The sequence below is a fragment of the Streptomyces sp. NPDC050164 genome (genome assembly GCF_044459945.1).
Classification (GTDB): Bacteria; Actinomycetota; Actinomycetes; order Streptomycetales; family Streptomycetaceae; genus Streptomyces; species Streptomyces coeruleorubidus_A.
The window spans coordinates 55086-105426 of record NZ_JBITJK010000037.1 but is presented as its reverse complement, the minus strand read 5'-3'; the positions used below and the strand labels follow the sequence as shown (position 1 = coordinate 105426).

Annotated in this window: 43 protein-coding genes, 10 pseudogenes and 1 other annotated feature; of the genes and pseudogenes, 27 read left to right on the top strand and 26 right to left on the bottom strand. The window is 68.2% G+C overall.

The annotated features are described in order from the left end of the window. Positions 1–94 precede the first annotated feature (94 nt). Positions 95–268, top strand: a pseudogene (locus ACIBNA_RS35515) (transposase family protein); the annotation flags it as partial. Between the two features lie 15 nt (positions 269–283). After that, positions 284–556 (top strand): hypothetical protein, encoded by a 273-nt coding sequence (locus tag ACIBNA_RS35510; protein WP_399169297.1) that lies wholly within the window; start codon positions 284–286, stop codon positions 554–556. On the opposite strand, the gene ACIBNA_RS35505 is transcribed toward ACIBNA_RS35510, so the two are convergent. Further along, the gene (locus ACIBNA_RS35505) at positions 517–1071 is read right to left on the bottom strand and encodes a GNAT family N-acetyltransferase (protein ID WP_399169296.1); all 555 of its coding nucleotides are present in this window, start codon (positions 1069–1071) and stop codon (positions 517–519) included. The two genes, ACIBNA_RS35510 and ACIBNA_RS35505, sit on opposite strands and share 40 nt — an antisense overlap. 251 nt (positions 1072–1322) lie before the next feature. Between ACIBNA_RS35505 and ACIBNA_RS35500 the strand changes: the two genes are divergently transcribed. From ACIBNA_RS35500 to ACIBNA_RS35490, 3 genes are read left to right on the top strand one after another with little or no spacing between them, the layout of a single operon-like run. Continuing rightward, entirely contained in the window at positions 1323–1745 is a 423-nt protein-coding gene (locus ACIBNA_RS35500; protein WP_399169294.1) for a hypothetical protein, read from the top strand. Between the two features lie 35 nt (positions 1746–1780). Then, positions 1781–3826: a hypothetical protein gene (locus ACIBNA_RS35495; RefSeq protein WP_399169293.1), complete on the top strand. Its 2046-nt coding sequence runs from the start codon at positions 1781–1783 to the stop codon at positions 3824–3826. Next, on the top strand, positions 3823–4611 hold the full coding sequence (locus ACIBNA_RS35490; protein WP_399169290.1) for a hypothetical protein: 789 nt from the start codon (positions 3823–3825) through the stop codon (positions 4609–4611). Before ACIBNA_RS35495 ends, ACIBNA_RS35490 begins: the two co-directional genes overlap by 4 nt. A gap of 213 nt (positions 4612–4824) precedes the next feature. Here the strand turns inward: ACIBNA_RS35490 and ACIBNA_RS35485 are convergent. Then, positions 4825–5004 (bottom strand): annotated as a pseudogene (locus tag ACIBNA_RS35485) (DUF2637 domain-containing protein); the annotation flags it as partial. Between the two features lie 118 nt (positions 5005–5122). Further along, positions 5123–5953: a DUF4231 domain-containing protein gene (locus tag ACIBNA_RS35480; RefSeq protein ID WP_399169289.1), complete on the bottom strand. Its 831-nt coding sequence runs from the start codon at positions 5951–5953 to the stop codon at positions 5123–5125. Between the two features lie 276 nt (positions 5954–6229). On the opposite strand from ACIBNA_RS35480, the gene ACIBNA_RS35475 reads away from it, so the two are divergent. From ACIBNA_RS35475 to istB, 5 genes and pseudogenes are all read left to right on the top strand, one after another. Beyond that, entirely contained in the window at positions 6230–6700 is a 471-nt protein-coding gene (locus ACIBNA_RS35475; protein WP_399169288.1) for a hypothetical protein, read from the top strand. Positions 6701–7181: 481 nt separating this feature from the next. Beyond that, complete coding sequence (locus ACIBNA_RS35470; protein ID WP_399169287.1) at positions 7182–9098, top strand: hypothetical protein; 1917 nt, start codon at positions 7182–7184, stop codon at positions 9096–9098. 1077 nt (positions 9099–10175) lie between these two features. Then, positions 10176–11391: pseudogene (locus ACIBNA_RS35465) on the top strand (IS256 family transposase). 12 nt (positions 11392–11403) lie between these two features. After that, positions 11404–12762: pseudogene (gene istA, locus ACIBNA_RS35460) on the top strand (IS21 family transposase); the annotation flags it as partial. Positions 12763–12766: 4 nt separating this feature from the next. Next, on the top strand, positions 12767–13537 hold the full coding sequence (gene istB / locus ACIBNA_RS35455) for an IS21-like element helper ATPase IstB (RefSeq protein WP_399169286.1): 771 nt from the start codon (positions 12767–12769) through the stop codon (positions 13535–13537). On the opposite strand, the pseudogene ACIBNA_RS35450 reads toward istB, so the two are convergent. The 5 genes and pseudogenes from ACIBNA_RS35450 to ACIBNA_RS35430 form a co-directional block, all read right to left on the bottom strand. After that, a pseudogene (locus ACIBNA_RS35450) lies at positions 13483–14235 on the bottom strand (transposase). The gene istB and the pseudogene ACIBNA_RS35450 sit on opposite strands and share 55 nt — an antisense overlap. A 329-nt stretch (positions 14236–14564) precedes the next feature. Continuing rightward, positions 14565–15365, bottom strand: coding sequence for a serine hydrolase domain-containing protein (locus tag ACIBNA_RS35445; RefSeq protein ID WP_399169285.1), 801 nt, complete (start codon positions 15363–15365; stop codon positions 14565–14567). 61 nt (positions 15366–15426) lie between these two features. After that, on the bottom strand, positions 15427–16452 hold the full coding sequence (locus ACIBNA_RS35440) for an HTTM domain-containing protein (RefSeq protein ID WP_399169284.1): 1026 nt from the start codon (positions 16450–16452) through the stop codon (positions 15427–15429). Beyond that, positions 16449–17078: a DUF5819 family protein gene (locus ACIBNA_RS35435; RefSeq protein WP_399169282.1), complete on the bottom strand. Its 630-nt coding sequence runs from the start codon at positions 17076–17078 to the stop codon at positions 16449–16451. The genes ACIBNA_RS35440 and ACIBNA_RS35435 overlap by 4 nt, the downstream gene beginning before the upstream one ends. Positions 17079–17104: 26 nt before the next feature. Further along, positions 17105–17458: a hypothetical protein gene (locus tag ACIBNA_RS35430; RefSeq protein ID WP_399169281.1), complete on the bottom strand. Its 354-nt coding sequence runs from the start codon at positions 17456–17458 to the stop codon at positions 17105–17107. A gap of 447 nt (positions 17459–17905) precedes the next feature. On the opposite strand from ACIBNA_RS35430, the gene ACIBNA_RS35425 reads away from it, so the two are divergent. The 6 genes from ACIBNA_RS35425 to ACIBNA_RS35400 all read left to right on the top strand — a co-directional run bounded on the left by ACIBNA_RS35425 (position 17906) and on the right by ACIBNA_RS35400 (position 21824). After that, complete coding sequence (locus tag ACIBNA_RS35425; RefSeq protein WP_399169280.1) at positions 17906–19390, top strand: phytoene desaturase family protein; 1485 nt, start codon at positions 17906–17908, stop codon at positions 19388–19390. 97 nt (positions 19391–19487) lie between these two features. After that, complete coding sequence (locus tag ACIBNA_RS35420) at positions 19488–19775, top strand: hypothetical protein (RefSeq protein ID WP_399169279.1); 288 nt, start codon at positions 19488–19490, stop codon at positions 19773–19775. A gap of 51 nt (positions 19776–19826) precedes the next feature. After that, positions 19827–20144: a transposase gene (locus tag ACIBNA_RS35415; RefSeq protein WP_399169278.1), complete on the top strand. Its 318-nt coding sequence runs from the start codon at positions 19827–19829 to the stop codon at positions 20142–20144. Between the two features lie 69 nt (positions 20145–20213). Continuing rightward, on the top strand, positions 20214–20624 hold the full coding sequence (locus tag ACIBNA_RS35410) for an IS3 family transposase (protein ID WP_399169277.1): 411 nt from the start codon (positions 20214–20216) through the stop codon (positions 20622–20624). Further along, a complete protein-coding gene (locus ACIBNA_RS35405) occupies positions 20540–20818 on the top strand; it encodes a DDE-type integrase/transposase/recombinase (protein WP_399169276.1) in 279 nt (92 codons plus the stop codon). Before ACIBNA_RS35410 ends, ACIBNA_RS35405 begins: the two co-directional genes overlap by 85 nt. Positions 20819–20927: 109 nt before the next feature. After that, a complete protein-coding gene (locus tag ACIBNA_RS35400) occupies positions 20928–21824 on the top strand; it encodes an IS701 family transposase (protein WP_399169275.1) in 897 nt (298 codons plus the stop codon). On the opposite strand, the pseudogene ACIBNA_RS35395 reads toward ACIBNA_RS35400, so the two are convergent. After that, positions 21804–23050: pseudogene (locus tag ACIBNA_RS35395) on the bottom strand (IS3 family transposase). The gene ACIBNA_RS35400 and the pseudogene ACIBNA_RS35395 overlap by 21 nt on opposite strands. Further along, positions 22634–22762, bottom strand: a sequence feature (AL1L pseudoknot). Its footprint overlaps the pseudogene before it by 129 nt. 136 nt (positions 23051–23186) lie before the next feature. Between ACIBNA_RS35395 and ACIBNA_RS35390 the strand changes: the two are divergent. Further along, positions 23187–23480, top strand: a pseudogene (locus ACIBNA_RS35390) (IS701 family transposase); the annotation flags it as partial. Positions 23481–23693: 213 nt separating this feature from the next. On the opposite strand, the pseudogene ACIBNA_RS35385 reads toward ACIBNA_RS35390, so the two are convergent. From ACIBNA_RS35385 to ACIBNA_RS35345, 9 genes and pseudogenes are all read right to left on the bottom strand, one after another. Further along, a pseudogene (locus ACIBNA_RS35385) lies at positions 23694–24941 on the bottom strand (IS701 family transposase). A gap of 252 nt (positions 24942–25193) precedes the next feature. Next, positions 25194–25628: a hypothetical protein gene (locus ACIBNA_RS35380; RefSeq protein ID WP_399169274.1), complete on the bottom strand. Its 435-nt coding sequence runs from the start codon at positions 25626–25628 to the stop codon at positions 25194–25196. Continuing rightward, the gene (locus tag ACIBNA_RS35375; protein WP_399169273.1) at positions 25625–27793 is read right to left on the bottom strand and encodes a hypothetical protein; all 2169 of its coding nucleotides are present in this window, start codon (positions 27791–27793) and stop codon (positions 25625–25627) included. The genes ACIBNA_RS35380 and ACIBNA_RS35375 overlap by 4 nt, the downstream gene beginning before the upstream one ends. Next, positions 27790–28725, bottom strand: coding sequence for a hypothetical protein (locus ACIBNA_RS35370; RefSeq protein WP_399169272.1), 936 nt, complete (start codon positions 28723–28725; stop codon positions 27790–27792). Before ACIBNA_RS35370 ends, ACIBNA_RS35375 begins: the two co-directional genes overlap by 4 nt. Beyond that, on the bottom strand, positions 28722–29585 hold the full coding sequence (locus ACIBNA_RS35365; protein WP_399169271.1) for a hypothetical protein: 864 nt from the start codon (positions 29583–29585) through the stop codon (positions 28722–28724). Before ACIBNA_RS35365 ends, ACIBNA_RS35370 begins: the two co-directional genes overlap by 4 nt. A 77-nt stretch (positions 29586–29662) precedes the next feature. Continuing rightward, complete coding sequence (locus ACIBNA_RS35360) at positions 29663–31111, bottom strand: integrase (RefSeq protein WP_399169270.1); 1449 nt, start codon at positions 31109–31111, stop codon at positions 29663–29665. Between the two features lie 61 nt (positions 31112–31172). Further along, positions 31173–31337: pseudogene (locus ACIBNA_RS35355) on the bottom strand (DUF2637 domain-containing protein); the annotation flags it as partial. 88 nt (positions 31338–31425) lie between these two features. Then, complete coding sequence (locus tag ACIBNA_RS35350; RefSeq protein WP_399169269.1) at positions 31426–32304, bottom strand: DUF3558 family protein; 879 nt, start codon at positions 32302–32304, stop codon at positions 31426–31428. A gap of 118 nt (positions 32305–32422) precedes the next feature. After that, a complete protein-coding gene (locus tag ACIBNA_RS35345) occupies positions 32423–33256 on the bottom strand; it encodes a DUF3558 domain-containing protein (protein WP_399169268.1) in 834 nt (277 codons plus the stop codon). 171 nt (positions 33257–33427) lie between these two features. Between ACIBNA_RS35345 and ACIBNA_RS35340 the strand changes: the two genes are divergently transcribed. Continuing rightward, positions 33428–34621 carry an RtcB family protein gene (locus tag ACIBNA_RS35340; RefSeq protein WP_399169266.1) on the top strand — a complete coding sequence of 398 codons (1194 nt, stop codon included), beginning with the start codon at positions 33428–33430 and terminating at the stop codon, positions 34619–34621. A 27-nt stretch (positions 34622–34648) separates the two neighbouring features. Here ACIBNA_RS35340 and ACIBNA_RS35335 read toward each other — a convergent pair whose 3' ends face one another. Both ACIBNA_RS35335 and ACIBNA_RS35330 read right to left on the bottom strand, forming a co-directional pair. After that, complete coding sequence (locus tag ACIBNA_RS35335) at positions 34649–34813, bottom strand: hypothetical protein (RefSeq protein WP_399169265.1); 165 nt, start codon at positions 34811–34813, stop codon at positions 34649–34651. Continuing rightward, positions 34813–35589, bottom strand: coding sequence for an SDR family NAD(P)-dependent oxidoreductase (locus ACIBNA_RS35330; RefSeq protein WP_399169264.1), 777 nt, complete (start codon positions 35587–35589; stop codon positions 34813–34815). Before ACIBNA_RS35330 ends, ACIBNA_RS35335 begins: the two co-directional genes overlap by 1 nt. A 115-nt stretch (positions 35590–35704) precedes the next feature. Here ACIBNA_RS35330 and ACIBNA_RS35325 point away from each other — a divergent pair, with 115 nt between their 5' ends. Continuing rightward, positions 35705–36139 (top strand): ester cyclase, encoded by a 435-nt coding sequence (locus ACIBNA_RS35325; protein WP_399169263.1) that lies wholly within the window; start codon positions 35705–35707, stop codon positions 36137–36139. Between the two features lie 21 nt (positions 36140–36160). On the opposite strand, the gene ACIBNA_RS35320 is transcribed toward ACIBNA_RS35325, so the two are convergent. After that, a complete protein-coding gene (locus ACIBNA_RS35320) occupies positions 36161–36496 on the bottom strand; it encodes a YnfA family protein (RefSeq protein WP_399169262.1) in 336 nt (111 codons plus the stop codon). Between the two features lie 260 nt (positions 36497–36756). Here ACIBNA_RS35320 and ACIBNA_RS35315 point away from each other — a divergent pair, with 260 nt between their 5' ends. The 4 genes from ACIBNA_RS35315 to ACIBNA_RS35300 all read left to right on the top strand — a co-directional run bounded on the left by ACIBNA_RS35315 (position 36757) and on the right by ACIBNA_RS35300 (position 40275). Next, entirely contained in the window at positions 36757–36894 is a 138-nt protein-coding gene (locus ACIBNA_RS35315; RefSeq protein WP_399169261.1) for a hypothetical protein, read from the top strand. 48 nt (positions 36895–36942) lie between these two features. Beyond that, positions 36943–38019 carry an LLM class flavin-dependent oxidoreductase gene (locus ACIBNA_RS35310; protein ID WP_399169260.1) on the top strand — a complete coding sequence of 359 codons (1077 nt, stop codon included), beginning with the start codon at positions 36943–36945 and terminating at the stop codon, positions 38017–38019. A 117-nt stretch (positions 38020–38136) separates the two neighbouring features. Beyond that, positions 38137–38856, top strand: coding sequence for a response regulator transcription factor (locus ACIBNA_RS35305; protein ID WP_078945695.1), 720 nt, complete (start codon positions 38137–38139; stop codon positions 38854–38856). Beyond that, entirely contained in the window at positions 38857–40275 is a 1419-nt protein-coding gene (locus ACIBNA_RS35300) for an ATP-binding protein (protein ID WP_399169258.1), read from the top strand. A gap of 47 nt (positions 40276–40322) precedes the next feature. On the opposite strand, the gene ACIBNA_RS35295 is transcribed toward ACIBNA_RS35300, so the two are convergent. Continuing rightward, positions 40323–40493 carry a hypothetical protein gene (locus tag ACIBNA_RS35295; RefSeq protein ID WP_399169256.1) on the bottom strand — a complete coding sequence of 57 codons (171 nt, stop codon included), beginning with the start codon at positions 40491–40493 and terminating at the stop codon, positions 40323–40325. 214 nt (positions 40494–40707) lie between these two features. Between ACIBNA_RS35295 and ACIBNA_RS35290 the strand changes: the two genes are divergently transcribed. Further along, a complete protein-coding gene (locus ACIBNA_RS35290; RefSeq protein ID WP_399169255.1) occupies positions 40708–45195 on the top strand; it encodes a hypothetical protein in 4488 nt (1495 codons plus the stop codon). Here ACIBNA_RS35290 and ACIBNA_RS35285 read toward each other — a convergent pair. Both ACIBNA_RS35285 and ACIBNA_RS35280 read right to left on the bottom strand, forming a co-directional pair. Beyond that, positions 45128–45736, bottom strand: coding sequence for an antibiotic biosynthesis monooxygenase family protein (locus ACIBNA_RS35285; RefSeq protein WP_399169254.1), 609 nt, complete (start codon positions 45734–45736; stop codon positions 45128–45130). The genes ACIBNA_RS35290 and ACIBNA_RS35285 overlap by 68 nt on opposite strands. A gap of 72 nt (positions 45737–45808) precedes the next feature. Continuing rightward, positions 45809–46681, bottom strand: a pseudogene (locus ACIBNA_RS35280) (DUF3459 domain-containing protein); the annotation flags it as partial. Between the two features lie 280 nt (positions 46682–46961). Between ACIBNA_RS35280 and ACIBNA_RS35275 the strand changes: the two are divergent. Continuing rightward, positions 46962–48017, top strand: coding sequence for a LacI family DNA-binding transcriptional regulator (locus ACIBNA_RS35275; protein ID WP_399169301.1), 1056 nt, complete (start codon positions 46962–46964; stop codon positions 48015–48017). A gap of 40 nt (positions 48018–48057) precedes the next feature. On the opposite strand, the gene ACIBNA_RS35270 is transcribed toward ACIBNA_RS35275, so the two are convergent. After that, positions 48058–48864: a GNAT family N-acetyltransferase gene (locus ACIBNA_RS35270; protein WP_399169253.1), complete on the bottom strand. Its 807-nt coding sequence runs from the start codon at positions 48862–48864 to the stop codon at positions 48058–48060. Between the two features lie 161 nt (positions 48865–49025). On the opposite strand from ACIBNA_RS35270, the gene ACIBNA_RS35265 reads away from it, so the two are divergent. Together ACIBNA_RS35265 and ACIBNA_RS35260 are read left to right on the top strand one after the other, a co-directional pair. Next, entirely contained in the window at positions 49026–49265 is a 240-nt protein-coding gene (locus tag ACIBNA_RS35265) for a hypothetical protein (RefSeq protein WP_399169252.1), read from the top strand. Between the two features lie 99 nt (positions 49266–49364). Next, positions 49365–49664 carry a DUF6087 family protein gene (locus ACIBNA_RS35260; protein ID WP_399169251.1) on the top strand — a complete coding sequence of 100 codons (300 nt, stop codon included), beginning with the start codon at positions 49365–49367 and terminating at the stop codon, positions 49662–49664. An 18-nt stretch (positions 49665–49682) separates the two neighbouring features. Here ACIBNA_RS35260 and ACIBNA_RS35255 read toward each other — a convergent pair whose 3' ends face one another. Then, positions 49683–50336 carry a M15 family metallopeptidase gene (locus ACIBNA_RS35255; protein WP_399169250.1) on the bottom strand — a complete coding sequence of 218 codons (654 nt, stop codon included), beginning with the start codon at positions 50334–50336 and terminating at the stop codon, positions 49683–49685. Between the last annotated feature and the right edge of the window lie 5 nt (positions 50337–50341).

The following is a 50341-nucleotide window of genomic DNA, read 5'->3' as shown; positions in this document are numbered from 1 at the left end:
TCGCAATCCACACCGAAACCAGGGGCCCTCACCCCGTTCAAGGACCACTCAAGGCGTGTCGCCCGTCACCAACGTCCCGGGACAGCACACCTAGGACCTCACCGCGACCCAGCGGACGATCAACCGGGCCCTGTCAGCGGCACGAGCACCGGTCGAACGAAGCGTCGCGAGACTGAAGTCCTGGCGCGTCTTCCGCAGAGCCCGCTGCAGCCCTAACCGCATGACGGTCATGGCCGCTGCCGTCCTCACCCTGGAGCGTCAACGCTGAAAACGCTCACTGCCCATGATCGACCCCACCAACGTGCACAACTACGCCCACACCCTCGCCCTGCAGAGCCAGGCCCACCTCCAGCAGGGCGACATCGCCGAGGCCAGCACCATCGTCGGCGACATAGCCCGCATCTCCGGCGTCAACCGCTCCCCGCGCATCACCCAGCGCATCGCCGACCTCCGCACCGCCCTCACCCCCTGGCAGCGCAGCCGGGCCGTCCGCACACTCGACGACCTCCTGGCCCACTACCGGCTGACCGGCAGCTCCAGAACGAACAAGTCGTAGGCCGAGTAGTAGTCCCCTTCATCCCCGGGAATCCGGCCCACCCGCCGCCACCCCCACGACTCATACACCGGCTGCGCCGCAGCATCCGGGCCCGTCGCCAGCGTCGCCCGCTCCTCGCCCCGCGCGCCCAGCGCCGCGTCATGCAGCGCCCGGCCTACCCCCCTGCCCTGCCAGGCCCGCCGCACCTCGATCTCCGACAGCACCCACGTCCGCGACCCGGTCTCCTGCAAGAACTCCGCCGTGGGCTCCGGCTGCACCCCGCCCCACCAGTGCGTATCCCCGGCTGGAAGGGTGAAGCCGAAGACAAACCCGACCAGCTGGCCCTCGTCCCGTGCCGTCACCAGAGTGAAACCGGGTCGCGCGAACTGCTTCTCCGCCCGGCGGTGAAACGCGGCTGTCTTGTCCTCTCCTGGCTCCACCCCGTACGCATCCGCGTACGCGTCACACAACTCCTTCAGCAGCGCGGCTGCCTCTTCGCCGTCGTGGTGTGTCAGGGATACGACATCGATCGCCATGGCGGCCAGGCTAGAGCCCTCCCGTCGCAAGAAGACAGGCTCGGCCCGCGCCAGCTTCAAGGCGCGGTCAGACGGCTCGTGTTCCTCTGGAGCTGCCCGGTCACAAGCGAGATCAACAAAATCCGGCCACTGTGTGTGCTCAGTGCCCCATGCAACCGCCGTGGACATATCATCCCCGTACAAGTCGCAATTAACGGCAGGCTGTTCGAGCACGGAGCCGAACTGCGGCAGACATACATGGGGGAGCTGACATGACGACACCGGCCGATCTTCTGCTCACAGCCGCCGCCGCCATGGGGGGAGCCATGGGCACCGAATTCTGGAAACCTGCCCTTCAGAGCTTCGCCTCATTCCGGCGTCGCCGTCGCGGTGACGGAGCGGAGGGTGAGGCAGAGACGCTCGCTCGTCTCGACTCGCTGGAACAGGTAGTGGCGGCTGCTGAGCCTGACCAGAGGCCGGTCATGATCAGTGCCGTGCAGCCACAGGTGCGCGAAATCCTGGCTTCCTGCGTCGACGACGAGCCGGACGCGCTCCAGGAGCTCATCGATGTTCTGAAGGCGCGAGGCGTGGAAGCTCCGGCCGTTCCCGCAGTGAACCAGGACGTCAAGAACAACTTCGTCCTCGGTAACCAGAACATCGCTGGCCGGGACAACAACTTCGGAGGCGCTCGCTGATGTCGTCGCCCACACCGCCTCCGACCGACCCCACAGTGAAACAGGACGTCAAGGGCAACTTCGTCCGCGGTGATCAGAACATCGCTGGTCGGGACAACAACATCACGAACTACCTGACCGGGCTGCGCCACCTCCGGCCTCGCCCGGTCAATCCGGACAAGCTGATGCCAGCGAACCGCTTCGTGAGTCCGGGCGACAACTTCGACAAGGCCTCACAGGCCGTCCGGCTGCACTTCGGGGGCATGGCCAACGTCCACATCGTGGTCCTGCTCGCACCCGAAAAGCATGGCTGCCGGTCCGCCGGACTGCGGCTGCTCGCGGCCACGAACGTAGCCAGCGATCGTGTGTTTGAGCTGCTTCCTGACTGGGACGAACCTGACGTGGACTGCCTGCCCGAGGAGCGCGGAGCGGGATATCTCCTCAATTTGAGGAGCGTCACGCAGCCGCTTCCCGAGGCCTTCTACAGCGGCCTCGTGACCTACGCGTCCACCCTGCGCAAGGCAGGCAGCTGCATGGTCATCGTCACGACGAAGGCTGCCTGGTCCCAGGCTCGATCCAGTGGACCCCAGCCTGAGATCCTTGTGACCGAGATCGACCGCCCCAGCCCCACAATCGTCGTCAGGAAGTACCTGGAAAGCGACGGACAGACGCGGGATCGCTCCGGGTGGATCGACGACAAGGAGAGCGTGTTCCACGGCCTCCTGCCGCAGGATTGTGCACCCGGTGAGGCTGTTCGGCTTGCGTTGATCATCGCAAAGGCCAAGGGCATCAGGGATACAGACGCCCTCGATGAGTACCGGGGCTGGGAAAGCCACCTGAGTACTGACTGGTTCGGCGGGGGCAGCGAAGGGGTCGAGACCAGAGCCATCCGCATCGCGGGAGCCTTCCTGAATAAGGCACCCGCTGAGGTGGTGCTCAACAGCGCGGATCTCCTCCTTGACGCGCCGAAGATCAAATTTCCGAAGCTCGAAGGCGGGCTCCTCGCGATGCCGGACGCGCCAAAACGCCTCGAACCGGCAGAAATATCCTTCGATGCGGTCACAGGCACCGCATCTCTCGTCCATGAATCGCAGGGGCCGGCGATCCTTCGGTACGTGTGGACGAAGCACCGGCAACTGACCGAAGAAGTGCTGACGCAGTGGCTCCAGGACATCAGCCAGGGCCCGGCCAAGAACCACCTCGACGCAATTGCCGCAGCTTTGACGCAGCTCGCGGAGACTGTGGGGGTTACTCCGATCTTCGATCTGGCGAAGGGGTGGCTCAGCGACAGCAATAAGCGGCACCAGGGACTTGTCGGCGACCTCTTGTCCGAACTCGCAGTGCACCCTGCTCTCGGGAGTCAGGTAAGGGCCGAACTGGCCACCTGGGCAGACAGGAAGAAGTGGCCGGAACGCCAGTGCACTGTCGCCCGAGCCTGTTCGGGCCCCTTCGGAAAGGCCTACCCCAGCCAGGCTCTGACCCGGGCGCGCTACATCCTCAACTCCCCGGGCACCGATGAGGCGCGTAAGGAAGCTCTCAACGCTGTGCGCGCACTGGCTGTTGACGACGAGCTCGCGCCTCTCGTAACCGACACCGTCGTCACCTGGATCACGAACGCAGGGAAGTCGATCGGAACGGATCGGCAGGTTTTCTTCGACGTCTTCAGCGTTCCGCCGAGTGCGGACCAGCTGGAGAACGAACCACTCGCAGTGGCATTGACAAAGCCCGGAGAGGCCGGAGAAGCAATCCGGCAGCGCCTGTTCGAAGCCTGGCAGCACGTCATTCGGTACAGCGAGGACCCCGCCCAGGCTCAACAAGTTCTGCTGAGCTGGCGAGCGGGCGCGGAAGGTGACTGTCTGCCCGCTGGGCCGGTGGTCGATCTCATCATTGCGCTAGGCAGGACCATGGGGATTGGCGCCCCCTTCATCAAGGCTGTGGTCAAGGCCAAGGGGCCGCTGAAGGATGCTTTGATTGACGCACTCCTCACCGATTTCATCCAGGATGTTGAGGTAGAGCACGATCCCCTCGCCGAGCCGCGGGGGAGTGAATCCGGGGAGCCGCATCCTCGCAACCCGAGTGAGCCGGAGCACGGAACGCAGTGATTCGGATTCTCAACTGGCTGAAGGAGCGGCGAATCTCTGATCGCCGCTCCTTCTCCGCGTCTTTGGAAAGCGGAGACCGTGGGCTGCACTACGATGCGGTGATTCGTTATCAATGGTGGCTCAATCTCGATTCTTCGGCTCCCCGACCGCTTCTTCCTGACGCGATGGTGCGGAACCTCCTGAGAGAAGAATTGGGGGGCGTCGCCCGCAGCTACCGAATCTTGGACCGCTCCGCCGCACAAGACGCCATGAATGCCTTGCTTAGCCGAGAACTCTGGGATGGCGAAGGGCGAGTCCGGACTGAAGCACACGTCAGGCTCCGCATCCCCAAGCCGACGAGGCGGGTAGCGTTGCAGAGGGCTGAAGAAGAAACGGTTCTGCGTTCTTCCTACGCCAGAGAGTCGGTAAAACTTGATCTGCTGCTCGATCGGCTCACAGACCCGGCACTCGGGCCTGTCTGGTGGGTCAACCGGTATGCCGATCTTCAGTTCGCCGCAGGAGACCCCAAGGCAAAGGTCGAGTCGATTCTTGGTGCTTTCGCTGAGCTGCAGAAATCACTCCATGCCGCGAAGCTCGATCAGACCACGGATGAAAAGATCCTTGTGCGCCGGAAGATCGAGGAAGTATTCAACATCATCGAAGATGAGGAGTCTCTGTCGCTCGTGCTCCAAGTCATGAACCGCACCCTCGACCACCTTGGTGTGCGTAGGGCAGGAACTGGCGAGGCAGCCGTCAACGGCAAGGAGAGCACCCCGGCGCCTGGCCGGTGCATCGAGTCGGACTGAGGTCCTCTGGGGCGCCAGCGGCTCACGGGAGGGGCTTTCACAGGGTGGAGGAGGGGAGAAGCCCACCCTCGGCTGCAAGCCAACCAGGACGGCCGCCGAGGCCCATGCTGGCTTGCCTCGAATGAGATCACGCTAAGTAATCGAGATCAAGACAGAGGGCCCGTACCGATGCATGGTGCGGGTCCTCGTCGGCTGAGGTCTCTGGGTGGGTGGGGGTGCTTCTCCGTGGACAACGGACAGGATGAACGACCTACATAGGGCAGCGCCGTTGAAGGCGATCGTCGCCGCCGTCAGGAGCCACGCCGTCTGGCGCAACAGCGGGAAGGGGATCCTGATCCAGGTGAGGAGCAGGTCCAAGGCCAGCAGGACGCAGATGCCCGCGTCGATGCCGATCGTTATATCGCTTGTCTGTTAAGGGTGTTGCTATCCCGTACTGATGGCTTCAGTAGAGGTCAGACGAGGTCTGGCCCTGTACTGGCATGCAACGAGCCTGTTGCATGCGAAGGTCCTATCACTGGTTCCGCTGTTGCTCAGGTGACTGTTCCAGTTGCAGTTCCCGCTTGCGCTGCTCTTCCTTGATCTTTTCCACGAGGCGCGCGAACCGCCGCAGTCGTTCCTTCTCGCCCTCCTCGGGAGTGAGGGAGGGATCGACGGACTCGTACTCGTCGAGGTGGAACTGGACCGCGGTGTAGTGCTTCTCGAGTTCGTCCGCGGTGGACTGCAGGTTGAAGCCGCGCTCACGGAACTTGAAGTAGCCCGACAGGCCGGCGGACACGCCGACTGTGGCGCTGAGGATGGTGGCTGCCAGGTTCAGCGGCGTGATGTTGTTGTCCATGGCGACCAAGGTTGAAGCGACGATCGACCCGGCGATGATGAGCGCCTGGAGTGCGTTGTTCACGCGCCGGTTGCGGGTTGCCCTGACCCGGTATGCGTCCATCAGTTCAAGCGTCGACTCCCGGTAGATCCGCAGTGCGGCCTCGGAGTCGAGAGGGAGCGCCGCTGCGGCGTTCTGCTTCTCCGCGAGCTTCTGGCGCAGTTCGGACGTGTGGTCGACCTTGGTCTTCCGGTTGGACATCAGCATGACGCCCGCGGCGACCCACAGGACTGCCACGATGATGAGACCTGCCCACCGAGTGAAGGTCGGCTTCTCTTCCCAGAGTCCGATGACGACCGTATAGCCCAGGAGGCCGGTCAGGATCATGGAGCCGAAGGCGATCAGATAGTACATCCGCCGCTGGAAGCGTGTGGCCTTCAGATTTTCCAGAGCATGGTCGTAGGCCCTGCTCTTTTCCCTGTACTCACTCTCCAGCGCGGTGATTTCGGCTTCGGTCAGTCGGGCCACAGCGTGTCTCCCCCGTGTACATGCGGACGTAGCCGCTACTCGCGCTGCGGGTGACTTCGGCTTGATCCGTGTCGAGCGCGGCAGTCACCCTAAGTACGTCAGGCGGCACCAGTACACCTCGCCATGAACACTTGGCCGAAAGTCGCCGAGGTGCGAGTCGATGGCTTCTCGGATCGACGCAGGGTGCGCAGTGACCACCAGTAGCATCGGCTGGTTCGTGCGGCCGGCGCGGGTGACGTGCTGGGTCGCGAAAAGAGTGTGACCGAGGAGGGGCGTATGGGGCTGTGGGACCGGTTCGCCGGCAAGTCGGATCTGGATGAGGAACCGTCGGGGCCGAGCCACGCAGAGAACCTACGGGTCGCAGTCGGCATTGGTACGGCACAGATGCGCTGCCACCAGGACACCTGGGCGTACTTTGTCGAGGAGTTCGAGAAGAGTGCCACCCACCGGGACTCACACGTCTTCCGGCCTGCTGCCGAGGAGGAGATCACCTGCGAGGCCGACGGCATGATCGTGGTCCGGATCTCCGGCAGCAGCCTCGCTGCACTGCTGGACCGCTGCTTTGACATCCAGTTCGGGGCTTGGAGATCCAGCTGGAACTACTCCACTCTGGACAAAGCTATTGCTGCGCGTGTGGGTGAGGCGATCACTCGTGCTCTCGCTCATGTGACGTCGGTTGCTGAGGCCGACGGAAACGAGCTCACGATCGTGCTCGACGATCGTCTCGTGGTCCAACCCGAGAGCTGAGGTGGGGGCGTCTTGAAGACCAGAAGTGTCCGGTGACTGCTTGCGCCCGTGACGCAGTGGCGTGTGCACCGGCTGATGGCGGCCCGGGGGCATTCGATCCCGTACGAGGTGGCCTGGACACTGGTGCGCCTGGGGCAGAAGCCCGAAGAACTGCCGTTCGCCCAGGCGGCGTGGCGACAGGCGGCCGCGCAGAGGGTATCGCGCTCGCCCGAGGGAATGCAGTGAGCTTTGCGTCTGAGTCATCGGTAGGTGCATAGCGTGCGCTCGCTGTTCGATCAGGAGCGCAGCCAGCAGACCCCCTCCCCATGAGGCCGCCGGTTTTCCCTTCCTCTGCGGCCGGGACGATGCGGGGCGCCCGCGGACAGGCGACGCCGTAGCCCTTCGTCTACGGCCGAGCGTGCCCCGTATCCTGACGGGGGCATGACGAAGCAGCCCATCCGGCCGGCTGCGAGGATCGCACGAGAGGTGGGCGGCCACAGTGATGATCGATTACAACGTCAGTGACCACTGGTCCGCCGACGATCCGGACTGGCTGAAGTCTCTTGTCTCATCGCTCGACCGCCGCCACGGTGTCAGCACCGTGGTACCGCTCACGGTGCTCGCAGAGGAAGTCATGCAGTGGGTGGAGCTTGCCAGCGGCGTCGACGCCTGGAAGAACTCCGCCAACCGAAAATCGCTACAGCTCGACCTCGACGAGTCCGTCGGCGCGCTTGGCACCTCGCTCCTTGCGCGCATCGCCGCACCACTCGAACGGTTTCGAACCGCCTTCTCGCAGCTCACCGGAAGCCCCGCGGCGATCTTGAAGCAGCCTCCGGGTACCCGCACCGACGTCTGCTGGACCAACGTCACCGGGACCGCGAAGGATCTCCTCGAAGCGCTCGAGGTAGACGAAGCCGTCCGCTCCAGCTGGGATGACCTCGTGGCCACCGCTCAGGACCGCACCCTGGAGGGCCGGGAGTACCGCCCCATCGCCGAACTGCTCTTCGACCAGCTGCGCAGGCGGGGCCTCAACGCTGACCGGATCTTCCGCGACCTGGTCTCGATCGTCGCATTCGGCCGCGACCCCCACGACATCCCCATCGGTCAGAAGAACGTGCCGCTGCCGGAGCGGATAGCAAGCGCCCGAACCCACATCGGCACTCCGGCCCAAGTCGAGCCGGTCGTGGTGTGGCTCGGCTACCAGGGCGAGGCTTTCCTGCACCTTTCCGCTGGGCGGGTGTCCTTCATCAATGCCCACTGGGCGGTACCCAACGCCAGCCCCGAGGGCCAGGACTTCGAACACAAGGCGGAGCTTTGGGAGCTGGTGCAGCACGGCGACATCTTCAAGGTCGCAAAGATGGCCGACGAGGAGTCCGACGTCGACTTCCTGGTGCGCGTCGACCTCGGCACGACCACGGCAGCCGACGCGTTGGAGCGTGCCGTTCACGTGGTGAACACGATCCTCAACGTCTCGATCCACAACTCCGGTGGGGTCCGCCCGCACCTCGCCCAGTACGGGGTTCTGCGTTCCGGCAAGGTCGGCCCTATCAGCTGGCTTGTCTCCCGACGCGAGGCCAGCTTCCCCGATGATCGTTACGGTGAAAGCATTACCGCGGACGCGATCAAGAAACATGGGCCGCGCATCGCCTCGGCGCTGGCCCGCGAGGAGCTTCCCCGATTCCTCGCGGCCGCACTCGAGGTGCAGACCGCCGCCGACCACCCGTTCAGCCGCGCCATGGCGATGCGCAAGCCGTCCGAAGCAGATACCAGCAGCGTGATCCCCCTCGCGGACCGTGTGGTGCAACACATCGCGGCACACGCTGCGCTCGCCCCCAACGACCTGTTCAACCTCCTCGGCGAGCGCTGGCCACACGCTAGGTGGCTTACCGACGTGCAGCGAGCCGTTGGTATGTGCCTGCTCGGCGGCGGGAACCAGAGTGCACTGCGCAGCGAACTCACCCGAGAGTGGCTCGCGGACAAACCGTCACGCCCCTGGATTCTGTTCGTCGCCGACCGCTGCGGTGATCTCCTCTCGCTGTGCCGCATCGAGTCCGAGCGTGCCTGGATCAGGCGAATGTTCGCCAGCGTGAGCGACCATGCCGAGTACAGCGCCCTGATCGCGAACTACACCGCCGAGGGTGCCGTGTTGAAGGCCAGACGGAACCGTGTCCGCAACGCCTTGGTGCACGGCAACCCCGCCAGCTTTCCGATTGTCGCGTCCGTGCGCGAGTACGCCGAGTTCCTGAGCCGCAGCGCGCTCAACCGCGGTCTCGAGTCCTACGTTCAGGGAACGGCGCCCGCTGCCGCACTCGGGCAACAGTCGGACGAGTTCACTGCAATGCAGGAAGGTCAGGACGCCGCAAGCTACTGGCGGACTCGTCGCACCACCCGGGCTTCAACAGCTACGGCCTCGTCGTAGGCACGGGCATGGCGCACCGGGATTTCCTCAAGTACTTTCCGTGCTCCGCCCGAGCGATTCGCACACGCGGGGCGCCTAATAGTTCCAGTGTGGTTTCGTGATCTACCCAGCAGGTTCGTCGGTGGTCCGTCGTCGGTAGTGGCTGCGTCGGGCTGCTGCCTGGTGGCGTCTGCGCCAGTTGGACCAGTGCAGGATTCTGCCCGCTGGCAGGGTGGGCGTGTGGAAGACGGCGCCGAAGAGGCGGCGGATCTCCGGGACGGTCAACGCGATGGGATTGCTGGTGCGGATGGGCGGGCCGCTGCGGTGCCGGGTCGGCGGCGAGAGCAGTCAAGAAGGCCAGGGCGAGCATGGCGAGCGTGAAGTCGCGGTGTCATGAGGTCCCGTGCCTGACTTGGTAGTGGTCGAGGCCGACCTGGCCCTTGGCAGCCTGGAAGCATCCTCCACGCTCCAGCGGATGCCTGCGACGCGGACCAGTTCGGACAGGGCTACTTCGGTGGGTGACCAGCACAGGTAGAAGGCGAGTTCACCGGTGGACCGGTTGCGGCGGATGAGCAGGTGGCGGTGGCTGCCGGTGCCGATGTAAATCCAGGCCCAGTCGTAGAACCGCGGCCCCCTTCGCACCGTTGCCGGCGCTGTGCCGCTGCCAGGGCCGTGGCGGGCAGACGGCCGGCGACGGTGTCTGCACGGACGGCAGTTCGGCCGTGGTTGATCGTCACCTGTCGGCGTACAAGCGAACGTGCACCACCTCGTACGGATGAAAGTGCACCCTTCATGATGCGGTGACGGGGCGCCGGCCGTGAGTCTGCTGCTGTCGGTTCGGGACGCAAAGAGGCGGCTGACGGTGGTCTTGGACCCACATCGCTGGCTGGAGTTGAGGCGGTTTCGTCCGCTGTACGAGTTCGGTGCGATGAGCCTGCGGGAGATCGCGAAGGAGACGGGGCTGGGTTGCGTCCCGGGAAGTGGTGTACGGGTTCGACCTGATCTGGGGGTTTGCTCCGGCATCGGGATGGTGCCCGCATAGATGAACGGCCACCGGCTGATCTTCGAGATGTCGAAGCCTCGAAGGGGATCAGCACGATGACCGCACCAGACAGTCTGCCCCTGCACGCCCTCGCCGAGGACAGCCTCGCAGCGGCGAGTCCCGGTCTGCTGCGCGCGATGGTCAAGACGTTCGCCGACGCGCTCTGCAACGCCGAATACGGGCAGGTCAGCGACGCGAGAGTCAACCACCGCAACGGCTATCGCCCACGCGAGTGGGACACACGAGCCGGCACCGTCGAACTCGCTATCCCCAAGCTCAGGTCCGGCAGTTACTTCCCGCACTGACTCCTCGAACGCCGTCGTCGGGCCGAGCAGGCCCTCATTTCGGTGGTCGCCACCGCCTACCTGCTCGGTGTCAGCAACCGGGCGGGTCGAGAAGCTCGCCTAGTCCCTCGACGTCACCCAGCTGTCGAAGTCCCAGGTCAGCGCGATGGCCAAGCACCTGGACGAGCAGGTCGCCGCCTTCCGCAACCGGCCCCTGGACGCCGGGCCGTATGCGTTCGTTTGGGTCGACGCACTGACCCAGAAGGTCCGCGAAGGCGGCCGCATCATCAACGTCCACGCGCTGATCGCGGTCGGCGTCAACGCCGACGGACACCGCGAAATCTTCGGCATCGACGTCGCCACGGCCGAGGACGGCGCCGGCTGGCTCGCCTTCCTGCGCTCACTCATCGCCCGCGGCCTGACCGGCGTCCAGCTCGTCATCTCCGACGCCCACGCCGGCCTCGTCGACGCCATCGGTGCCGTTCTGCCCGGCGCGTCCTGGCAGCGATGCCGGACCCACTACGCCAGAAACCTGCTGAGCCAGGTCCCCAAGTCGGCCCAGCCCTGGGTGGCGACCCTGCTGCGAACCGTCTTCGAACAGCCCGACACAGACGCCGTGAAGGCCCAGATGCGGCACGTCCTGGACGCGCTGGAGGCCAAGTTCCCCAAAGCCGCAGCCCACTTGGACGCCGCCCAGCACGACCTGCTGGCCTTCGCCGGCTTCCCGCGTGAGATCTGGCGGCAAATCTGGTCGAACAATCCACAGGAGCGGCTGAACAAGGAGATCCGCCGCCGCACCGACGTGGTCGGCATCTTCCCTGACCGCACCGCCGTGATCCGGCTCGTCGGCGCGGTCCTGGCCGAGCAGAACGACGAGTGGACCGAGGCCCGCCGTTACATGGGACTCGACCTGCTGGCTAAGGCCCGCCTCCACCCGATCGAGTCAGAAACCGACGAGACCGTCATGCCCACCGAACTCACCGCATAGCCTCAAAACGAGATCACCGAGTGGCCGTCGATACACCACTCCGGCGGACGTGACCCGGGGCTGAACCGCCGGACGGTCAGCAAGTACCTCAAGGATCCAGCTTCGGTTGCGCCGCCGAAGAGAGAAGCGGCGGATCAGCGGCCTCGGCGGGTGGTGGACGAGGTCGCGCCGCTGATTGACGCGATGCTCAGGTCGGAGATCCTGCTCAAGGGAAGGGTGATCCACGAGCGTCTGGCCCAGGAGTACGGGGTCACGATCAACTACCAGCGGGTGAAGCTCTATCTGCAGGTAGCCCGGCCCCGGATCGCGGAGGAACTGGGCATCAGCCCGGGTGAGTTGGCGGGCCTGCACCGGCGGTTCGAGGTGGTTCCCGGTGCTCAGGCCCAGGTCGACTGGGGAGACGAGGGCAAGGTCCTCGCCCATGTCGGTATCCCGAAGGTCTACTCCTTCCACATGACGCTGTCGTACTCGCGTGATCCGTTCTGCTGCTTCACCACCAGCCAGGACCTGGCCACGTTCTTCGACTGCCACCGGGCCGCGTTCGCGCACTTCGGCGGGGTGCCGATGAGCATCGTCTATGACCGCACCAAGACGGTCGTGCGCCGGCACGTCGCCCCCGGTGAGGCGGTTCCGCTGCATCCGGAGGCGGTCGCCTTCGCCGGGCACTACGACTTCGACATCGACGTGCTGGCCGCCTATCGCCCGCAGGGCAAGGGCCGGGTCGAGCGACAGGTGTACATCGTCCGCGACCACGTCCTGGCCGGCCGGGCCTTCTCCTCCATCGAGGAGATGAACGCCGCGTTCGCCGCCTGGGTCCCGCTGCGGCGAGCGAAGGTCCACGGCACCCACGGCGAGGTCATCGGGCACCGGGCCGTGCGCGACCACATGGCTTTCCGCCCGCTGCCGGCGACCCCGTATGTGGTCACTCAGCGGCATCTGCGGCACGTCGGCAAGGACTGCCTGGTCGCCTTCGACGCGAACCTCTACTCCGTTCCCGCCCGCAAGGTCCGCCCCCGCCAACTGGTCGAAGTCCGAGCAACGAAGGCCCAGGTCACGCTGTATTCCACTGTTCCTGATGCCAGTGGTCAGACGCTTCTGGCCGTCCATCGGCGGGCCGTTGGCCGAGGCGCCCGCATCGTGGATGAGACGCACTGGGACGGACTGCCCACCGGCGCCGGCCGCCGCGTCACCACCGGCGACGCTCTGCCCGCTGCCCGCCGCAGCCAGTCGGCCGGGCCGGATACCGGACCGCTGCAGGCTCTGCTGAACCGGGCCGCCGCCGCAAACGTTGAGGTCGGCCGCCGCCCGCTGTCGGTCTATGACGAGCTGACCGGCACCCGTCCCTTCACCTCACCCGCCCCACCAAGGAAGCCCGTTGAGCGAGCTGACCAGCACCCGCATCCGCACCACCGCAGCCAAGCTCGGCCTGCCGCACCTGGCCGAGGCCCTGAACCAGTACGTCCAGCGGGCCGACGAGGCCAAGATCGGCTACCTCGACTTCCTCAACCTGGTGCTGGTCGAGGAAGTCGCCGTCCGCGACGACCGCCGCTTCCGCAACGGCCTGCGGCTGTCGAAGCTGCCGCACCACAAGACACTGGAAGACTACGACTTCTCCTTCCAGCCCGACCTCGACCCGCGCAAGGTCAAGGACCTGGCCACCCTCTCCTTCGTCGAGGACAAGGCCAACGTCGCTCTGCTCGGGCCGCCCGGGGTCGGCAAGACGCACATCGCCGTCGCCCTGGCCGTCGCGGGCTGCCGGGCCGGCTACTCGATCTACTTCACCAGCCTCGACGACATGGTCCGCCACCTCAAAGCCGCCGAGGACCAGGGCCGACTGATCAGCAAGCTCACCAGTTACCTCCGCCCCAGCGTCCTCGTGGTCGGCGAGGTGGGCTACCAGCCGCTGGAGCGGGCCGAGGCGAACCTGGTCTTCCAGGTCATCTCCAAGCGCTACGAGAAGGGCTCGATCATCCTGACCTCGAACAAGACCTTCGGCGAATGGGGCCAGGTCTTCGGCGACGAGATCCTGGCCACCGCGATCCTCGACCGCCTCCTGCACCACTGCGAAGTCGTCTCGATCAACGGCAACAGCTACCGGCTCAAGAACCGTCTCCAGGCCATCGAACGGGACACCGACGTGGCCTGAGCAGTGGTGCACATAACTTCGTACTCGGTGGTGCACTCAGACGAGTACGCGGACATCACCCGCGTCGAGCAGGCGACGGCCATCACGTAGCCGATGCCGCGTGCCTCGAGGGCGAAGCGGAGTTGAGGGTCCTGGCCGTAGGCTTCGTCGCCGGTTGCCCAGAAGGCGGTGATCCCGGCGTCCAGCGCTGCGGCGATCATCTCCCCGGCTAGTTGGGGCTTGGTGGCGAACTGGATGTCCTTGGGGATCCCGGCCGTGTGCCGGCGTTCGGGATCAGAGCACCAGGAGTGCTCGGGCAAGTAGAGCCGACGGTCTATCAGGGCCCGTCCCGGCTGGTGGCCAGCGCGAGGAACACGCCGACCTGGGCGTTTTGATGCGGCCCGCGGTGCCTGTTTACTGCCGTTGCACGCCCGCCGAAGCCCGGCCCTTCTTCACGAAGCCCGTCTCGTCGACCACGAGAACGGCGCCGTCGGCGCCGAGTTGTTCGGCGGTGAGGCACGAAGGTCGCCGCGGACAGCATCGGCGTCCCAGCGGGCGTAGCGCAGCAGGCGCTGCATCGGCCCGGGCCGGCTATGGCCCGCCCGTTCGGCCAGCTGCCAGCAGTTCTTCCATTCGGTGTCCGAGAGCAGGCCGAGCAGGTAGGCGCGGGCCGCAGCCCTGGGTTCCACCCGCCGGAATCGGCCCGCGATCCGGGCCATGACCTGCTCGAACATCGCCCACCAACGTGCAGGGTCTACGCTATGCCCTGCGGCCACCGCACGATCTTCAGGAGTCCACATAACCCCCGATGATCAGGCGGTGGCCGTCCCCGTTCCCAGCCGGGTCCGCGACAAGATCGCGAAGTCAGACTGGAGTACTAATGGCTGTTCCGTTGTTCCCCGAGGCCGGGGAAGCAGACGGCGTTGTCCTCGACGATCATGTCCGGCCTGCCCCGGTCGACGATCGTATGAGCTGCGGCTGCAGTACCTGGCCCCGGAGACCAGTCGCTCCCGGACCGGCTTGACACGGGTCTCCAGCTGGCGCCGCATCATCCACTCCTTTTCGCTGCTGCACGCAGCTCGTCTATTCCGGCCCGGTCCGTGCCTTTGATGGATCCGGAGAGGCGATGAACGACCACCCAGCGTCCGTCGTGTATCGCTCCAGCGAAGATCCGGGATTTCCGGGTGGCGCCGTTGTGGTAGGTCAACGGCCGCTCCCCGACCCGGCGCCAGGTGAGCGCGGGCTCACCAAGGGTCTTGTCGACGGCGAGTCCGGTTAGCAGGCGCGCGGCTGAGCGTGTGCTGGCCCACATGCCGCCGGCGGGCAGGATGGCTCCGGTCAGGTCCCATGGCTTCGAGGGGCGGCCGAACCAGCTCGACGCCAGCAGGCGCTGGTCCATGGGTGGTCTGGCGGTCACCGTTACCGTGGGCAGGCCGAGTGGCGCGAGCACGTGATCATTGACCAGTTCCTCGTAGCTCCGGTCGGCGGCCGACGTCAGTGCCGCGCCGAGCACGGCGTACCCGAGGTTCGAATACTCCTCACGCTCGCCCGGGCGCGTGGTGAGCAGGCTGTCGAGACGACCCACCAACTCGTTGAGCCGAGCCTGCGTGAAGTCCCTGTATGGGTTGAACAGGCCAGTGTCGGGAGGCAACCGCGGAAGGCCGGAAGTGTGGTCGGCCAGGTGCCGGAGAGTAACGCCGGTGCCCGGCGCGGCGCTCAGCCACCGCTCGACCGGGTCGTCGAGGGACACGACGTGGTTCCTAACAAGCACGGCAAGGACGGTTCCGGTCAAAACCTTGGTGAAGGATCCCAGCTCCACGTATGCGTCGGGATCATGTCCGCCGGTCACACGAGGAACGTCGAGGTGACTGCCGATAACACAGGTGGGAGGATGTCGCACAGGGGTCCTTTCACTCGGCGGACGCGGCCGCTACCGGTTCACGGTTCTGCGTCGGCGCACCACCGGTCCCCTCTGCCACGGCCCTCTCCTTGCTGCGCGTGCCCAGTTCCTTTCCGCGCGCGCCCAGCTTTCGTGCTACCCCGAGGGCGCGGGACAGTTCGGGTGAAAGGAATACGAGGTCACAGGCGATCATCGTCAATGCGAATCCGGTGAGCCCCATGAAAAAGGCGATGGAGATATGGAAACCGATGGAAGCGGCGGCTGCCCATGGGCGCAGCGCCGGTACCAGGACTCCCATGGGGAAGTAGACGAGAAAGATGACCGTTGCATAAGTGCCGATGTACACCAGCACATCGTTGTTGTATACGAGTTCCGAGACCCCGGGAAACTCAAACTCAGGAACGCGCATGATGTAGAAGAGCGCGGTTCCGTCCTGCCAGGACTGCCCCTGCACCTTGTACAGACCACTGACCATGTAGACCAGGCACATCTGCACGGCGATCGCGGTCACGCCCAGATTGTGCAGGGGCGCGCCGGCTGCTCGAACAGCCTCGGGTATGCGCCGCGTCACGCGTTCCCCGAGCGGGGACCGCAGGGAGAAATAGTCGTAGCAGCGTGTGAGCAGCAACATCGGGATGACAAGGTGCATGAGATTGTCGCCGCCATCCATCAGAGCTGACTGCCGCTGATAGAGCGACCACAGGAATATGCCGTGCACCGCCAGGACGGGACGGCCTCCGATGCCCAGAGTGACAGCCAGTGCAGCGATCACTCCGAGGTGATAGACCACCTCGAACATGATCGACGAAGTGCTCCACGCGTAGATGCTGAAGGCTCCCGAATCCCTCAGTTCGTCGAGGAATATGTGGTGAGGAAGCAGCGTGTCGTTTCCGGGGCCGAACAGGTAGTACCGGTCTCCGTACTGACTGACGTAGAACATGAGGCCGACGAACCCGAGTAACGCGCGGGTTCCTGACACACCCAGGACGGCGACAGGGCGGCTGGCCCATGCGTCGAGCTTGTTCAAGAGACTCACTGCAGATCAGCGGCTTTCTTCCATGGAAAGTCGTAGGCGTCGACCTTGTCGCGGGCGTCGGGGTTCTTCCTCTGTGACCAAGGAGGGAGGGAGCGTGCGTACATCCGGACCTGCACCGCCTGGAGACCACGGCCGTCCTCGCAGGCCTGAGCCAGTTGCGTCAGCGCGTACCGTGACAGATAGTTCACCGCTTGATCGCGTGTGTGCTTCTCGTGCGACATCAGCGGAATGGGGTTCTCTCCCGGCTTCTCGGCCTCCTTCTTTTCCTTCTGCTCGCGGAGGCGCCTCAGGAGGTCGTCGGTCGAGTTGTACTGCTGGATGCCGTTGCTGACCACGCGGGTCATGCGCGAGGGAAAGAACCTGCCGTCCTGGACCCGCTGGATCGATGGGCCCGTCACGTCGTGGTACTTCGTGACCTCACCGTCACTGCACCGGCCTCTTGCGATGATCCCCTGATCGACCATCACCGGGTCCGGGGCAAAGAGCATCCAGTTCTGCGCGAAGTACGGCTGGAGGTAGTCATTGAGGAACGGTGCCATCTGCACTTTGGCAGGACTCAGCGGCGTCTGAGAGAAGGCCGCTACGGAGAAGTGGGCACCCAGGAGGGCGGCACCGGCAAGCAGCACCGCCCTCTGGACGCGACGATGCGCTGTCACCTATCGAAAGCGGTCGAGTCGGAGACCTCGCCGGAGATGTTCGCCGGCTCGCTGAACAGGCTGCCGAGGCCCAGGTTGTCCGTCAGCGCACCCGCAGCATTGGCCACGGAGCGGGCGCCGACCTTGGCGTGCACGGTCGCCCGGGCGGCTGCCCGGGTGGCTGCCTTAGCGGCTGCCTTACCCACGGCGCGCGCAGCCTGCGGCGCCTTGTCGTCACCCTTGCTGACGGTGGTCATCTGCTCCGCCACGGGCACGGCGGGCGTGGCCTGGGCCGAGCCCTGCATGGTCAGTGCAAGGCAGGTACCCGTGACGGCGGCGCCGATGACGGCTCCGACAGTTCGCTTCTGCATAGTTCCCCATTTCATGTACTGGTCGCCTTCAGCCCTCACGGATGCCCGGTCTCACCGACATTCCTCTGGATGAGGACGCCACGGAGGATCGTTCGGGGCAGTTCCCCCGCGTCCAGGGCTGAAGCCAGCTGCGCAGGTGCAGCTGCATTGGAAGCGAACAAAGTCAAACGACGAACAGGATGTCATGACCTCTGGTTGCGTTCGCTCCTGTCGAAGACCTTAACCATGGTCATCAAGCTTTCACAACCGTCGTTTTCAAGACATCACTTGCACAGATCCTCCATGAATCATGGAGGATCTAGGCGGACATCAACAGATCATTGACCTCCAGGCCCGGAGCAGTCTGTTGCTTTTCGTTGATTTCCTGTCAGGTATGGGTGATTTGAGGTTAGGCGTGACGTTCGGTGGTAATTACGGCGGACCGCCTGCTACGGAGAGGAGTAAGCGATGGGGAAGGCGGATGTCGCGATCGTGGGGACGGGCCCGAACGGGCTGGCGGCCGCAGTGGTCATGGCCCGCGCCGGATTGCAGGTGGAACTCTTTGAGGCCCACCACCAGATCGGCGGGGGGCTGCGCAGCGCGGTGTTGTTCGACGATGACGTCACGCACGACGTGTGTGCGGCCGTTCATCCCATGGCGGTCGCGTCACGGTTCTTCCGGGAGTTCGATCTGGCCTCGCGCGGGGTTCGCTTCCGGCAACCCGCGGTCAGCTACGCGCACCCTCTGCCCGACGGCGCGGCGGCCCTGGCCTACCGCGACTTGGAGGCGACCTGTGCGCGGCTGGGGGCGGACGGCGAACCCTGGCGGCGCATGATGACCCCCCTGCTGGCCCGGAGTTCCGCCGTGGTCGATCTCGTCCTCTCCTCGCAACGCGCCCTTCCGCGGGACCTGTTCGGGGCGGTCGGGTTCGCCACGCGCGCTCTCACGCACGGCACTCGGCTCGGACGGCGCACTCTGACGACAGAAGGGGGCAGGGCCCTGCTGACCGGCGTCGCGGCCCATGCCGTGGGACGACTGCCGAGCCTGGCTTCAGGCGCCATCGCACTCCTGCTGGGGCATCTCGCCCACGGCAGTGGCTGGCCGCTTCCAGAAGGCGGCAGCAGCCGCGTCGCCGAGGCACTGGCCGCAGACATCGCCGCCCACGGCGGCACATTCCACACCGGACAGAAGATCGATGATCTGAGGCAGCTGCAGGGATCGAAGGTGGTGCTCTTCGACACCGCCCCGAAAGGCCTGCTGCAAGCCGCCGGTGAGCTGCTCCCCGCCCGGTACGCTCGCCACCTCTCCCGCTTCCGCCACGGTCCGGGGGCCGCCAAGGTGGACTTCCTCGTCAACGCCCCCATCCCCTGGCGCCATTCTGAGGTCGGTCTGGCGGGCACCGTGCACCTCGGCGGAACGCGGGCACAGATAGAGCAGCGGGAATCTCTCACCGCGGCGGGTGTCGCCGTACCAGATCCCTTCGTCCTGGTGGTCGACCCCGCCGTCGCCGACCCCACACGGGCCCACGACGGAAAGCGGCCGGTGTGGGCCTATGCCCATGTGCCGAACGGGAGCTCCCTCGACCCTGTGCCCATGGTGCAGGCGTGCATCGAGCACTACGCGCCCGGCTTCAGTGACACGATCATCGCCAGCCGCGGCATCAGGGCCAGCGACTACGAGGCCTACAACCCCAATTACGTCGGCGGTGACATCAACGGCGGTGCTGTGACGCTGAGGCAAAGCATCCTCCGTCCGGCTCCCCGCGTGGATCCCTATCGCACGCCGCTCCGAGGCGTGTACCTGTGCTCCGCATCCACACCGCCAGGGCCCGGCGTCCACGGAATGTCCGGTTACCTGGCCGCCGGCTCGGCGCTGAGGCGGGAGTTCGGCATCAGTACGGCGCCGAGCCTGGCCCCTGGCGAGAGCGACGCACTCGTCCAGGGAGGGAAGTGAAGGAAGAACACACCCTCGTGCGGCTACCGACGCCAGCCCCTGGCGGCCTCAGGGGTTGACCGCGACCACGGACCAGGAGCTTGTTAATGTTCGCGACATGACAGCTGATGAGCGTGAAGAGCCGAGCATGGAGCGCGAGTTGGAGACGCAGCCCCAGTCCTGGTGGGCGGGCCTCGGCGGCCCTATCGGCGGCTTCGTCCTGATGGTCCTCGGGCTCGGTCTCTTGCTGTGGGCCTTCCTGGGCCGCTCGGGCCCGAACGCCCCTTTGGTCTACCAGGCTGCGAAGATCGTAGCGGTCGGCCTTGTGATAGCCGGTACCACTCTGGTGGCGCGCCGACGCGTCACCTCGCGGCGTCCCGGCTCGGAGAATGAAGATTCCACTTGATCGTGGACACCTGGAGACTGGGACGTGTGAGCCCAGAGGAAGTAGTGCCAGGTGGGAAGCAAGTACACGAAGCGGTACTCCGAGGAGTTCAAGCGGGACGCCATCACGCTCGTGGCCTCCTCCGGCCGGACGGTGACCGAGGTCGCCCGGGAACTCGGCATCAGCTCGGAGAGCCTGCGGGGCTGGGTGAAGAAGGCGAACGGTGCCGGGCAGGCCGCCGCGGGAGTGTCCGTGGCCGCCGGTAACGGGCTGGACGCGGCCGAGCAGGAAGAGCTCAAGCGACTGCGCAAGCTCGCCGCCGACCAGGCCAAGATGATCGAGATTCTGAAAAAATCGACGGCCTTCTTCGCGAAGGAGAGCGACCGGTGAGCGAGATATACCGGTTGATCCGCGCGGAGAAGGCTCACTTCACCGTCGTTCTGCTGTGCCGTCCTCGGCGTGGCACGCTCCTCGTACTACGCCTGGGAGGCGGGAGAGCAGGCCCGCGAGGTGCGCGAGCGCGAGGACCTCGCCCTGGTCCACGAGATCACCCTCATTCACGTCGCGTCGAAGAAGACGTACGGCGTTCCGCGCGTCACCGCCGAACTGCACCGCTGGGGCCACCTGGTGAACCGCAAGCGCGTCGAGCGGCTCATGCGCGAAGACCGCATCGCCGGTCACAGCCGCCGCACCGAGCGTCGCAGCCTCACCCGCGCCGACCGCAAGGCCGCCCCCGCTCCGGACCTGATCGGGCGGGACTTCTCCGCTCCCGCCCGGGCCTGCGCGTGGTCGGCGACATCACCTACGTCCCCACCGCCGAGGGCTGGCTGTACCTGGCGATCTGGCTCGATCTGGCGACCCGTGAGGTGATCGGCTACTCGATGGCCGACCACCACCGCGCCGAACTGGTCGTCGATGCCCTGTACATGGCCGCCGGCCTGGGCTACCTGGAGGACGGCTGCATCATCCACACCGACCGCGGATCGGAGTACACCTTGGGCCAATTCCGGGACAAGCTAGTACTCCAGCCGGACTTCTGTATTTGGCCTGGTCAACGGCGGTGATGGGGAGTGTAGCGGGGGTTGGGCATGCGCGGGGCGGTCTTGGGCCGGCCGTCCCACCAACGTGTGGCCGCACCGCATGTAATGACAGCGCGACGAGCAGTCCGTTGTCGTGATCCATGATGTACCGACGAACGACTGGGACCTGGAACTCGAAGAACTCTTCCTGCAGACCGGAGCCCGCTTTTGCCGGGTGGAGGTCCGGCGTCGGATGCGGGACTACGTCCGCGGACTGCTCGGCCCGGTAGGCCGAAAGAACAGCTGGCAGCTCGCCGAGTACGCCAGCCACGCCACCCCACACGGCCTGCAGCACCTGCTCTCCCACAGCCGGTGGGACCCCGACGGCCTGCGCGACGACCTGCAGGCCTACCTGGCCGAACAACTCGGCCAGCCCAATGGCGTGTTGATCCTCGACGACACCGGCTTCGTGAAGAAAGGCACCACCTCCGCAGGGGTGCAGCGCCAATATTCCGGCACAGCCGGACGGACAGAAAATTGTCAGATCGGCGTCTTCGCCGCCTACGCCACCACCCGCGGCCACGCTCTGGTCGACCGCGAGCTCTACCTGCCCAAGTCCTGGACAGGCGACCGGGAACGGTGCCAAGCGGCCCGCATCCCCGACGAGCGCACCTTCGCCACCAAGGGCGAGCTGGCCCGAGACATGATCCTTCGTGCCCTGGCCTCCCCGCTCCCCATCGCCTGGGTCACCGCGGATTCCGCCTACAGGCAGGACTCGCACTTCCGGAGCTTCCTGGAAGACGCGCAGCTCTCCTACGTTGTTGCCGTCCCAAAGTCGCAGCAGGTGAACGGCCCGCGCATCGACCATCTCATCGCCCAGGCCCCGCCCGAGGCGTGGCAGCGTCTGTCGGCGAGGTCGGGGGCCAAGGGTGAACGGTTCTACGACTGGGCCGCTGCCCGTCTGCCCGCCGTGGACGAGTCCGACGGGGACGAGCCGACCTGTCAAGCCCCGGGTTTCGTGGAGACTGAGTTAGCTGGATTTCTGGAGTGACGCAGGAGGTTCGGCCGCGAGGTAGTGCGCGGCCTCGTGTTCGGCGGGGGTGACGTGGCCGAGTTCGCCGTGGAGGCGGCGCTGGTTGAACCAGTCGACGTACTCGGCGACCGCGATCTCGATGTCGCTGATGCCGGTCCACGGTCCCTTGTTGCGGATCAACTCGGCCTTGAACAGGCTGTTGAACGCCTCGGCCAGGGCGTTGTCGTACGAGTCGCCCTTGGAACCCACTGAGGCCACGGCGTCCTGCTGTTCCAGGCGCTCGGTGTAGCGGATGGCACGGTATTGAACGCCGCGGTCGGAGTGGTGTATCAGCCCGGTCAGGTCGCCGCCGGCGTGCCGGCGCCGCCAGATGGCCATCTCCAGGGCGTCCAGGGCGAGGTCGGTGTAGAGGGAGGTGGCGACCTGCCAGCCGACGATCATGCGGGAGAAGACGTCGATGACGAAGGCGGCGTAGACCCAGCCGGAGAAGATTCTGATGTAGGTGATGTCGGCCACCCACAGCTGGTTCGGCGCACCCGCGGTGAACTCCCGCTCGACCAGATCAGCCGGGCGTGCCGTCTCGGGCGCGGGGCGGGTGGTGCGCGGGCTCTTGGCCCGGATCACGCCGCGCAGTCCGGCCGCGCGCATCAGGCGCTCGACCGTGCAGCGGGCCACCTCGTGCCCCTCGCGGACCAGGGCGGCGCGCACCTTGCGGGCCCCATAGAACCGTAGTTGGCCTCGTGGATCCGGCGAATCTGCTTGGTGAGGTGCTCGTCGCGCAGGCTGCGGGCCGAGGGCGGGCGGGTGCGGGCAGCGTAGTAAGTGCTCGGCGCGATCGGCGCGTCCGTCAAGGCGAGGACGTCGCAGATCGGCTGGACGCCGAACATCTCCTTGTACTGGTCGATGTAGGCGACCTTCATCGCAGTGGACGGTCCAGCTCCGCGGCGAAGAAAGCCGATGCGGACTTCAATATCGCGTTCGCCCGCCGCAGTTCCTTCACCTCCCGCTCGAGCTCAGCGATCCGTGCAGCATCGGTGCTGGTGGTGCCGGACACGGTGCCCTCGTCGGTCTCGGCCCGCTTGACCTAGCCGCGCAGGGCCTCGGGATGCACGTCGAGCTGGTCGGCGATGCGCTTGATTGCACCGGCACGGTCGGCGGGGGTCCTTACGCGCCTCGATCACCAACCGCGTCGCACGCTCGCGCAGTTCGTCGGGGTACTTACGGGGAGCAGCCACGATCGGCATCCTTCCGGGTCTTCGATGTCTCCATCAAACCCGGGGCGGTTCAACCCGGCAGCGGTGGATGCTGGCCCGCCGCAGTATCAGCACGCCCGACGAGACCGCCTACTACCTTGCCTACGCTCCGCTGGAGGCCACCGTCGCCGACCTGGTCCGAGTCGCCGGATGCCGCTGGAAGATCGAGGAGTGCTTCCAGAGCGCGAAGAACGAGTGCGGCCTGGACCAGTATGAGGTCCGCCGCTACGTCGGCTGGTACCGGCACATCACCCTGGCCATGCTCGCCCACGCGTTCCTTGCGGCGATGGCCGTGCAGGAGCGCGAAAAAGGGGTGTCGAGGCCGACACACCCGACCTCGTGGACCTCACACCAGCCGAGATCTGTCGTCTGCTGGCAGCTCAACCCCGCCGCCATCCTGCACGCCGCGACCACGCGGTGAACTGGTCCCGATGGAGGCGTCGTCACCAGGCACGTGCCCGACGCTGTCATTACATGCGGCGCGGACACACGTTGGTGGGACGGCCGGCCCAAGACCGCCCCGCGCATGTCCAACCCCCACTACACTCCCCATCGCCGCCGTTGACCAGGCCAAATACAGAAGTCCGGCTGGAGTACTAATACTCCAGTCCGGTTTCGTGATCTATCCAACAGGTTAGTCGAGGGATCGCCGTCGGTAGTGGCTGCGGCGGGCTGTTGCCTGGTGGCGTCTGCGCCAGGTGGACCAGTACAGCAGTCTGGCTGCGGTCATGGCCGGTGGGTTGAGTACGGCGGCAAGGAGGTGGCGGATCTCCGGGACGGTCAAGGAGATCGGGTCGCTGCCGTGGGCCGGGGGGGGGGTGCCGGTCGGGGGCCGTGCTGGCGGCGACGGCGCTCAGGAAGGCCAGGGGGAGCATGGCAAGGGTGATGTGCCGGTGCCATGAGGTCCAGTGCCTGACCTGGTAGTGGTCGAGGCCGACGTGGCTCTTGGCTGCCTGGAAGCACTCGTCGACGCTCCAGCGGATGCCGGCGACGCGGACCAGTTCGGCCAGTGTCACCGCGGTGGGTGACCAGCAGATGTAGAAGGCGAGTTCGCCGGTGGTGCGGTTGCGGCGGATTAGCAGATGGCGGTGGCTGCCGCTGCCGACGTGGACCCAAGCCCAGTCGTAATAGCGCTGGCCCTTTGCACCTCTTCCAGCACTGTGCCGTTGCTATGCCGTGGCGGGCAGGCGGTGTGCGAGGACGTCGGCGCGGATGACGGTGCGGCCTCGGTTGCTCCGGACCCGGGCGGAGCAGGCGACGGCCAGCACGTAGCCGATGCCGCGTGCCTCCGGTTCGGGCCGCAGATGGGGGTCCTGGCCGTAGGCTTCGTCGCCGGTCACCCAGGAGGCGGTGATGCCGACTCCAGCGCGGCGGCAATCATCTCCCCGGCCAGGCGGGGCTTGGTCGCGAACTCCGCTGCCTCGGGTATCCCGGCCTCGTGGCGGCGCTCGGGGTCGGTGCACCAGGAGTGCCTGGGCAGGTAGAGCCGGCGGTCGATCAGGGCCCGCCCCCGTTCGGTGGCCAGGGCGAGGAATACGCCGACCTGGGAGTTCTCGATGCGTCCTGCGGTGCCGGTGTACTGCCGTTGCACGCCTGCCGAGGCGTGCCCCTTCTTCACGAAGCCGGTCTCGTCCACGATGAGTACCGCGCCGTCGGTGCCGAGATGGTCGGCGGCGTAGGCACGCAGGTCGTCGCGGACGGCATCGGCGTCCCAGCGGGCGTAGCGCAGCAGGCGCTGCATCGGCCCGGGCCGGGCGAGTCCGGCCTGCTCGGCCAGCTGCCAGCAGTTCTTCCGCTCGACACTCGACAGCAGCCCGAGCAGATAGGCGCGGGCGGTCGCTCGTGGCTCAACTCGACCGAACCGTCCCGCGATCCGGGCCATGACCTGGTCGAACATCGCCCGCCAACGGACAGGGTCTACGCTATGGCCCGGGGCCACCGCACGATCTTCAGGTGTCCACACAACCCCCGATAATCACGCGGTGGCCGTACCCGTTCCCAGCCGGGTCCGCAGCAAGATCGCGAAGTCAGACTGGAGTACTAAGACGGTATGCGCCTGGTACGTCTCGAACGCCTGTCCTCTCGCCATAGTGCTCCTCCACGGGTAGCCGTTTCGACGCCCGGACCGCCGAGCTCAGGTGCTAGGCGTCCGCCGGGATGGCAGGGGCAGCACGCGTGCTGATTCCGCGTTCTGCTCGGTCAGCGCCTCGTACTCCAGCGCCATCAGGTTGATCACGGCGGCGTACGTCTGGACTCGCTCCTCAAGCTCCGAGCAGTAGCGCTGCAGTTCCGTATGCCGTCGACGCAGGTCGTCCCGTTCCTCGACCGTCTTCTGGTGTGAGCCGCGGGAGTCCTCCGCCTGGCGGACGCGGGCCTGGAAGAGGTCGCGCAGGTCGGTGTGCCGGTGGGTCAACTGCCAGCGTCTGACATCGGCTTCGATGGCGAGTTGGGAGACGCTGAGGCGGCCGGTGGAGCGCTCGGGGGAGCCGGAGAGCATTCGGTCCATGGCGGCCAGGATGGCTTTTCGGACCGGGTCGGTCTCGGGCGCGGTGGTGGGGGAGTCCGTCATCGGGTCGGTTTCCTGCCCTCGTGGTGAGTGTCAAGGATTGCTTGCAGACGGGCGAGTTCGTGCTGGTCGCGTGCGTGACGGATGGGCGGGGCGAGGGGGTCGGAGACGGTCTCTTCGAGTTTGGCCACCTGCTGTTCGATGTGGGCGATGTCGCGGTCGGTGCGGGCGAGGCAGCGGCAGTTGGGCCGGCAGTCGTCGATGTCGGGGGTGACCAGGGGATCGTCGGCGGTGCCGCGCAGCTGGCAGGCGGCGGTGGCCGGGTTGAGGACGCAGGTCATGCCGCGGCCGTGGTGGATCTGCAGCAGGGGGTTGCCGAGCAGATCACGGGACTGGCCGGCGCTGGTCAGGACGCGTCCGGCGAACGTGCGGTGGGCTGCTGTCACGCGGTGGTGGTAGGCGTCGGCGGCAGGGCCGCTCACGTGCTCGCCGGCGGCCAGGGCGCGTTGGTCCTCGGCTGCGGTCTCCATCCGGTACAGCCAGTCCTCGAAGGCGTATTCGTCGGGGAATCCGGACGCGTAAGAGCCCGCGTAGCCCTGCAACATCTGGACGTGGACATGGCCGTACTGGATGGCTGCGGCGACCAGGCCGCGCGGGCGGCGGCGGATGAACCAGGCCAGGGTGCGGCGGAAGCGGGACGGGGCGAGGTTGCCGTGCCGGTCTTCGGGGATGGCGTCGGCGCGGTCGCCATGGGCGCAGTACGCGTTGATCCACCGGGTGAAGTCGGTGATGTCCTCGGCCGCGGTCTGGACGTCCCGTGCCGTGCCCAGACGGGTGGTGGAACGGCGGTAGTTTTCGATGTACGTGGGGAAGAGCAGCTCGCTGGCGTGCAGCCGCTGAAGGACTTCGACGGCTGTGGCCACCGGGGCCACCACCACCCACGGGTCGGCCCGCTCCTCACCCTGGGGGAGCTTGTTGCCGTCGGCGTCCACGGCGCCCTTGTAGTAGCGCCCGCGCATCAGCCACTGTCCGGTATCGGGGTCCTTGCGCAGGCAGTCGCGGCGCAGGGAGAGCACTTCCCCGGGGCGGGCGCCGGATAGGTAGGCGATGACGATGAAACACGCCGTGCTCAACAGCCGTGCCAGCTGGGGCGCTTCGTGATAGTCGACGGGGGTCGCACGCCACGGGGTTCCGTCGAGGAGCCCGGTGATGGGGGTGTCCAGGGGGATGCCGGGGCTGATCGGCACGCCTGATTCGGCGATCAGGCGTCCGGTGTCGGTGTATCTGGTTCCGCTGGAGCTGGCGAAGAGCCGCTCGATGTGCCGCCAGTCGATCTGCACCCGTCCGTCCTTGGCAGTGTGCCCGGGCAGACGACCTCCCTGGGAGCGCAGCTTGTCGAGGTACGTGGTCACCTCCCGGCGCAGCTGACCTGGGCGGCAGCCGCCCCGATCCCGCTGGTGGCGTGGGCGGTTGAGGAGTTCCGGGCTTCGTCCGTGCAAGCGGGTGTGCTCGGCGTGCGCGGACAGGATGTCCGCTGCGAAGTCCTCGACGAACCGCAGAGCCCACAGCAGCAGCGCCTGCATCGTCCGTTCGTAGATGCGCGGGGTGCGGTTCTCCAGGTCCTGGCGGACCTGCTGGAACAGGTCGCGGGGGTCCTCGCCGTTCCACGGCGGGGCCGCAGGGAGGCGCAAGCAGGTCGGGAACACCTCGCGGTGGGCCCACAGACGCCGTACCTCGCCCACGCGTCGGTACTTGCGGTCCAGCCCGATGTGCGCGTCCTGGAGATCGGCGAGGTAGCGGTCCAGATGGGCCGTGGTGACCTGCGCGAAGGACGTCAGCTGGTGGCGGTTGAGCCACCGTACGAATGCCTTGAGGTTGGGAAACAGATGGGCGATGGAGAGCGGGGCCAGCCGTTCCCCGCGAGCATGGCGCATGCTGCGGGTCTCGGGAAGATTCAGCAGCTGCCACACGTAGTGCTTCACCTCCAGCCGCCAAGAGGCCGGGACAGGGGCGAAGTTCAGACTTACGGTCTTGGTGTAGTCCTCGAAGATGGCCGACGTCAGATGCCACCGGTCATCGGCGAACTTTGAGAGCGCCGCAGGGTCCGTGCCCGGCCGCACCTCTCGGCGTAGCAGCACCAGCGTGTTCGGTGCGGGCCACTCCGAGCTCTCAGGAAGACCGTCCGGCACGCCGCCCCGGACCAGCGCGATGGCGGATCGGCTCATCATCGAAGGTCGAGCTCCCTGTCGAGGAATCGGGTCACCAGGGCCCGGTCGGCGTCGGTGACGGCGGCCCGCGCGTCGTCGAGGGCCGTCTTGGAGTGCCGAGAGAGCAGATCGGCGAGCTGGGCGTGCGGGGCGGCGAACCGCTGGGCCCACTGCAGCGCGGGCAACTGTGCGCGCCGCTCGGCGATCCGGTCGTGCACCAGGACCTGGATGGGCAGATGGCGGGGGAGTGCCCGAGCACACGGGCAGTCCAGGCACTGCATGAACGACGCCCGGCACGGCTGCCCTGCCGGCGCATGATGTCCTCCGGTGTTGTCCGCGCAGGCGTTCATCACGGTGTCGAGTTCGCCGTCGATCATCCGCTTCAGCGTGGCCACGTCCACGCCGCACATCGCGGCGACCTCTTCCGGCTCCTCCTGCGCCCGCCGCAGGTCGTTCTCGGTGAAGGTGGCCATCACACCGTGCACCTTCGCCTTGGCCACCTCCGTCGCGAGGGCGTCGGCCACCACCTTCTGGTACTCGGCGAGATTGCCTCGGTTGCGGGCCAGATATGTGGTCGCCAGTGTCCGTTCCGAATGCGCCACCGGTCGTTGGTGCAGTTCCACGTGGGTCAGCCGGATGATGCCCAGCGTGACCCGCAGCGGCACCGGCCTTCCTTCCGCGTCCTTCTTGTCCGCCACCAGCCCGTGAGCGTGGGCCCAGGGCCGGACCATGTCGGCCGAGAACCTTTCCGACAGCTGCGGACGGCCGGGACTGCCCTGCGCCTGTCGCACCAACAGGCGCTGCGAGGCGCTCAACTCCCGTGATCTGGCTGTCAGTTCATGCAGGAGGGCGTAAAGGCCGAACGCGGTGTGCAGTTCGTCGCGTGTCGACACGCTCTGCGGATCGTCCGGGATGCTGATCCAGTCGGGCACCTGGGAGAGGACCAGGCTCATGTGCTGATGACGGTCCCGACGCGGTTTGCGCCCCGCCACGATCGCCGTACTGACGTCTCCGACGTAACCGTCTGCACGATGATGCGCCGCCGGCATCGACAGGACCACGCTCGGTTCTCACCCGTGAGCACCCCCATCAGCACCGCGCCCGCCAGAGCCTCACGCTGCGAGAGGTGCAGCCATGACACGACATCCGCCACCTCGCCGTACCGCTTCACCCACGGCAGCGGCGCCTCCCGCCCGTGGCACTCGGCCCACGCACGTGGCACATCCCCCGCCCGGTCCACGCTCTCCAGCAGCTCCATGCGCCGCTGTACGACGAGATCGCCGTCGGGAAGTTCCCCGGCCCGCCAGGCCCGCAGGCTCTCCCGGTTACCGCGAATCCGGGTGGACGCAGCGCGCAGATCAGCCCGGGCCGCCTCCGCGACCCGCTTCCACTCCGCCCGGCTCAGGCTCTCCTTGCGGTGCCCCTCGGCCCGGCGCGGCCCTTGCTCGCCCAGCTTTCCGCGCATCGCCTCGCTGAGGCCCTCCGCGTGGGCCAGCAGCAGCTTGACGTGCTCCAGATCGCGCGCCGCCGAGACGAAGCCGCTCCGGCTCTCCAAGACCCCGTCCAGGTGCTCGGGCATCAGGTGCTCCGGCAGGACCGGACGCCACACCAAGGTGGCCACGTGCTCGGCCAGCTGGACCACCGCCCGATACGCCAAATTCATGGCGTCGAGCGAGGTCAGCCCACCGCCCGGCGCCGTCCGCGAGGCGAACGCCCTGGCCAGCATCTCCTTGAGCTCTCGCGACACTCCAAGTCGCGAGAAGTCGTAGTCCTTGGACGTACCGGTCGCCTCGTCGAAACAGCGGACCGTCAACGAGTCACCGGACTGGCACAGACCCCAGGCCCGCTCCGCCCCAGCCTGAGGTAGCGTGGCCTGACGCCCCCGGCGGCTCACCGCACCGCCAGCGGATCCGTACGCACCCGAGGATGACCGGCGAAGACATCCGCCATGAACCGCTCCACTGGGAATCCGTCGGCGTGCCGCAGCAGCAGCTCCACCTCAAGATTGCGAAACGGCTCCAGATAGACGTTCTTGGTCGTCTCCACCCGCCGGTGCCCCAGCATCGTCTGCACCAGATGCCAGTGGTCACCGAATTGCTCGCGGAAATCCCGAGTCTCCTCCTGGGACAGGTGCCCCAGCTGCCGCGCTTGCACCAGCTTGGCGACCGCGTACCACTTCAGCGCCAGCGAGTGCCGCAGCATGTGCGGCGTACACCTGAAGTCCTCAAGGCCCAGCGCGGCGATCCGCTGGTTCGCGGTCTCGAACGTGTGATGCCACCCGTGCCCGTCCCTGGGCAGCCCGTCCTCGTTCAGCCACAGAGCCAGCGGCTCAAGCCCCTGCCGCGTAGGCCGGAACAGCAGCTTGCGGGCCGTGGGATCCAGATCGTTCCACGCCGTCGTCTTCCGCTCGCCGTCCTCAGTCTCCAGCGTCACCGTGCGACGTCCCTCCACGCCGACCGCGACCTGGCGCTCAGGCACCCGCTCGTAGCGGCCCGCCATCTGCGCGCGCCGCACCGCCCGCGCCCGGGATCCCTCCACGTACGACAGCACGTCCGAGAGCACCGCACGGGGCATCCAGTACGTGTGCCCGTAGCCGCCCTTCGCGCACGCGTCCGCCAGCACACACGTGTAATAGCCCCGGCCTCGAGTCTCCTCCGGGAGCTCCGGCAGCACCACGCTCGCCCACTCCGACAACCGCAGCCCGGTGCCGTACAGGCCGTCGGCGAACACACCGTCCCGCTGCTGGTTACGGCCGCCCCACGCGGCATCCTCGCGACCGTCCAGATCCAGCCCGCGCAGCCCCAGATCCCGCCACCGCGCATAGCCGTCCGGGTCCAGCCACTTCACGTCCTCCTGCTTGCGGCCACGGCTGTTCTCCAACTCCTCGAAGGGGTTGACCACGTGGAATCGGCCGCCCACCCACCGGTAGAACGTCTTCAGCCCTGCGGCATCCCGGTAGAACGAGCTGCGCTGCACCCGCTGCGGGTTCCGCGGATCCGTCACCCGCCAGAACTGAAACTCCCGCGCGTCATCCTCAGTCGCCTCCCACCAGCCGCGATCCAGCGACAACAGGAAGTTCAACCACAAACACACCGAGTACGCGTAGTCCCGGTTCGTCCGCACCGCGCGGCCCCGCATCTTCGCCGAGGAGAAGAACGCGTTCACCCGAAGATCAGGGCGGCCATCAGGACCGATCAGAAACCACTGCCCATGCGCGCCGCCCGAGGCCACGACCCAGGCGACGAGATCGGCCGCGTACCGGGTGCACGCCTCCGGGAGCGGAACCCGCGTCCCCTTCTTCAGGTCGTACCGGTACGCATGCCAGCGCCCGCTGCTCATTCCCACCGTGCTCACGCACGGCATAACGCCATACCGAGCAACAGGTCACTGGCTACAGAACGATGGGGAAGACGTAGGAGAAGTTCCCGAAGCCCTTCTTGAGGGCCAATTCGCGGACGGCCGCGTACGAACCGGCGAAGCCGATGCCGGCGATGATCACGGCGCCGGCCACGACCACACCGATGAGAACGCGGTGCATCCGAGTCAGCTGAAGTGGCGCGGCCACCCGTGCTCCCCTCCCCTTGCGTGTTGTTGCGCGCAACAGGGTGGCACATGTGTGCGGAGGACGGGTGGCCGGTTCCCGTCGGGCTTGTTCAGCTCTTCGAAACGGGCTTCTTGGACGGCGACTTCGATGCGTCGTCCGAGGGGGCCTTGGACGCCGACTTCGAGGGGGAGCCGGACGGGGACTTGGACGGGGCGCCGCTCGCCTTGGCGCCGCCCGCGCCGTTCGCCTCGGACACCGCCGCCACCGCCTCCTTGGCGGCCTTCTTCGCGTCCTTCATCAGGTCGTCGGCGCTCGGGCTCTTGTCGCCCGCCAGGCCGGCGCCGTTGTAGTCGAGGGTGACGACGACGTTCTCGACGCGTGCCACGACCGTCTGCTGCTTGAAGGTGCCTTCCTTCTTCTTCAGCTCGTAGCGCACGGCCGTCGCCTCGTCGCCCGTCCCGGGCACCGGCTCCGACTTGGCGCTCTTGGCACCCTCCACGGCCTGGGCGTCCTGGACCTGCTTCTCGAAGTACTTCTGGGCCAGCTTGTCGGCCGGGCCGCGGCTGACGTCCGACTCGAAGCGCAGCATCGACACGTTCAGCCAGCGGAACTGCGAGCCCTTGACGCCGTTGTTGTCGAGGCTGTTCCAGGAGCAGTTGCCGCGGGTCGAGATGTCGTCCGACTTGCCCTCCTTGCCGGACTTGCCCTCCGGGACGAGGTTTTCCAGCGTCTTCTTCGACAGAGCCTTGCAGGGCTCCGGAAGCTTGCCGTACGCCGCCGCCTGCACGGTCGGCGACGGGCTCGCGGACGCCGAGGCGGCGGCCTTCGCGGCCTTGTCCGTGCTGTCGCCGGAGCCGGAGTCCGAGGAGCAGCCGGCGGCGACCAGCATCACGGGGACGGCGGCCGCGCAGACAAGGACGCGGTTGAGTCGCTTCGCTCGCTGGTCTCGGTCTCGCTGTGCTCGTCGCTGCATGGTTCCTTCACTCATGACGCTCGTGGTTCCTGCGGTCGGAACGGGTCCGAGTGGTCACGGTACGCGGTGAGGCCGCTGTGTGTTCTTCCTTCGGGTGCTTTGCGCGTGCGCGTGAAGGGCGCGTGAAGGGGGCTCAGTCGCTCAGCGAGTCGGCCAGCCGCGAGGCCAGTTTCCGGGCCCTGTCCTGCATTTCCTTGCTGTCCGGGACGACGCCGACGGTGGCCGGCTGCTCGGCGTACTCGATGGTCACGATGACGTTCGACGTGCGGAATGCCACAGTCACCGTCCGCTGCTTGGCCGTCGAACCGGAGCTGCTCAGCTCGTCGTCGAGGAAGGCCTCATCGCCGACGTCCTCCAGGACACGGGGCTGGAGATCGGTCGGGGCGGCGGAGGCGGACGCCGAGGGGGACGAGGTGCCGGACGGGGACGGGGAGCCGCTCGGGGCGGTGGAGGAACCGCCGGCCGGGGTGTTGCCGGCGGCCGGCGACTCGGTGGCGGTCGACTCGGTGGCGGTCGGCTCGGGCAGGTGGGCCGCCGCCTCCTTCTCCGCGAAGAGCTGCTCGGCCTGGCTGTCGTCGCTGACCGCGCTGTCGTAGGAGACGACCCGTTCGAAGTCGACGAGCAGGTGGTCGGTGGCTTGCTGTGAGTCGACCTTCCACTGGCAGCCGACCTTGCGGTCGGTGTCGTACGTGACCGTCGCCTCGCCCTCGTACGCCTTCTCGCGCTGCTCCCCGTCGGTGATCTGGCGGATACCGGGCAGGAGTTCGTCGAGGGAGCTGTGGCCGACGGCGCCGCAGGGCTCGGGCAGCGTGCGGTACCGGCCCGGCTCGGCGGCGGCCGAGGCCGTGCCCGTGCCGCCCTGGTTGGAGTCGTCCGTCGGGCCGCCGTCGCCGGAACCGCCGGTGCAGCCGGCCAGCAGGGCCGCGAGGAGCGCGGCGATGCCGGGTGCGTACGCCTTCCGTTGCACGTGGTGGCTCCTCTCGACGCGGATATTGACTTGCCGCCGCGGGGCGGCCGGTGAACACAATGTGTATCGCACGCACTGCCGTGGACGCCGGTCCGGATTCCCTTTCGTAGACCTTGGCTCCGGTATTTGCTGTTGAGGACTTCTGTTCGCTTACGGGGGATTGAGGACGCTATGTCGTATGTAGAGATACCTGGTGCGAAAGTACCGATCCGGATGTGGACCGACCCGGCCGCGGTCGAGGGCTCCGCACTCCAGCAGCTCCAGAACGTCGCCACGCTGCCCTGGATCAAGGGCCTCGCCGTCATGCCCGACGTGCACTACGGCAAGGGCGCGACGGTCGGCTCGGTCATCGCCATGCAGGGTGCGGTGTGCCCGGCGGCGGTGGGCGTCGACATCGGCTGCGGAATGTCGGCGGTGAAGACGTCCCTGACGGCGAACGACCTGCCCGGGGATCTGTCCCGGCTGCGGTCGCGGGTCGAGCAGGTGATTCCGGTGGGGCGCGGGATGCATGACGATCCCGTCGACCCGGGGCGGTTCCATGGGCTGGCCACGGCCGGGTGGGACGACTTCTGGGGGCGGTTCGACGGGGTTGCGGAGGCGGTCAAGTTCCGTGCGGAACGTGCCACCAAGCAGATGGGAACGCTCGGCGGGGGCAACCACTTTGTCGAGATCTGCACGGATACAACCGGTTCTGTCTGGCTGATGCTCCACTCCGGTTCTCGCAACATCGGCAAGGAACTGGCCGAGCATCACATCGGCGTGGCCCAGAAGCTCCCGCACAACCAGGGCCTGGTCGACCGCGACCTCGCCGTCTTCGTCGCGGACACCCCGCAGATGGCGGCGTACCGCAACGACCTGTTCTGGGCGCAGGAGTACGCGAAGTACAACCGCTCGATCATGATGGCACTCCTGAAGGACGTGATCCGCAAGGAGTTCAAGAAGGCGAAGCCGACCTTCGAGCCGGAGATCAGCGCGCACCACAACTACGTGGCCGAGGAGCGCTACGACGGGATGGACCTGCTCGTGACCCGCAAGGGCGCGATCCGGGCCGGCTCCGGCGAGTACGGGATCATCCCCGGCTCCATGGGCACGGGTTCGTACATCGTGAAGGGCCTCGGGAACGACAAGTCCTTCAATTCCGCCTCGCATGGCGCGGGCCGGCGCATGAGCCGCAACGCGGCCAAGCGCCGGTTCTCGACGAAGGACCTGGAGGAGCAGACCCGGGGCGTGGAGTGCCGCAAGGACTCCGGTGTCGTGGACGAGATCCCCGGCGCCTACAAGCCGATCGAGCAGGTCATCGACCAGCAGCGGGACCTGGTGGAGGTCGTGGCGAAGCTGAAGCAGGTCGTGTGCGTGAAGGGCTGAGCCGCCCTCGGGTGAGGGGCTGCCCTTTCACTTCGGGGCGTGCATCACCGCGTAGATCATGACGAACGCCACGATGTGGATGCCGAAGAGGAAGTAGGCGAGCCACCACCACATGTGGCGTTCGTTCTTCGTCTCCTGGGCGAGGCGGCGTTGTTCCCGTTCCCGTTCCTGATCGCCTTCGGCGTCCGGCATCACAGGTCGCGGTGGACCTTCGTGTTGGAGGCCTGGGCGCGGGGGCGCAGGACCAGGAGGTCGACGTTGACGTGGCTGGGGCGGGTGATCGCCCAGGTGATGGTGTCGGCGACGTCGTCGGCGGTGAGGGGTTCGGCGACGCCCTCGTAGACCTTGGCCGCCTTGTCCTCGTCGCCGCCGAAGCGGGTCAGGGCGAACTCGTCCGTCTTGACCATGCCGGGGGCGATCTCGATGACGCGGACCGGCTGGCCGACGATCTCCAGGCGCAGGGTCTCGGCGAGGACGTGCGCGCCGTGCTTGGCGGCGACGTAGCCCCCGCCGCCCTCGTAGGTGCCGTGGCCGGCGGTGGAGGAGACGACCACGACCGTGCCGTCGCCGCTCGCGACCAGCTTGGGCAGCAGGGCCTGGGTGAGGTTGAGCGTGCCGATGACGTTCGTCTCGTACATCTGGCGCCAGTCGGCCGGGTCACCGGTCGCCACCGGGTCGGCGCCGAGTGCGCCGCCCGCGTTGTTGACCAGCACGCCGATCGTCTTGAAGGCCGTGGCGAACTCGTCGACCGCCGCGCGGTCGGTGATGTCGAGGGCGTACGCCGTGGCCTGGTGGCCCGCCTTGGTGATCTCCTCCGCGAGCGCCTCTATGCGGTCCTTGCGGCGGGCTGTGAGGACGACGCGGTAGCCCGCGGCGGCGAGCTGCCGGGCCGTGGCGGCGCCGATTCCGCTGCTCGCACCGGTGACGATGGCGATGCGGGAGGCGGCGGACGGGGCGGCGGTGGCCATGGGAGCTCCTCGGGCGTGGTGGACGGGCGGCGGTGCGAGTCTCCGGCCAGGATAGGTGGCCCTCACGGTGGGAGAATGGGGACGGGTGATCCTCCTGTTCCTCTGGAGGTTGGTCATGGGAGAAGCACGTCAGGTCATGGACCGGCTCACGGACGCGGTCACCACGCACGCCGATCCGAACGTCATCAGCGAGCTGTACGCCGAGGACGCGGTCGCCTTCACCCCCGACGAGGGCGAGCTGCACGGACGCGACAACATCGTCGAGTACTGGCGGACGATGACGGAGGCGATCCCCGAGGCGACGTTCCAGCCGTTGCACACCTACGAAGTCGGCGACACCGCCATCGACGAAGGGATCTTCAGCGGACGGAACACCGGGCCGCTGCAACTGCCCAATGGTGAGACGCTCCCGCCGACCCAGAAGGAGATCAGGATCCGCGGGGTGGACATCGCCACCGTGAAGGACGGCCGGATCGTCGACTACCGCCTGTACTTCGACGAGATGGACTTCCTGGGGCAGCTTGGGCTGCTGCCCGACGAGCCGTCCTGAGCCCTCGGCCCGGGAGGCCGGTCAGTTTCCTCGTGGGGCGTACATGATCACTGCCATGCCCGCGAGGCAGATCAGTGCGCCCGTGATGTCCCAGCGGTCCGGGCGGTAGCCGTCCGCGATCACGCCCCACAGGATCGAACCGGCGACGAAGATCCCGCCGTACGCGGCGAGGACGCGGCCGAAGTGGGCGTCGGGCTGCAACGTCGCGACGAAACCGTAGGCGCCGAGGGCGAGGACGCCGCCGGCCGCCCACAGCCAGCCCTTGTTCTCGCGCACGCCCTGCCAGACCAGCCACGCGCCGCCGATCTCCAGCAGGGCGGCGAGGACGAAGAGGGTGGCGGAACGCAGGATCTGCATGCGGGCAGCTTCGCACGCCCAGGTGGGACGCAAGGGGTGCGGTGCCACCTGAGGGACGGCGCCTGTGGGGTGCTCCGCGTGGGAGGCCGCGCCGGCCTCCGGGGCTCCGGCCTCCGGGGCTCCGGCCTCCCGAGCTCCTGCCGTCGGCCGGTCAGGCCCCGAGGCCGATCTCGCCTACCACGTGCGCGGTCGGGGCGGCAGGTGGTGCTGTGCCGGACGGGGGCGCTGGCGGCGGACGGCGTGGGGGAGGTCGCTCTGCGGTGCGGCCGGCGGGGGCGCCGCCGGAGGTGGTGCTGGAGCTCGACACGGTATGGGGCGGCGGGGCGGTGGACCGCGACCGGCGCAACGACCGGCAGCGGGTGCTCGTCCTGGACACCGGGGACCCGCACCACTTCTGACACCCGGAGCTATGGTTGAAGGGTTAACAACCTGGAGGATGAGCGACCATGCAGTTCGGGATCTTCAGCGTCGGCGACGTCACGCCCGACCCGACCACCGGCCGGACGCCCACCGAACGCGAGCGCATCAAGGCCATGGTCGCCATCGCGCTGAAGGCCGAGGAAGCCGGCCTCGACGTCTTCGCCACCGGCGAGCACCACAACCCGCCGTTCGTGCCCTCGTCCCCGACCACCATGCTCGGCCACATCGCCGCCCGCACCGAGCGGCTGATCCTCTCCACGGCCACCACCCTCATCACCACCAACGACCCGGTGAAGATCGCCGAGGACTTCGCGATGCTCCAGCACCTGGCCGACGGCCGGGTGGATCTGATGCTGGGGCGCGGCAACACCGCCCCCGTCTACCCCTGGTTCGGACAGGACATCCGCCAGGGCATCCCGCTCGCGATCGAGAACTACGCCCTCCTGCACCGGCTGTGGCGCGAGGAGTCCGTCGACTGGGAGGGGAACTTCCGCACGCCGCTGCAGGGCTTCACCGCCACGCCCCGCCCGCTGGACGGCGTACCGCCGTTCGTCTGGCACGGGTCGATCCGCTCGCCGGAGATCGCCGAGCAGGCCGCGTACTACGGCGACGGTTTCTTCCACAACAACATCTTCTGGCCGGCCGACCACACCAAGCGCATGGTCGAGCTGTACCGGACGCGGTACGCGCACCACGGGCACGGCACGCCCGAGCAGGCGATCGTCGGGCTCGGCGGGCATGTGTTCATGCGGCAGAACTCGCAGGACGCCGTGCGTGAATTCCGGCCGTACTTCGACGTCGCGCCGGTGTACGGGCACGGGCCGTCGCTGGAGGACTTCATGGCGCAGACGCCGCTGACCGTGGGCTCCCCGCAGCAGGTCATCGAGAAGACGCTGGCCTTCCGCAGTTACGCCGGCGACTACCAGCGCCAGCTGTTCCTGGTCGACCACGCCGGGCTGCCGCTGAAGACCGTGCTGGAGCAGATCGACCTGCTGGGCGAGGAGGTCGTGCCGGTGCTGCGCAAGGAGTTCGCCGTGGGCCGCCCGGCGGACGTGCCGGACGCCCCGACGCACGCGGCCCGGCTCGCCGGGGCCCGAGGGTGAGAAGAGGGTAGGCACCCGGCCTGTGGTTGCGTGACCGCTGGTGAGAGGGCAGTAAGAAGGACGCTCCGGGGCAGCTCGTCCGGTCCCGGAACCCCGGCGGCGGGGCACACTGGACGCGTGTCCCAAACAGTGCTGCTCGCCGAAGACGACCGCGCCATCCGCAACGCCCTGGAGCGTGCCCTGACCCTGGAGGGTTACCAGGTCATGGCGGTCGCCGACGGTGTCGAGGCACTGGCGCAGGCCCACCGCAACCGTCCGGACGTCCTCGTCCTGGACGTGATGATGCCCGGCATCGACGGGCTCCAGGTGTGCCGCGTGCTGCGCGCCGAGGGCGACCGGACGCCGATCCTGATGCTGACGGCCCTCGTGGAGACCGCCGACCGGATCGCCGGCCTGGACGCGGGCGCCGACGACTACGTGGTGAAGCCCTTCGACGTGGAGGAGGTCTTCGCCCGGCTGCGCGCCCTGCTGCGCCGCACCAGCCCGGTGGGCGTCGGCGGCGCACCCGTGGCCGAGGCGCCGAGGCCCGTCCCCGAGCGGTTCATCGAGGCGGCCGGCATCCGCATGGACCCGCAGGCGCGCCGCGCCTGGCGCGGCGCCCGCGAGCTGGAGCTGACCCGCACCGAGTTCGAACTGCTGGAACTGCTGGTCCGCAACGCGGGCATCGTCCTCGACCACTCGACGATCTACGACCGCATCTGGGGGTACGACTTCGGCCCCGGCTCGAAGAACCTCGCCGTCTACGTCGGCTACCTGCGCCGCAAGCTCGACGAGCCGGACGCGCCGCAGCTGATCCACACGGTGCGTGGCGTGGGTTACGTGCTGCGGGAGGACTGAGTGGGCCGCCTCGGCCGGCGCTTCAGCGGGCGGCGGCCGAAGCTGGTCTCGCTGCGCACCACGTTCGCGGTGTCGTTCGCGGCGGTGACGGCGGCCGTGACGATGCTGGTCGGCATCCTGTCGTACAGCGCGGCGGCCCGGCTGGTGCGGGTGGACCAGCAGACCGTGTTCGCCGAGGTCGTGCAGGACCTGCGCGACGAGGTGCGGGAGAACCGCATGACGCCCGGTGACTTCTCGTCCGCCGCGCCGGGCCACGACCTGGTCCGGCCCGCCCGGACGGATGTGCAGGTGCTCGGCTCGGACGGGCATGTCGTCGACCGGGGCAGTCCGGGGCTGCCGGTCACCGGTGCCGATGTGCGGATCGCGGCGGCGGCCGCGTCCGGGCGGGTGGTCCAGCACAAGGACGTCGACGTGGGCGACGACGTCTACCGCGTCGCGACCGTCTCCCTCGGCGGCGGCCGGGGCGCGGTGCAGGTCGCGCAGGAGTTCAGCGACGTCGAGGACCTGCTGCGGGCGCTCCAGCGGCGGACGCTCCTGCTGATGGCCGCCGTCGTGATCGCCGCCGGCCTGTTCGGCTGGTGGCTGGCCCGGCGGATCACGCGCCGCCTGGTCGTCCTCACCGACGCCGCCGAGGACGTCGCCCGCACCCGCCGGCTCGGCATCCAGGTGCCCGTCGCCGGGCACGACGAGGTGGGTCGGCTCGGCCGGGCCTTCGACCGCATGCTGGGGCGGCTCGCCCAGTCCGAGGAGGACCAGCGCCGACTGGTGCAGGACGCGGGCCACGAGCTCCGTACGCCGCTGACCTCCCTGCGCACGAACATCTCCCTGCTCCGCCGCATCGACGAACTCCCGCCCGAGACCCGCGAGGAACTGGTCGCCGACCTGGGCCAGGAGGCCCGCGAGCTGACCGACCTGGTCAACGAGCTCGTCGACCTCGCGGCCGGGCAGTCCGACACCGAGCCGCCGCAGCGGGTCGACCTCGCCGACATCGCGGAGGAGGTGGCGGCCCTCGCCCGGCGCCGCAGCGGCCGGCGGATCCTGCTCCGCGCGAGCGGCGACACCACCACCGACGGGCGGCCCGGGATGCTGACCCGGGCGCTGTCCAACCTCGTCGAGAACGCGGTGAAGTTCGACCAGGGCGGCACGGCCCCCATCGAGATCGTCGTCGCCGGGCCCGCCCGGCCGGGCACGATCCGCGTCGAGGTCCTCGACCGCGGCCCCGGCATAGCCGACAAGGACCTCGACCGCGTCTTCGACCGCTTCTACCGCGCCGCCGACGCCCGCTCCCAGCCGGGCTCCGGGCTGGGCCTGTCCATCGTCCGGGAGGTGGCCCTCGCGCACGGGGGAGCGCCGTTCGCGTTCCGGCGGGACGGGGGCGGGGCGGTGATCGGGTTCACGGTGGGCGGGGGGCTCGACTGATACCCGCCACCGCGTGAGGCGCGGCCGTTGGGCTCGGGGCACGGGCGTCATTTCTTCCCCCGCAGGGCCCGGACCACCTCGGCCACGGCCACGAGGATCCGTGCGCGGTCCTTCGACTCGGCTCCGCCGAGCGCGGACCGTACGACGAGCACGGCCGCACAGGCCACGATCAGCAGCATCAGGACGCCGCAGGAGGCGGCGACGAGCACGGGGTCCATCGAGGTTCCTTCCCGGAGGTACGCAGCAGCGGGGTGACGCCACCGACCATGCCCGGCACGCCCCCGGCCCAGGTTCGGGCCCAATCACCGAATTCCGGCCGATACCGCAGGTCAAAGCGGTAATCTGCGGCTCCACGAGTCGTACGGGTCGTACGAGTCGTGCGGCTCGGCCGACTGGGGCGCCGGTGGGGGCGCGGAAGAGGGGACGGCGGCGATGGCGGAACCACAGCGGTACGACCAGGCCCTGGCGAGGCTGATCGAGTGGGCCGGGAACCCCAGCCCGGCCGAACTGCGGGAGGAGATCGCGAAGGACCCGGAGCGGGGCCGGCGAAACTCCCCGGGGATCAGTTCCGTCGACTCCCGGCTCGCGGGGGCGATCCCGCGCGGCCGCGCAGATCTGCACGACTTCCTGAACGCCCTGGCGAGAATCGCGCACCGGCGGCACGGCACGCGCTTACGGCTCCCCACGCTCACGCAGTGGGAAAGCATGGCGGAGGAGGCGCGCAAGGCCCGCCGCCGACGGCCGTCCGAGGCCACCGACGCCCCGGCCGGGACGCCGCCCGCCTGCCCCGAGGGGCAGGACTGGCAGGACGACACGGCCCAGTCCCAGGCCTGGCAGTTCGTCAGCCCCGAAACCGAAGAGCGCGCCGCCGCCATGAAGGAGCAGGCCCGTGAGGCGGCGGGCCTGCTGGCCGCGCGGTACGGACAGGCGCGCGAGTTCCTCGCCGACGATCCGTGGCACGACCCGGACCTGGCCCGGCGCATCGCCCACCGGACCAACCTCCTGCTGTACCAGCTCCGCTGCCACCAGCCGGGGATCCTCGTCCCGGCGGAGGCGGCCCTGCTCGCGCTCCTGCCGTTCCTCTACCAGGTCCACAGCACGGACACGGCCGTGGCGCTGTCCCACGTGGACGCGACCGCTCTGGAGGAACGGCCGTCGGGCGGCTCCGAGCGCCGGGCGTACGAGGTGCTGCTGCGCTCCCACAAGCGGCTCGTCCGCCAGGCCATGCGGGGTGACACGCTCAAGGACCGGGCGGACGGGCGCCGGGAGATCGGGTGGTGGCTGTTCCACCAGTGGGCCAAGGGGCAGTCGGGAGACCTCCGGGCCGTGCTGACGGCGGCAGGCGGTGCCGGGCGGGACATCGCGGCCGTCTGCCGACCGGAGCTGGTGTCCAGGCTGCTGGCCTGTGCGCAGGTGGCGCCGCGCAAGCTGTACGGGCGGGGCCTCGCCGGCTCGCTGCGCGAGGAGCCCTTCCAGCTCGACTTCGGCGGCCGGGACTGGCAGCAGGTCCGCGAATGGCTGGTGGGACCGCTGTTCGCGATCGCCCACGCCCTGGCGATCGAGCTCACGGACCTTCCCGCGGCGGTCGTCCGGCACGTCGGCATCCCGGACCCACTGGACCTGGAGCATCTGTTCACCACGGTCCGGGACGCGTCCTGGACCGCTCATCGGGACGTCCTCGGGCTGAAGGCGGCCTGCGATCACCCCGCTGCCGTGGCCGCGCTGTCCGAGCACACGGAACTCGTGGACACCCTGCTGCGCGGCGCCCGGCGCGCGAAACTCGCGGAAGAGCTCGGCGCCCTGCCGGTGTACGCCCACGCCGACGAGGTGCACGAGGCGGACGACCGGGCCGGGCCGGGGCAGGCCGGCGAGGTGATCAGGTTCCGGCTCGACGAGGAACGCATCCAGGAACTCCTCATGGGCGAGAACCTCTACCGCGACCGCAGCCTCGCCATCCGGGAGCTCTACCAGAACGCCCTGGACGCCTGCCGCTACCGCCGGGCACGGCAGCACGCCCGCGACGGGCGCGACACCTACGACGGCGAGATCACCTTCGTGCAGGACTTCGACAAGACGGAGGGCCGCTACTACCTGGAGTGCCGGGACAACGGCATCGGCATGGACGAGACCGTCCTGGCGGACGTCTTCTCCCGGGCCGGAGTCCGTTTCACCGACCTGCCCCGCTACCAGGAGGAGCAGCAGGACTGGGAGAAGCAGGGCATCGCCGTCCACCCGAACAGCAGGTTCGGCATCGGTGTGCTCAGCTACTTCATGATCGCGGACGAGATCCGGGTCACGACCTGCGCCATGGACGGCGGCATCGGACGCCCGGAGGAACTCACCGTCCTGATCACCGGCCCCGGCCACTACTTCCGGGTGCGCAGGACCGGACGGAAGGGCCCCGTCGGCACCAAGGTGCGCCTCTACCTCCGGGACGGGGACAAGGCGCCTTCCTGCGTACGGGAGTTGCGCAGGCTGCTGGGCCTGGCGGAGTTCCGCACCACCGCCCGGCACGGAAAGCAGGAGGCGATATGGAAAGCCGGGGAACTGCGACTGCGAGAGGTTCCCGGGAGCCAGGCCGAGGGCTTCGTCGCCCACGGGCGGACGGTCGCCTGGCCGGAGGGCGCCTATGAGGAAGACGGCCAGGTCATCTGGTGCCAGGACGGCGGCGGCATCCTCGTCGACGGCATCTACACCGAGCCCCGGGTCCGGCGTGGAGTGCTGACCGATCCCGGCGATCATCGCCGCCTGCGCGGGGTCGTGGTCAACCTGACGGGCGGAACACGGCCGCGGGATCTGTCGGTGGACCGTACCGAGATCCTGGACGAGGACGTGTGCGAGCCGGTGGAGCAGCTCGTCGAGGCGGCGCTGCCGGCCTTGCTGGCCGCCGACCCTCCCCTGCTCGACTTCACGTGGTTGTCCGAAGTGGCGGGGCACAGTCCACGGCTCGCGGACATCGTGACCGAGGCGGCCGGGGAGGCCGGGGTCGAGATGGATCTGTACGGTCATCCGGTGCCGGTCGCCAGGGTGGGGTTCTTTCCGCCGGACGCCCTTGCCGTCCATCGGGCCGACTCCGGCGTGCCCGAGTCCGAAGCGAACTCGGGCAGCACTCCCGCGGGCACCTACTTCGGCCCCCCTGACGACACCACGTTGCTGTGGCGGCTGCTCGCCCATCGACCGAACGCCGAACTGACCACGCTGACCGCGCTGGTCCCGGAACTGGCCCGGGTCGAGGCAGTGCTCGCCGCCCGGCCCTCGGACGTGCTGTTGCGCACCGAGTCCGGAGGGTCCTGGAACCACGGAAACTGGACAGGGCCCCAGGAGCAAGCCGACGAGATGGCCCGACCGGGACATGCCCTGTCCGTGGCGCTGTGCTGCGGAATGACCTACGCGGCCGCCGTCTCACGACTGGGGGAGCTCGGCCTGCCCGCACCGGGCCGTGCCGACTCCGTCGCCGTGGTCGATCTGACCGGTGTGGCGCTGCTCGACGAGGACCACCGGGCCTACAGCAGCCGCTGGTGCGACCTCACTGAGGAGGTGCCTCCGGGGCACCTCCTCAAGGCGGCGCTGTCGTTGAACATCGGTGTCGACGAGGCGGCCGCCCGGATGAAGGCCTTCGGCTTCACCGTCCAGGACGGGGGAGTACCGACGGAGACCCCCGAGGACTGGGTGGTGCGTCTGCTCAGCCGCGACCTCGACAGTGTGAGCCCCTGGCTCGACCTGCGCCGACCGGTCACCGTAGGACACGTCCTGTCCGCTGTCGCCAAGCTCCGCCGCCCCTTCGGCGAGGTGGTCGAGGTGCTCAGGGCCTACGGATTTCGCCTGGGGCTCGGTCCCCTCGACGAGGAAGCCGCCGAGGAACTCCTGAGACAGGGCGAGGAGTGGGGCTGGGACGCGGACGCGGTCGAGCTCCTAGCGGTGGGAGAAGTGGTTCGGCCAGGCCTTCTGGCCCGCGCGGCGCTCGCCTCGGACGCATCTCTGCCCGCCATCGCCCGCCGCGTCGCGGAATTCGGGTTGTCCGTCGGTGTCCTCCCCGAGCACGCGGACCCGACGGACCCGTCGATTCTCAGCATCGATGGCCAGGAGCGCTACTGGCGCGCGATCAGTGAAGACGTCCCCCTCCACTCCCTCGTGGAAGCCGCTCACAGAAGCGGGCTCCCGCCGATGGCTGTGGCGTCCCGGCTGCGCGCCTACGGCCATCGGGTGCCGCACACGGAGCTGCCGGAGCGGGTCGAGCCGGACGACGCGGTGCTGCTCCGCCACGTCTTCTTCCTCTTGTCCGAGGACGCCGAACTCGTGCCGGAGCAGCCTGTGCCCATACCGGCGGTGATCTCGGCCGCCGAGGGCCTGGGCAAGTCGCCCCGGGCCGTTGTCGAGCGCCTCGCCTGCTACGGATTGCGCACGCCGTGCGTCACGGCGCCGGCCAAGGCGAGCAGAAACGACGGCGAACTCATCCAACCCTGGCTTTCCGGCTCCGCGCGATACGGCAGTGCGCGGGACTGGGACGAGCCCGCGCCTGCGCACCACCTGGTCTCTGTACAGCACCGCCTGTTGATGGAGCCGGATGAGGTCGTGAACCGTCTGGCTGCCTTCGGGCTGCGAGTCCCCGGACACGCGCTGGACCGCCTGGACGAGACCGACCGGCGTCTGTGCATCGAGGAGCACGAGCAGGGCGGAGACAGCCTCCGCCTCCCGCTGAGCCTGGATGATCCGATCCACGACTTCCTCCGCATCGCCCGCTTCTCCGGCCTGCCCCTGGACGACCTCCTGCCCCGGCTCACCCGCTTGGGCGTGGATCTCCCCCGCGTGGTCGACGCCGTCCGCGCCGCCCTGCCCCGAGTCCCCGGCCTGGTCATGTCGCCCGAGGCGGCGTCAGCCGGCTCAGCGTCCGATGGAGATGAAACCGCCCACCGTGCGTGAGCCGCACCCCAGGCGTCCCCGAGAACAACTCGTGCCCCTTGTCGTGGTCCCCGGCCTCGGCGGCCTCCTGGTGGGCTTCCACGCTGGTCCACTCGGTGTAGAGCAGCACCCGGCTGCCGTCGACGCCGTGCAGGAAGTGGGCGGAGATCGCCCCTGGGTGGCCGCCTTCGCGCGGCTGGGCCGCGATCACCGCGTCGGTGAAGGCGCGCTGCCGCTCGGGCCCGTCGACGTCGAAGGCGGCGGTGATCAGACACCCCGGGACGCGCGTCTCGTGCTCCTCGGCGAGGCTGCGGTACAGCCGGTAGCGGGGCGGGCCGGCCGGCGGAACCGCGGTGTCGTCGGTCCACTGGGCGAGCGTCAGTACCGTCTCCCCGTCCGTACTGAGGAACCAGCTGACGGCGGCGAGCCCCGCGGGCGGGGACGCCAGGGCGCCGAACTCGGCTTTCACGACCGCCTGTTGCTGCTCCAGTCCGTCGGCGTACTGCGTGCCGATCACCAACGTGGCGGGCACGGTCAGGTCCGGAAAGGTCGCTGAGGGCACGGACGGAACTCCTTCGTGAACGGGAGCGGAACCGTGATCGTGCCCGAGTGCGGCAGGGAGCCGTCAACTGCTTTACAGCGCGAGCCACACCGCCTGGTCGGGCTCCACCCGACCGTTCTCCAGCGGGCCGCCGGCCAGGAGGAGCTCGGAGTGTGCGGGCAGCTCGTACGGCTCGGCGGAGAGGTTGACCACGCACACGAAACCCGGCTCGCGACTGAAGGCCAACACCCCCTCGGGAGCGTCCAGCCACGTCATCGTGCCGTCGCCGAGGGCGGGGTGATCGCGGCGGATGCGCAGTGCTGTGCGGTAGAGCTCCAGCATGGACGCCGTGTCGCCGCTCTGGGCCTCGACGCTCAGTCCGGCCCAGTCGGAAGGCTGTGGCAGCCAGGGTTCGGCCGTGGCATCGTCGGGGCTGAAGCCGTAGGGGGGCGCCTGGCCCGACCAGGGGATCGGGAGCCGGCAGCCGTCACGCCCCCGGTCCGTGTGCCCGGAACGCTCCCAGATCGGGTCCTGGAGGGCGGATTCGGGCAGGTCCTCGACTTCGGGGAGGCCGAGTTCCTCGCCCTGGTAGACGTAGGCGCCGCCGGGCAGGGCGAGCATCAGCAGGGCGGCGGCCCGGGCACGCCGGGTACCGAGGTCCAGGTCGAGCGGCCCCTCGGGGCGGTAGCTCTCGTTGGCCGCCCAGCGCCTCACCGACCGGCGGCCGTAGCGGCTGGGGTGGCGCATCACGTCGTGGTTGGACAGCACCCAGGTGGCGGGTGCGCCGACCGCGCCGAGCATGGTGAGGGAGTCGTCGATGACCGCGCGCAAATCCTTGGCGTCCCAACTGGGCATGAGGAAGTCGAAGTTGAAGGCGGTGTGCAGGCCGTCCCGGCGGACGTACGCCGCCAGCCGCTCCGGTGTGTCCGCCCAGGCCTCGGCGGCGAAGCAGCGGTCGCCGGGGAAGAACCGTGGTTGCGGCTTCTGAGACTGCGTTGTCACGGAATGGTTTGGCTAAATACGCAGGTCAGACATCTTGAAATAGACCCGATCGAAGGATCCCTGAGGTTGTTGGGACAGCGCTTGCAAGCTAGGGGCGTGCTTTGCCGAAGTCAATGCGTTACGTCGGAGTAATCGGCTGACGACTCGAGGCCGATCTACGTGAAAGCGCTGTCATTTTCCGGGGTCAGGGAGTGAATCCCTGTGCTACCGTCCGCTCATGCCTCCAGCTCAACGGCACCCCACGATGGCCGACGTCGCCGAACGGGCCGGGGTCTCCACATCCACCGTCTCGCGCACGCTGCGCGGCCTGTCCACGGTCTCGCCGGAGGTGCGGGCCCGCGTCGAGCAGGCCGCGCGCGAGCTGAACTTCGCCGTGTCCCGGCAGGCCGCGAGCCTGGTCACGGGCAGGACCGGGACGGTGGCGGTGCTGGTCCCGACGCTCAACTCCTGGTTCATGGGATCCGCCCTGTCCAGCCTGGCCCCGCTGCTGCGGGCGGCGGGCATGCAGCTGAACGTCTACGAGATCCCCGACCTGGCCGAGCGCACCGCGTTCTTCGAGCACCTCCCGGCACGCCGCAACGCCGACGCGCTCCTGGTGTTCTCCTTCGACCTCACCCACGAGGAGACCGCGCGGCTGGACGACCTCGGCATGCCGGTGATCTACGTCAGCCAGCACGTCGACGGACGGCCCAGCGTCTACGTCGACGACGTGGCCGGCGCCCTGCACGGCACCCGGCATCTGCTCAACCTCGGCCACCGCCGGATCGCCTTCGTGCAGACCGCGGGCGCGAGCGGCTTCTCCTTCAGCTCCAACGAACGCCTGCTGGGCTACCAGCAGGCGCTCACCGAGGCGGGAGTCCCGCTCGACGACGACCTGGTGGTGTCCACGCGGGTCGGCGACAAGCGGGCCGCCGCCGAGGTGCTCGGCATGCTGCTGAGCCTGCGCGAACCGCCCACCGCCGTCTTCGCCGAGCAGGACGAGGTTGCCGTCGCCCTCATCTGGAACCTGCGCAAGACGCAGATCGCGGTGCCCGAGCGCATCTCCGTCCTCGGCTTCGACGACCAGCCGCTGGCCGACTGGTTCGACCTGTCCACGGTCGCCCAGTCACCGTCGGACATGGGGCGGGAGGCCGGCGAGCTGGCGCTGAAGCTCATCGAGGACTCCGGGGCGGATCACGAGCGGCATGTCGTGCTGCCGACGTATGTGATCCCGCGGGCTACGACTGCGCCGGTGGCTCGACCCTGGGACGAGGGCGAGCGACACACGGAGGGCGAGGGGACGCGGGGCCGGGGCGCTTGAGATACGCGCTTGAGGCATGCGCCGCCGCCGAGGGCCGGTGTCAGTCCCGCGCGAGGGTGAAGAAGCTCATCGGGGAGTTCGCCCTGAAGCCGATGCGTGGATACACGGGCGCTCCGGCGGCGGTGGCATGCAGGGTCGCCCGGGTCAGCCCGGTGGCCCGGCCGCCCTCGGACAGGGCCTTCCGCGTCACCGCCTCTCCGTATCCCCGCCGCTCCCACGCCGGGTCCGTGGCGACGAACAGCACGAAGAGGCGGCCGTCGGCCTCGACGGTGGCGGCGCAGCTCACGGGAGTGCCGTCGTCCCGCACGCCCAGGTAGGCGTACACCCGGGTTTTCCACAGGGAGGAGCGGCCGAGACCGTCCCGGCCGTCCTCCAACGGGAACCCGTAGGCACGCGAGTTGATGTCGGCGAAGGCCCGCAGCTGCTCATCGGTGGTGACGCGCACGAACGTCAGGTCGGGGTGGGCGGGCTCGGGAACGGGCAGTAAGTCTCCCGCCATGCCGGTACCGGGAAAGGCGTGCACGAGCCCGGCTCGCTCGGCGGTGTCCCCGAGCCCCGCGCGCGCCTCGTCATCCAGCAGATCCTCGAAGACCCAGAGAAAGCCGGGGTACTCCTTCGACCGCATGATCTCCGCGACCTCGTTCAGCCGCTGCTTCGCCTGCCCGGCGGTCGTGCCGTGTTCGGTCAGCGTGACGCAGTTCCAGAAGGCGAACCGGCAGTCGGCCCAGCGAACGGCGATCCCCGGCAGATCGCGGACGTCCGCCTGCGGGTCCCGGTCCAGCACCATGACCCGCCACGCCGTGGCGAGCTGCTCCATCGATTCGATCGAGTCCGCGAGATCGCGCATGAGAACCCCTCAGATAGGCGGCGGGACAAGGGAGTTGTCCGCACTGCACACACTGCCCTCCACAGACCTTCTTCATCCAGACCCGGGAACCTTCGCGATCATGAACTGCAGCGTGCTCACCCCTACACTGAGCTGCGTTTTCAAGATGATCGGAGTACGACATGCATCGTCGCCCTGCCGCTGTTCTCGTGGCGGCCGGCGTCCTCGCACTCGCCGGGTGCGCGCAGAACTTCGACCAGGGCCCCGAGGGCAAGGTCACCGAGAAGGTCAAGGACGGGAAGAAGTTCTACCTGGTGGTCGATCCGGCCAAGGCCGGCGGCGAGAAGAAGTTCAGGGTCAGCAAGTACGACTACCACGACTGCAACCGGGGCTCCAGGTACCCCAAGTGCGTCGACGACTGAGCGGTTTCGCCGCCCAGATCGTCCGGGGCGGTCATCACCATGGAGCCCCCCACAGGCCGCTACCCTCCTGTCAGCACCCCCGACGCGAGGAACGCCAGGATGGACGACGAACCGCTGAAGGACTGGGCGGACCGCCGCGACGCGAAGATCGGCCGCCTGCGCGCCATGCCGGTCGTCTCCGGCGACGGTCCCAGGGGGTCCCACCTGTACCCGGAGACCCCTCGGGCCATCGAGCGTTGGAACGGCCACGCGTGGGAGCCGTACGGCTTCGCCGCCGACTTGGACGAGACCAAGGCCATCCTCTACCCGGAGGCGAGCCGGCCTCCGTCTCCGGAACCGGTGTCGAAGCCCCTCGGTACCGGCACCGGCCAGCACCGCAAGCCTCCGGCGCCGAGGTAGTAGGAGGACCCGGGAGGCTCAAGTCCGCTCCCGCGCCCCGTAGATCGCGTGCTCCGCGCCGGTGGCCAGGGCCCAGTACCGGTCGCCGTACGACCAGTGCCACCACTCGGTCGGGTAGTTGACCAGGCCCGCGGCGGTCAGCGCGTCGCCGAGCAGCCGTCGGTTGTCGCGTGCCTGGGGCGGGATACGGGGGGCGTCCGTGTAGCAGGCGCCGTCGCTCTCCTCCGGGTTGGCGTTCACCCGCGTCCCCATGTCGAGTTCCGCCCCGTCGGCGGACATGAGGGTGAGGTCGACTGCCGCGCCGGCGCTGTGGGGAGCGATCTCGGGCGGCGACACGTAGCGGCTGGCGGCTTCACGCACCTGTTCCGCCGACCAGCCCGGATGGTCCGCCCGCAGTGCGTCGGAATACTGCTCGAAATAGCGGCGCTGGAGGGCGGGCGGCCGATATCCCTCGACGAACAGCAGCCGCACGCCGTCCGGCAGCAACTCCTGAGCCTTCAGAAGGCGGGCCAGAACACCCTCCCGCAGGTGCGCGAAGTCGCCCCTCCCGTCGTCCTTCCGCGAGTCGACGGCGATGGACTCCCGCGCCCTGACGTCGAGCAGCATTTCACCGCAGTCGGTCACGGGGACCGCAGCGATCCTGGGATCTGACATCAGCACGATCTCGGTCATGCCCT

What these genes read in the sequence shown, in the direction of transcription:
- ACIBNA_RS35510 (WP_399169297.1), top strand. Translation starts at nt 284, where the DNA reads ATGATCGACCCCACCAACGTGCACAACTACGCCCACACCCTCGCCCTG.
- ACIBNA_RS35505 (WP_399169296.1), bottom strand. Translation starts at nt 1,071, where the DNA reads ATGGCGATCGATGTCGTATCCCTGACACACCACGACGGCGAAGAGGCA.
- ACIBNA_RS35500 (WP_399169294.1), top strand. Translation starts at nt 1,323, where the DNA reads ATGACGACACCGGCCGATCTTCTGCTCACAGCCGCCGCCGCCATGGGG.
- ACIBNA_RS35475 (WP_399169288.1), top strand. Translation starts at nt 6,230, where the DNA reads ATGGGGCTGTGGGACCGGTTCGCCGGCAAGTCGGATCTGGATGAGGAA.
- ACIBNA_RS35470 (WP_399169287.1), top strand. Translation starts at nt 7,182, where the DNA reads ATGATCGATTACAACGTCAGTGACCACTGGTCCGCCGACGATCCGGAC.
- ACIBNA_RS35430 (WP_399169281.1), bottom strand. Translation starts at nt 17,458, where the DNA reads ATGCAGAAGCGAACTGTCGGAGCCGTCATCGGCGCCGCCGTCACGGGT.
- ACIBNA_RS35425 (WP_399169280.1), top strand. Translation starts at nt 17,906, where the DNA reads ATGGGGAAGGCGGATGTCGCGATCGTGGGGACGGGCCCGAACGGGCTG.
- ACIBNA_RS35420 (WP_399169279.1), top strand. Translation starts at nt 19,488, where the DNA reads ATGACAGCTGATGAGCGTGAAGAGCCGAGCATGGAGCGCGAGTTGGAG.
- ACIBNA_RS35380 (WP_399169274.1), bottom strand. Translation starts at nt 25,628, where the DNA reads ATGACGGACTCCCCCACCACCGCGCCCGAGACCGACCCGGTCCGAAAA.
- ACIBNA_RS35375 (WP_399169273.1), bottom strand. Translation starts at nt 27,793, where the DNA reads ATGATGAGCCGATCCGCCATCGCGCTGGTCCGGGGCGGCGTGCCGGAC.
- ACIBNA_RS35370 (WP_399169272.1), bottom strand. Translation starts at nt 28,725, where the DNA reads ATGAGCCTGGTCCTCTCCCAGGTGCCCGACTGGATCAGCATCCCGGAC.
- ACIBNA_RS35360 (WP_399169270.1), bottom strand. Translation starts at nt 31,111, where the DNA reads ATGAGCAGCGGGCGCTGGCATGCGTACCGGTACGACCTGAAGAAGGGG.
- ACIBNA_RS35350 (WP_399169269.1), bottom strand. Translation starts at nt 32,304, where the DNA reads ATGAGTGAAGGAACCATGCAGCGACGAGCACAGCGAGACCGAGACCAG.
- ACIBNA_RS35340 (WP_399169266.1), top strand. Translation starts at nt 33,428, where the DNA reads ATGTCGTATGTAGAGATACCTGGTGCGAAAGTACCGATCCGGATGTGG.
- ACIBNA_RS35335 (WP_399169265.1), bottom strand. Translation starts at nt 34,813, where the DNA reads ATGCCGGACGCCGAAGGCGATCAGGAACGGGAACGGGAACAACGCCGC.
- ACIBNA_RS35330 (WP_399169264.1), bottom strand. Translation starts at nt 35,589, where the DNA reads ATGGCCACCGCCGCCCCGTCCGCCGCCTCCCGCATCGCCATCGTCACC.
- ACIBNA_RS35325 (WP_399169263.1), top strand. Translation starts at nt 35,705, where the DNA reads ATGGGAGAAGCACGTCAGGTCATGGACCGGCTCACGGACGCGGTCACC.
- ACIBNA_RS35320 (WP_399169262.1), bottom strand. Translation starts at nt 36,496, where the DNA reads ATGCAGATCCTGCGTTCCGCCACCCTCTTCGTCCTCGCCGCCCTGCTG.
- ACIBNA_RS35310 (WP_399169260.1), top strand. Translation starts at nt 36,943, where the DNA reads ATGCAGTTCGGGATCTTCAGCGTCGGCGACGTCACGCCCGACCCGACC.
- ACIBNA_RS35295 (WP_399169256.1), bottom strand. Translation starts at nt 40,493, where the DNA reads ATGGACCCCGTGCTCGTCGCCGCCTCCTGCGGCGTCCTGATGCTGCTG.
- ACIBNA_RS35290 (WP_399169255.1), top strand. Translation starts at nt 40,708, where the DNA reads ATGGCGGAACCACAGCGGTACGACCAGGCCCTGGCGAGGCTGATCGAG.
- ACIBNA_RS35275 (WP_399169301.1), top strand. Translation starts at nt 46,962, where the DNA reads ATGGCCGACGTCGCCGAACGGGCCGGGGTCTCCACATCCACCGTCTCG.
- ACIBNA_RS35270 (WP_399169253.1), bottom strand. Translation starts at nt 48,864, where the DNA reads ATGCGCGATCTCGCGGACTCGATCGAATCGATGGAGCAGCTCGCCACG.
- ACIBNA_RS35265 (WP_399169252.1), top strand. Translation starts at nt 49,026, where the DNA reads ATGCATCGTCGCCCTGCCGCTGTTCTCGTGGCGGCCGGCGTCCTCGCA.
- ACIBNA_RS35260 (WP_399169251.1), top strand. Translation starts at nt 49,365, where the DNA reads ATGGACGACGAACCGCTGAAGGACTGGGCGGACCGCCGCGACGCGAAG.
- ACIBNA_RS35255 (WP_399169250.1), bottom strand. Translation starts at nt 50,336, where the DNA reads ATGACCGAGATCGTGCTGATGTCAGATCCCAGGATCGCTGCGGTCCCC.